The organism is Kitasatospora sp. NPDC057595, assembly GCF_042800875.1.
In the GTDB taxonomy this organism is placed as follows: domain Bacteria; phylum Actinomycetota; class Actinomycetes; order Streptomycetales; family Streptomycetaceae; genus Kitasatospora.
The window spans coordinates 457,176-514,846 of the sequence record NZ_JBHVGL010000001.1; the positions used below are offsets into that span (position 1 = coordinate 457,176).

Sequence of the window (57,671 nt, forward strand, 5' to 3'; positions counted from 1 at the left end):
GTCGGCGAGGCGGTGGCCGAGTTCCGGGAGTCGCTGGCGGGCGGCGGCGAGCCGGAGGAGGAGCCGCTGGAGGTGAAGATCGAGCTGCCGGTCGACGCCCATGTGCCGCACGACTACGCGCCGGGGGAGCGGCTGCGGCTCCAGGCCTACCGCTCGATCGCGGCGGTCAACTCGGAGGACGACATCACCCAGGTCCGGGACGAACTGGTCGACCGGTACGGCAAGCTGCCCGAGCCGGTGGAGAACCTGCTGCTGGTGGCCGCGCTGCGGCTGTACGCGCGGCGGTGCGGCATCGCGGACATCACCCTGCAGGGCTCCAACGTCCGGTTCGGGCCGGTCGAGCTGCGGGAGTCGCAGCAGCTGCGGCTGAACCGGCTCTACCCGCGCAGCCAGGTGAAGGCGGCGACCCAGCAGCTGCTGGTGCCGAGGCCGTCCACCGGGCGGATCGGCGGCAAGCCGCTGGTCGGGCGGGAGCTGCTGGCGTGGTGCCGGGAGTTCCTGTCGACGATGTTCGACGACCTGGCGGGGGCCAAGAAGTAGCGGGCCCCCGGGGAGGGGTACGGCGGGAGGTGCGGCGGTTCCGGGCGATGAGCCCGGGACCGCCGTTGTCGTCGGCGGACCGATGGGCCAGTGGGATGGTGGGCCGGCGGGGCGTGTCGGCGGGCGTGCGGGCCGTGAACAGAGCCGTCAGCCGATCTTCCACTGGCCGACCTGGTCGGCGAAGCCGTTGTCCAGGGCGAACTGGACCTTGTCGAGCTTGGTGCCGTCGGGGACCTCGAAGACCACGAAGCCCTTGCCCGAATCGCCGGCGGCGATGTTGGTCGGGGTCTGGAAGGACGGGCCGGCCTTGGTCTCGGCGAACGTCGGGCCGTACGCCTGGCCCTGGTCGTCGATCAGCTTGGCGCTGCTCCACGGCGCCTCGCCGTACGCCTTGGAGCCGGTCGCCTTGATCTGGAACTGCACGGCGACGTAGTGCTTGCCGGCCGCCGCGGTGAGGTACTCGTTGCTGCTCGCGGCGGGGTCGACCACCTTCAGCGCGCTGACGTCGGCGGTGTTGCCCTTCTCCAGGGTGCCCTTGAGGGCGATGGTGTCGCCGACCTTGGCCGGGGCCTTGGCCGCCTCGGCGGGCTTGCTCTCGGCGGGCCTGGCCGGGGTGCCGTCGCCGGTGGCCGCCGGGGCCGGGGCGGCGGCGGTCTGCTTGGCCTCGGTGGAGACGGAGGTGCCGCCGGTGGAGTCGCAGGCCGTCGCGGTGAGGGCGACGAGCGCGGCGCCGGCCAGCAGGACGGCGGTGCGGCGGGTGCGGCGGATGGTGGCGGACATGGCTGTCTCCTTGGTCTCTGCGAATGCGCGGTTCCCGGTGCCGACCTGGCGTGCTGTCGACAGGAGAGATCACACCATGAGCTGTGAACCGAGTCAACAGGAATTCGTGAAACCTCTCCGTTCACGTGTGAACTGTCCGGCGGAAGGCGCTGGCTATGCTGTGTGGTCACACCGATGCCGCCGCCGCGTCGTCCGCCGCCGTCGTCGCCCGCTGCCGCCGCCGAAGGAGCACCCCATGCCGGACCGTCCCGAGGTGACCGCCGTCGAGATCGCCCGTCTCGCCGGGGTGGGCCGCGCCGCCGTCAGCAACTGGCGCCGCCGCCACCCCGACTTCCCCCGCCCGGTCGGCGGCACCGACAGCAGCCCGACCTTCGCGCTCACCGACGTCGAGTCCTGGCTCCGGGCCCAGGGCAAGATTGCCGAACTGCCGCTGCTCGAACGGGTCTGGCGGCTCGTCGAGACCCTGCGCGACCCGGGCGGCCACCCGGCCGCCCCGCTGGTCCTGGCCGGCTCCGTCCTGCTGCTGCACCACCGCGCGCCGGAGCGCTGGGGCACGCTCGCCGACCAACCGGACACCAGGCTCGCCACCGGGCTGCCGCGGGCCCTCGCCGACACCGCCCGCGCCGCGCTCGGCCCCGACGGCCCCGACGGCGCCGCCGGCCCGCGACAGCCCGGCCTGCTCGGCTCCACCGAACTGGACCTCGCCCGCCTGCTCGCCGAACTCGCCGCCGCGGCCGGCCCGGCCGGCGCCTTCGAACAGCTCCTCACCCGCTACGCCGAGGCCAACACCCGCCAGCTCAGCCCCACCCCGCCGGAGGCCGCCGAACTGCTCGCCGCCGTCGCCGGCGTCCCCGCCACCGTGCTCGACCCCGCCGCCGGCCTCGGCGCGCTGCTGCTCGCCCTGCCGCCCACCACCGACCGCTACGGCCAGGACGCCGACCCGGTCACCGCCGCGCTCGCCGGGCTCCGGCTCGCACTGCGCACGCCCGCCGCCGACCCCGCCCCGCTCCCGGTCGAGCTCCGCCCCGGCGACGCCCTGCGCGCCGACGCCTACACCGGCCACACCTTCGACGCGGTGCTCTGCCAGCCCCCCTACAACGAGCGGGACTGGGGCCACGACGAGCTGCAGTTCGACCGGCGCTGGCCCGGCGGCCTCGTCCCGCCGCGCGGCGAGTCCGAACTCGCCTGGGTGCTGCACTGCCTCGCCCACACCCGGCCCGGCGGGCTGGCCGCCCTGCTGCTCCCGCCGACCGTCGCCGCCCGCCGGGCCGGCCGCCGGGTCCGGGCCGAACTGCTGCGCTCCGGCGCGCTGCGCGCCGTCGTCGCGCTCCCGGCCGGCGCCGCGCCCCCGTACGGGGTGCCGCTCCACCTCTGGGTGCTGCGCGCCCCCCGCCCCGGCGACGACTTCCGCCAGGTCCTGATGCTGGACGCGGCCTCCGCCTCGCCCGGCTCGGCCGAGGCCGCCGAGGGCGGCCGCGACAAGGTCCGCTGGCCCGAGCTGCGCCGCACCGTCCTGGACGCCTGGCGGGCCTTCGACCTCGCCGCCCGCGAGGGCCTGCCGCTGCCCGCGGACCGCCCCGGCCGGCACCGGACCGTGGCGGCGATCGACCTGCTCGACGACGAGACCGACCTCTCGCCCGCCCGCCACGTCCCGCCGGCCGCCCCGCTCGGCGGCGCCGCCGGACTCTCCCACCTCGGCGGCCGGCTGGCCGAGCTGCTGGCCGGCCTCGCCGACCCCGCGGCACTGCTGCCCGAGCCGACCGGCGAAGCGGGTGGCGGCGCGGGCAGCGGTGGCGGCGCGGTTGTCACGCTGGGCGAACTGGTCCGCTCCGGGCTGCTGGAGGTGCACTCCTCCGGCACCGGCGCGCCCTCCCGCCCGGCCGACGCCGACCCGGGCGGCACCCCCGTCCTCACCGAGCAGGACCTGCTCACCGGCAGCGCCCCCGAGGCCGTCCTGGACCGGACCGCCGAAGCCGCCGACACCGCCCCACTGACCCGCCCCGGAGACGTCCTCGTCCCCGCCCTCGGCGGCGGCACCGCCCGCGTCGTCGGCCCGGACGGCCCGCCCGCCGGCGCCGCCCTCGGCCGCCAGCTCCACCTGCTGCGCCCCGACCCGGCCGCGCTCGACCCGGAGTTCCTGGCCGGCCACCTGCGCTCCACGGCCGCCGCCCGCCGGGCCGCCAGCCACGCCTCCACCACCACCCGCCTCGACATCCGCCGGGTCGAGCTGCCGCGCCTGCCGATCACCGAGCAGCGCAGGCTGGGCGCCGCCTTCGCCCGGCTCGCCGCCTTCGACACCGCCCTGCAGCGCGCCGCCACCCTGGGCCGCACCCTCACCCAGGCCGCCACCGACGCCCTCGCCACCGGCACCGCCGAGCCCCCGTCGATGCCCTGACGCCCGCGTCGTAGGCCGGCCCGGCGGGCGTCTTCGCGGCCGGCCCGGCGGGCTCGGCCGGTGCTTCGGCGCTCGCCCCCGGAGGACGGCCCGGCCGACGCCCCGCGTCGCCGGGGCCGGGGCCGCCGAGCCTCCGTCAGTGCCCCGACGACCGCGCGGTGGGCCGGTCCGGTCGACGTCCCGTGCCGGGGTCGTTCGACAGGCACGGGCGGTACGGTGTGCGGGACCGATTCGGTGATCGGGACCGCCGTCGTCCTCACCCGCTCAGGAGCGCGCATGTCAGGGCAGTACCCCGGGCAGTTCGGCCCACCGCCCGGTGGCGCGCCGGCCGGCGGCATACCCGGCGCCGGACCGCAGGCCTATGCCCCGACCGTCGCCGTCCCGCCGCAGGGCCGTGGCCGGAAGCCCGGGCCGTACGGCGTGCTCGGCCGGATCCTGGTGGTCCTCGCGCCGGTGCTCTCCTTCGGGCTGCTCGGCATGGTCCCCTCGCTGCTGCTGGCGATCCGCCGCCGTCGGGGGTACGACATCCTGGGCGCGGTGGTCTACGCCGGGCTCTTCCTCACCTTCTTCATCTCCGCGGGGGTCGCCGGGAGTTACCCCAAGGGCGACGCTCCGACCGCCGACGCGGTCGGCACCACGATGATGCTGCTGCTGGCGTTCACCCCGCCGGTGCACTTCCTGCTGATGGACCGCCGGGCGGTCTGGTCGGCGGCCCGTTCCGGCCGGCAGCCCGTCCCGGCCGGCTCCTACGCGCCGCCGCCCGCCGGGTACGGCTACCCGGCGCCCGCCGCCCCCGTCCAGCCGTACCCGGTCGCCCAGCCGTACCCGCAGTCCGCGCAGCCCTACCCCGCGGCGCAGTCGTACGGGAGCGCCGCCCCGTACCCGGAGGCGGCCCGGGCCTACCCGGCCGCCGACTCCCACCCGTCGGCCATCTCGCACCCGCCGGTCCGCGCCGCGGGCCCCGGCGCCGTCGGCCCCGCCACTCCCGTCGGCCCCGCCACTCCCGCCGGTCCCGCCACCTCCGACGAGCTGCGCGAACTCGGCGAGCTGCTGCGCCGTCAGGCCCGCGAGGACCGCCCGTGACCGCCGCCCGGGTGATCGGCGGCCGCTACCACCTCACCGAGAAGATCGGCCACGGCGGCATGGGCCAGGTCTGGGCCGGCCGCGACGAACGGCTCGCCCGCCCGGTCGCGGTCAAGCTGCTGCGCACCGACCACCTGCTCGCCGCCACCGGCGCCACCGGCCCCGCCCGCGCCGGACACCTCGGCCCCGGCGACGAACTGCGCCACCGCTTCCTGCGCGAGTGCCGCACCACCGCCGCCCTCGACCACCCGGGCCTGGTCACCGTCTTCGACGCGGGCGAGGACGGCGGCGAGCTGTACCTCGTCATGCAGCGCGTGCCCGGCGTCAGCCTGGCCGACCTCATCGCCGAGGACGCGCCGTTCCCGGTCGATCGGGCCGTCTCGGTGGCCGCCCAGCTGTGCGCCGCGCTGGCCGCCGTCCACGCCGTGCCCGTCGTCCACCGGGACCTCAAGCCCAGCAACGTGATGGTCCGTGAGGACGGCCGGACCGTGCTGCTCGACCTCGGCATCGCCACCGCGATCGACCCGACGGCCACCCGCCTCACCCTCACCGGCGCCCCGATCGGCAGCCCCTCCTACATGGCGCCGGAACAGGCGCTGTCCGCCACCGTCGACCCGCGCAGCGACCTCTACGCGCTCGGCTGCCTGCTGCACGAGATGCTGGCCGGCGAGGGGCCGTTCCGCGCCCCCACCGCACTGGGCCTGCTGCGCCGGCACGTCGACGACCCGCCGGTGCCACTGCGCGAGCTGCGCCCCGAGGTGCCGGCGCCGCTGGAGCGGCTGGTCCTCGACCTGCTCGCCAAGCGGCCCGAGGACCGTCCGGCCGACGCGCAGGAGGTGTACGAGCGGCTGCTGCCGCTGCTGCCCGCCGCCGTCGCGGTGCCGCAGCCCCGGTACGGGTCGCTGCCCGACCCGGCCCGCCCGTACCGGCACCCCCTCCAGCCCCAGCCCCGCCCGGCGGGCGCCGCACCGGCGGCGTCGGCCCGGGTGGCGCCGCCGCCGTTCCTGATGGCCGCGGTGCCGAACCCACCCGCCGCCGCGCCGCCTCCCGCGGTGCCCGTCGCGGCGGGGGAGGACTTCGCGGCGTCCTGTGCCCGGCTCTCCGACCTGGTCGACGCGGGCCGACGGGCCGAGGTGCTCGACCTCGCCGCCCGGCTGCTGGCCCGCGGTCGGTCCGAACTCGGCGACGGGGCGGCGATGATCCGCACCGTCCGCACCATCTACGCCCGCACGCTGCTCCAGGAACGGCGCCACCACGAGGCCCTGACGGAGTACCGGCTCCTGGCGGCCACCGCCGAGGGCGGACCGCACGGGCGTGGGGTGCTGGAGCCGCGCTACCGGGCCGCCGAGTGCCTCGAACAGCTGGGGCGGGGCGCGGAGGCGCTCGCCGAGTTCCAGTCCCTGCACGCGGTGTGGCCGGAGAGCGAACCGGAACGCCTGCTGGACCTCCGTGAGCGGATCGGCGTCCTGCTGGCCTCGCTCGGCGAGACGGAGGCGGCCTGGTCGTGGCTGCTCCAGCTCCTCTTCGACCGCGAACGCCGCGAGGGCCCCCACCACCCGGCCGTCCGCCGTCTGCGCCAAACCCTCGACACCCTCCAACCCCACCACTCCACCACCTGGCCCCCCACGGACCACCGCCAGGCCTGACCCGCTCCGTCAACCACGGCGAGCCGTCCGCCGCCCGGATGGATTGCGGACGTGGGAGGTCGGTGGGGCCGACTTCTCGTGCCGGTCGGGGGCGCTGCCAGGGTGGGCTGCGGGTATGACTTTCGACAGATCCGCCAGGTGGACGGGGGGCCGTAGGGCCGGGTGGGTGTGGCGAGAGCAGGGTTCGACCTGGACGATCGTCAGGGTTGACGCCCATGCCGAACCGTGCGCGACACCGGCACCGGCCCGCGGACCGGTGCGGGTAGGTTCGGGGTGTGACGACGAATCCTCCGGGCGCGAAGCTGATCCTCCTCATCACCACCCACCGGGTGGCCCCCGGCCTGCTGTCCTGGCCCGCCTGGGAGGCGCTGCGCTCGGCCGGCCGGGTGCTCGCCGCCGACCCCGCCCACCCGCAGCTGCCCGCCGTGGAGCAGGCCGGGGTCGAGGTCCGGATCGTGGCCCCCGGCTCGGCCCCCGCGCTGGCCCGGCTGCTCACCGGGGCCCCGGCCGAGCCGGGCGCCGGCGCCGGCCCGACGGTCTGGCTGGGCAGCCCGGACGGCGACCCCGGGCTGACCGACGCGCTGGCCCGCCTCGCCGTCGAGCACGCCGGCGAGGTGCCGGAGATCGAGGTGCTCCCCGGCTCCTACGACCTGCCGGGCGCGCGGCTGCTGGACCTGGTCTCCGTGATGGACCGGCTCCGCTCGCCGGGCGGCTGCCCGTGGGACGCCGAGCAGACCCACGCCAGCCTGGTGAAGTACCTGGTCGAGGAGGCCTACGAACTGGTCGAGGCGATCGAGGAGGGGGACCGCGACATGCTCCGCGAGGAGCTGGGCGACGTCCTGCTCCAGGTCTTCTTCCACTCCCGGATCGCCGAGGAGCACCCCACCGGCGCCTTCTCGATCGACGACGTGGCGGGCGACATCGTCGACAAGCTGATGTACCGCCACCCGCACGTGTTCGGCGACGCCGAGGCGAGCGGTTCGGCCGAGGTGGAGGCCAGCTGGGAGGCGCTCAAGGCGGCCGAGAAGTCGGAGCGCGAATCGGTGCTGGACGGCGTGCCGGCCGGGCTGCCCTCGCTCGCGTACGCGGCGAAGCTGGTGTCCCGGGTGCGCCGGGCCGGTTTCACGGGCGTGCCGGACGAGCCGTACGAGCTGCCCGCCGACCTCACGGCGGAGTCGGCGGGCCGGCTGCTGCTCGCGGTGGCGCAGCGCGCGCACGACGCCGGGGTCGATGTCGACGCCGCCCTGCGGGCCGCGGCCCGCGGCTACCGGGACGCGGTGCGCGCCGCCGAGGGTCTGAAGCCGGAGGAGTAGCGGTCACGCCCCCGGACGGTCCCACCCCGGACGGTCCCACCCCGGACGGTCCCACCCCGGACGGCGACGCCTCAGAAAGTGTTGGGTAATTGATCAACTGCGTGCCGTGATGCGTTGGCGGTGATCTTCGCGGACGTGGCGTCCGCGAAGATCACCGCCATGTGTGTCTGTGCGTGCAAGCCGTCCTACGACTCGTCGTTGACGGATTCCCAGTGGGCGGTGATCGAGCCGCTGCTTCCGGTACGGGATCCTCGTCGGGCGGGTCGGCGGCTGAAGTTCCCGCGGCGGCTGGTCGTGGACACGGTGCTGTACGTGCTGGTCAGTGGATGCGCGTGGCGGTTGGTGCCGCACGATCTGGCGCCGTGGGACGTGGCGTACCGGTGGTTCCGTGCCTGGACGGCGGACGGGACCTGGAACGGGGTCCACGATGCGTTGCGTGAGCGGGTCCGGGTGGCGGACGGGCGGGATCCGCAGCCTTCGGCGGCGGTGCTGGACTCGCAGTCGGCCCGCAGCCACCAGGGCGGGCAGGCGATCGGCTACGACGCGGGCAAGCGCGTGCGGGGCCGCAAGCGCCACCTGCTGGTGGACACCTGCGGGCTCGTGCTGCGGGCGGTCGTGCACTCGGCGTCGGTGCAGGACCGGGCCGGCGCGAAGCTGGTCCTCACCGGGGTTCGGGAGGAGTTTCCGCAGGTCGGGCTGGTCTGGGTCGACGGCGGCTACGTCAACGTGGTCGACGCGGGGCTGGTGGGGTGGGCTGCCGGGCGCGAGGGCCTGGAGATCGTCGCGGTGCCGCGCAACGCGGATGTGAAAGGCTTCCAGGTGCTGCCCCGCAGGTGGGTGGTCGAGCGGACATTCTCCTGGCTGGGACGGTGCAGACGGTTGGCACGGGACTACGAGCGCAAGACCGCGCACGCCGAAGCGATGATCAAGGTCGCCATGATCCGGCTCATGGCCGCCCGCCTCGCCGGCGAGGAGATCGAACCACGCGGCCCCATCGAGACCGAAGCAGCCCGCCGCCTCGCCGACGACCTCAAGAACGAGTGATCACCCGATTACCCAACACTTTCTCAGACGGCGGCGACGTCCTCCACCGGGCGGCGCTGCGCCGGGACGACGACCTCGCCGATCGCCTCGCCGACCAGGGCGACGAGTTCGGCGAGCCGCTCCAGGTCGAGGTGGTCGGGCAGGTCGGAGAGGGAGACGATCCGCTCGCCGTCCGGCCCGGCCACGCAGAACAGGTCGATCGGGCCCAGGTGCTTCTCGGCGGTGTCGACCAGCGCGGCGACGTCACTGGGGCGGCGGACGTCGCCGCAGACGCCGACGACCGGGCAGCGCGGCCGGTCGAGTTCGGTGGCGAGGTCCTCGGCGACCCCGACCCGCTGGTCGGCGATCAGCACGCCGGCGGCGCCCGCCGCGGTGAGGCGGCGGGCGAGGTCCGCCCCCGACCCGCCGTCGAGGACGGTGATCACGACGACCGAACCGGTGACCCGCATGGCCTTGCTCCTCCCTGTGGGCGGCTCCGCACCGTCGCCCACGGACATCTTGCGGAGGATCGTAGGCAGGTCCTGACCCTCCGCAACAGGAATTACCCCTCAGGTGACCAGGCTCACGCCTGCCACGCGGAAGGGCTTCGCCCGGTGCCCCGAGCGCCCGTGTGCACGCCGTGCGGTCGCCGGGACACGCCCGGGATACCGTCGAGCCATGCCAGCTCAGCCCGCCTCCGCCCGTCCGCCCCTGTTCACCTGGGAGTTCGCCGCCGATCCGTACCCCGCGTACGCGTGGCTGCGCGAGCACGAGCCGGTGCACCGGACCACCCTGCCGAGCGGGGTCGAGGCATGGCTGGTCACGCGGTACGCGGACGCCCGGCAGGCGCTCGCGGACAGCCGGCTCTCCAAGAACCCGGTGCACCACAGCGAGCAGGCCCACCGCACCGGCCGGGTCGGCATCCCGGGCGAGCGCCAGGCCGATCTGATGACGCACCTGCTGAACATCGACCCGCCGGACCACACCCGGCTGCGCCGGCTGGTGTCCAAGGCGTTCACGCCGCGCCGGGTGGCGGCCTTCGAACCGCGGGTGCAGCAGCTGACCGACCGGCTGATCGACGGCTTCGCGGCGCGCGGCTCGGCCGACCTCATCCACGAGTTCGCCTTCCCGCTCCCCATCTACGCGATCTGCGACCTGCTCGGGGTGCCGGCCGAGGACCAGGACGACTTCCGGGACTGGGCCGGGATGATGCTGCGACACACCAAGCCGGGCCACGGCGGCGGCGGCCGCGGCGGGGTGGGGCGCGCGGTGAAGCGGATGCGGGCGTACCTGGCGGAGCTGATCCACCGCAAGCGGGCCGACCTCGGCGACGACCTGATCTCGGGGCTGATCCGGGCCAGCGACCACGGCGAGCACCTGACCGAGAACGAGGCCGCGGCGATGGCCTTCATCCTGCTGTTCGCCGGCTTCGAGACGACGGTCAACCTGATCGGCAACGGCGTGTACGCGCTGCTGCGCAACCCGGGCCAGCGGGCCCTGCTCCAGGAGTCCGTGGGGCGTGGCGAGAGCGCGCTGCTGGAGACCGGGATCGAGGAGCTCCTGCGCTACGACGGGCCGGTGGAGCTGGCCACCTGGCGGTTCGCGACCAGTCCGCTGACCATCGGCGGGGTGGAGATCCCGGTCGGCGACCCGGTGCTGGTGGTGCTCGCGGCGGCGGACCGGGACCCGGCGCGGTTCGCCCACGAGAACACCCTGGACCTGGCCCGCGCGGACAACCCGCACCTGGGCTTCGGGCACGGCATCCACTACTGCATCGGCGCGCCGCTGGCGCGGCTGGAGGGGCGGGCCGCGCTGGCCACCCTGCTGACCCGGCTGCCGGACCTGCGGCTGGCCGCCGACCCCGACGACCTGCGCTGGCGCGGCGGTCTGATCATGCGTGGACTCCGTGAGCTTCCGGTGGAATTCACGCCGGAGAATGCGCAGCTCGGAGCGGTTCCGGAGGTCGGCTCGGGAAGCTGACGAGCCGGCACAACACGCTGACGGGGGCTCTCCGTTGCCCACTTTCAGGGAGTCTGAACCACCCTCAATCCGGACATACCGCCTCGGTTGGTAGGCAATCAATCACATGACGTGATGTCCATGTGATATCTGCGATATGAGCTTGTGATTGCTCTGAAGATCTGTCTACTCTCCGTGGAGTTCGCAGCTGCGAGCCCCGTGCGCGGAACGCCGAGTCCTGCCCGCCGCACCACGGGAAACCGACCAGAACCCTGGGCAGGGGCGGGGGACCCAGGTTTTGCGCCGTCTCCCACGGCTAGGGGTGAAGCCGCCTCCGCGCGGCCGGGCCACCTCCCGGTCCGAACCCGACAGCTCACCTCGCAGGCGTGCGGAGAGGGACCTCTTCATGCTGTTCGTTGGAACCGGTCGTCACCGTCGCCGTACCCAGGCCGAGAAGGCCATCGCCGTCGCCGGTGTCGCCGGCGTCGGGCTGGCGATGCCGATCCTGAGCGCCACCGGTGCCTCCGCCGCCCCGGCCTCCACCTGGGACGCGGTCGCCCAGTGCGAGAGCGGCGGCAACTGGAGCATCAACACCGGCAACGGCTTCTACGGCGGCCTCCAGTTCACCCCCAGCACCTGGAAGGCGTACGGCGGCACCGCCTACGCGCCGCAGGCCAACCAGGCCTCGAAGGGGCAGCAGATCTCGGTCGCCGAGAAGGTCCTCGCCTCGCAGGGCCCGGGCGCCTGGCCGGTCTGCTCCCAGAAGGCGGGCCTGACCAAGGGCGGCGCCCCGGCGGCGGTCGACACCTCGACGGACGCCAAGCCGGCCGCCCCGAAGCCGCAGGCCCAGCAGCAGACCCCGAAGCCCGCCGCCCCGAAGCCGGCCGCCACCCCGCAGGCCCAGCCGCAGCAGCAGGCCGCCAAGCCGCAGGCCCGGCAGTACGCGCCGCAGAGCGCCCAGCAGACCCAGCAGGCCCCGCAGCAGACCCAGCAGCAGGCCCCGCAGGCGCCGGCCTTCTCCGGCAAGGCCGGCTGGGACGCCGACGCCAAGGTGTACTGGTACCAGAACAACGGCGCCTGGTACTGGACCAGCCACCAGAGCGTCTACCAGCAGTACGCCGGCCAGCCGGCCGCCCAGCCCGTCCAGAGCGCCCCCGCCGCCCAGCAGCAGCCGGCCGGCCAGGGCTACACCGTCCGCTCCGGCGACACGCTCGCCGGGATCGCCACCGCCCAGGGCGTCTCCGGCGGCTGGCAGGCGCTGTACGACGGCAACCGCGGCACCGTCGGCGGCGACCCGAACCTGATCGTCCCGGGCCAGGTCCTGACCCTCGGCTGACGGCCGGTCCGATCCCACGGACGGGCGGAGGGGGCCGATCGGTCCCCTTCGTCCGCATCCGGCCCCCGCAGGTCGGGCAACCAGGTGAACTACCGGTGGGTAGCACGGCCACACGCTGAGACGGAACCGAGGTCGACGTGGCCCGGACAGCCCGTGCGGTTAGGCTCTGGTCGTAACGACTCCGCAATCGTCCGGCCGACTGCACCCCACCGTCAGCCGAACCTGCTTCCGCTAGGAGATGCCTCGTGCCGTCCATCGATGTCGTCGTCGCTCGTGAGATTCTCGACTCGCGCGGCAACCCCACGGTCGAGGTCGAGGTCGGCCTCGACGACGGCAGCACCGGCCGTGCCGCCGTCCCGTCGGGTGCTTCCACCGGCGCCTTCGAGGCGCTGGAGCTCCGCGACGGTGACAAGAACCGCTACTTCGGCAAGGGCGTGGAGAAGGCCGTCCTGGCCGTCATCGAGCAGATCGGCCCCGAGCTGGTCGGCTACGACGCCACCGAGCAGCGCCTGATCGACCAGGCCATGCTCGACCTGGACGCCACCCCGGACAAGTCCTCGCTCGGCGCCAACGCCATCCTGGGCGTCTCGCTGGCCGTCGCGCACGCCGCCTCCGAGGCCAGCGATCTGCCGCTGTTCCGCTACCTGGGCGGCCCGAACGCGCACGTCCTGCCGGTCCCGATGATGAACATCCTCAACGGCGGCTCGCACGCGGACTCCAACGTCGACATCCAGGAGTTCATGATCGCCCCGATCGGCGCGGAGTCCTTCTCCGAGGCCGTCCGCTGGGGCGTCGAGGTCTACCACACCCTCAAGGGCGTGCTGAAGGAGCGCGGTCTGTCGACCGGCCTGGGCGACGAGGGCGGCTTCGCCCCCAACCTGGACTCCAACCGCGAGGCCCTGGACCTCATCGTCGAGGCCATCCAGAAGGCCGGCTACGTGCCGGGCAAGGACGTCGCGCTGGCCCTGGACGTCGCCTCCTCCGAGTTCTACGAGGACGGCGCCTACCAGTTCGAGGGCAAGGCGCTCTCCTCCGCCGAGCTCATCGAGTACTACGCCGGCCTGGTCGCCGCCTACCCGCTGGTCTCCATCGAGGACCCGCTGGACGAGTCGGACTGGGACGGCTGGAAGGCCATGACCGAGAAGCTGGGCGACAAGGTCCAGCTGGTCGGCGACGACCTGTTCGTCACCAACCCGGCCCGCCTGGCCCGCGGCATCGAGACCGGCACCGCCAACGCGCTGCTGGTGAAGGTCAACCAGATCGGCTCGCTGACCGAGACCCTGGACGCCGTCGAGCTGGCCCAGCGCAACGGCTACCGCTGCATGATGTCGCACCGCTCCGGCGAGACCGAGGACGTCACCATCGCCGACCTGGCCGTCGCCACCAACTGCGGCCAGATCAAGACCGGCGCCCCGGCCCGCTCCGAGCGCGTCGCCAAGTACAACCAGCTGCTGCGCATCGAGGAGATCCTCGACGACGCCGCCGAGTACGCCGGCCGCGGCGCGTTCCCGCGGTTCAAGCACGAGGGCTGAGCCCGACCGACGGCGCCCGGCCGGTATCGCCGGGACGCCAGGTAGCGCACGCCTGACCGGTGCCCCGCCGTTCACCCCGTAGGGTGGACGGCGGGGCACCGTCGCGACCAGGAGGGGACACCGCAGATGGCAGGCTGGAGGATCCCGGGCTTGGCGGCCCGGCCTCGGTTCACGAGCCGGGCGACCGTCCTCGTCCTGGTGCTCTGCTCCCTGGTGGCGATCCTCGCCTACCCGACGCGGCAGTTCATCTCGCAGCGTTCGGAGATCTCGGCGCAGCGCGCCCGGGCCGAGCACGCCCGGCAGCAGGTCGAGCAGCTGCGCCGGGAGAAGGCCCGCTGGCAGGACCCGGAGTACGTCAAGGCGCAGGCCCGCACCCGGCTGCACTACGCGATGCCGGGGGAGACCCCGTACATCGCGGTGGACCCGGCGGCCCGGGACGCGGCCGGGTCCGCGCTGGGCGCTCCGGCGCCCGCGGCGGGCCCGGCGGCCGGTCCGGCCGAGGCGGCCCGGCCCTGGTACGCCAGCGTCTGGGACTCCGTGGACGCCGCCGCCGCACCCCTGGCCGCTCCCGCGCCGGTGGCCCCCGCCACCCCGGGGCAGCCCGCCCCTCCCTCACCACCCGCCCCCGCCCCCGCTGGAGACAGCTCCTCCCATGACCACTGAGAACCACCCCACCGTCTCCGACGAGGACGTCGCGGCGATCGCCGCGCAGCTCGGCCGGGTCCCGCGCGGTCTGCGCGGCGTGGCCCACCGCTGCCCGTGCGGCAACCCGGACGTCGTGGAGACGGCCCCCCGGCTGCCGGACGGCACGCCGTTCCCGACGCTGTACTACCTGACCTGCCCCAAGGCCGCCTCGCTGATCGGCACCCTGGAGGCGGACGGCGTGATGAAGGAGCAGAGCGCCCGGCTCGCCGAGGACCCCGAGCTGGCCGCGGCGTACCAGAAGGCGCACGAGGACTACATCGCCCGCCGGGACGCCATCGAGGTGCTGGAGGGCTTCCCGAGCGCCGGCGGCATGCCGGACCGGGTCAAGTGCCTGCACGTGCTGGTCGGCCACTCGCTGGCGGCCGGCGAGGGCGTCAACCCGCTCGGCGACGAGGCGCTCGGCATGCTGGAGGACTGGTGGGCCAAGGGCCCCTGCGTCTCCGCCGCCGAGGTCGCCGAGGCCGGTGAGCGGGTGGCCCGCAACCGGGCCAAGGAGCAGGACCACGCGGCCGTGATCGCGGCCAAGGAGCAGAAGACCGCCGATCGCGCCGCCAAGCGGGCCGCGCAGGAGTCGGACGAGGCGGACGAGGCGGGGGAGGCCGGCGCATGAGCACCACCCGGGTGGCGGCGATCGACTGCGGGACCAACTCGATCCGGCTGCTGGTCGCCGACCTGGACCCGCGGACCGGGGAGATCACCGACCTCGACCGGCGGATGATCATCAACCGGCTGGGCCAGGGCGTGGACCGCACCGGGCGGCTGCACCCGGACGCGCTGGAGCGCACCTTCGCCGCCTGCCGGGAGTACGCCGAGGTGATCTCCGGCTTCGGGGTGGGCCCCGAGCGGATCCGCTTCGTCGCCACCAGCGCATCCCGGGACGCCGAGAACAGCGCCGAGTACGTCGACGGCGTGCGGGCGGCCCTGGGCGTGGAGCCCGAGGTGGTGAGCGGCGAGGAGGAGGCGCACCTGTCCTTCACCGGCGCCACCAAGGAGCTCACCGGCGGTCAGTTCCCCGCCCCCTACCTGGTCTTCGACCTGGGTGGCGGCTCGACCGAGTTCGTGCTCGGGGCCGAGGACGTCCGGGCGGCGCGCTCGGTGGACATCGGGTGCGTCCGGCTGACCGAGCGGCACTTCGGCGGCGCCGAGCTGCCGTCGGACGAGCAGGTCGCCGAGGCCCGGGCACACGTCCGGTCCGAGCTGGACCGGGCCGAGGAGGTCGTCCCGCTGACCGGCGCGGCCACCCTGGTCGGCCTGGCCGGCACGGTCACCACCATCTCGGCGATCGCCCAGGACCTGCCCCGGTACGACTCGGAGGCGATCCACCACTCCCGGATCTCCCGCGAGCGGGTCGCCGAGATCGCCGACCGGCTGCTGCACGCCACCCACGCGGAGCGGGCGGCGATCCCGTCGATGCACCCGGGCCGGGTGGACGTGATCGCGGCGGGCGCGCTGGAGCTGCTGGAGATCATGGAGCGCACCGGCGCCGCCGAGGTGGTCGTCAGCGAGCACGACATCCTGGACGGAATCGCCTGGAGTATCGCCCGCTGAGCAGGCGTGGGACTTACCGCCCCGGCCCCGGCAGCCCCCCCCTGGGGCTCCGGGGCCGGGGCGCGCGCGGGCGCCGCGGGAATGTTCGTGAATTTCTTCACATGAGGATCCAGTCTTTCGGCGTGCCCGGCGGTCCGGTCCGTCCGATATGTGGGACCGAAGGCTCGCTGGGCGTGACAGCCGCTGGATCGCAGGTTCTGAGCCGCTGGAGGTTTGAAATTCGAAATCTCATGCGGGAACTGGGCCGCACCATGGATCGTTGCTGCTCAGCGGGGCCGTCCGAACGGGCGTGCCCACCGGGGGGTCGCGCCGGCCGCGAGGGGGTGGGCGGGGGGCCGAAACGGGGGCGCGTAGTGTAGCAGAAGGTCCCCATAAGCTTGTGAGTGGGCTCACGAAGACTGCTCCGAGCGGTGCTGGATACTTTCGGATATGAGCACCACGGAGCGTCCTCGCATCCTCATTGTCGGCGGTGGTTACGTCGGCCTGTATGCCGCGATGCGCATCCTCAAGAAGATGCGCTACGGCGAAGCGACTGTCACGGTCGTGGACCCGCGGTCGTACATGACGTACCTGCCCTTCCTCCCCGAGGCGGCCGGCGGCAACGTCGCGCCCCGTAACCTCGTCGCGCCCCTGCGCACCGCGCTGAAGAACGCGGAGGTGCTCACCGGTGCGGTCACCGGTGTGGACCACGAGCGCAAGATCGCCACGATCCAGCCCGCGGCCGGCGACTCGTACGAGCTGCCCTTCGACTACCTGGTCGTCGCGACCGGTTCGGTCTCCCGCACCTTCCCGATCCCGGGTCTGGCCGAGAACGGCATCGGCATGAAGACCGTGGAGGAGGCCATCGCCCTCCGCAACCACGTCATGGCGCAGCTGGACAAGGCCGAGTCCACCACGGACGAGGCGATCCGCCGCAAGGCGCTGACCTTCGTCATCATCGGCGGCGGCTTCGCCGGCGTCGAGACGATCGCCGAGATCGAGGACATGGCGCGCGACGCCTCCAAGATCTACAAGACCGTCAGCCGTGACGACATGCGCTTCGTCGTGGTCGAGGCCGCGAACCGGATCCTCCCCGAGATGGGCCCGGACCTCGGTCTGTGGACCAAGGAGAAGCTCGAGGAGCGCAACATCGAGGTCTACATCGAGACCTCGATGGACTCCTGCGTCGACGGCCACGTCGTGCTGAAGAACGGCATGGAGATGGACGCCTCCACCATCGTGTGGACGGCCGGCGTGAAGCCGAACCCGGTGCTGACCAAGTTCGGTCTGCCGCTGGGCCCGCGTGGCCACGTCGACACCGCGCCGACCCTCCAGGTCCAGGGCTTCGACTACGTCTGGGCCGCCGGCGACAACGCCCAGGTGCCGGACCTCGCCGCCGGCGAGGGCGCCTGGTGCCCGCCGAACGCGCAGCACGCCGTGCGCCAGGCCGCCGTCCTCGGCGACAACGTGATCTCCGGCATGCGCGGCTTCCCGCAGCAGGAGTACAAGCACAAGAACCTGGGTGCGGTCGCCGGTCTCGGCCTGCACAAGGGTGTCGCGATCCTCTTCGGCAAGTACAAGCTGAAGGGCCGTCCGGCCTGGTGGTTCCACCGCCTGTACCACGGCGCCATGGTCCCCACCTTCAACCGGAAGGTCCGGGTCTTCACCGACTGGACCCTCGCCATGTTCCTGAAGCGCGAGATGGTCGGCCTGTCGCAGATGGAGAACCCGTACCAGCCGATCCAGGAGGTCACGGCCCCCACCAAGCCCGCCGTCGAGGCCGCCAAGCCAGCCGCCGACAAGGAGCTCGCCAGCAAGTAAGCGACTGCGGACCCCGGTGTGGGAGCACCGGGGTATGAGTCGGAGGCCCTCCGCCCGGCAGTGCTGCCGGACCACGACCTCCGTGGTGCTCAGCCGGCTGTGCGAGTCGGGCGGAGTACAGAAGTGCGAAGAAGGCCCCTGCCGAAACCCTCCGGCAGGGGCCTTCGCTGTGACTCGCCCGCTCGCGGCGGGCGCCGTCCGACGGTCAGTCGGTCTTGATGCTGTCCAGGATGTCCAGCCTGGAGGCCCGGCGGGCGGGCCAGAAGGCGGCCACCAGGCCGACCACGCCGGCCAGGGCCAGGAAGAGCAGCAGCTGGCCGTAGGGGACGACGGTGGCCATGTCCGGGAGGCTGGACTTCAGGGTGCCGTTGATCGCCCAGGCGGTGAAGCAGCCGAGCAGGACCCCGATACCGGCGCCGAACACCGAGATCACCACGGACTCCAGACGGACCATCCGCTTGATGCCGGAGCGGTCCAGGCCGATCGCCCGCAGCATGCCGATCTCGCGCTTGCGCTCGAAGACCGACATCGCCAGGGTGTTGATCACACCGAGGACGGCGACGATCACGGACATCGCCAGCAGGCCGTACATCATGTTCAGCGCGAAGGTGATGCTCTGGCTGAAGCCGTCCCGGACCTCCTGGCGCGACTGCACCTCGATCACCGGGTTGGAGCCGGTGGCGTCCTTCAGCGCCTGCTTGAGCGCCTCGGTCTCCCCGCCGGTGCCCTTGACCAGGACCTGGTTCAGGTAGGGCTGCGGGTCGTGCTTGAGGATCTCGCTGTTGGCCAGCACCGCCCCGCCGAGCATGCCGCCCTGCTCGTAGACGCCGCCGACGGTCAGGGCGCCCTTGGAGCCGTCGCCGTAGGTGACCTCGACGGCGGAGCCGGTGGTGGCGCCCAGCTTCTTCGCGAGGTCGTCGTCGACCAGCAGCTTCCCCTGGGCGACGGAGGCCATCGAGCCGCTCTTCATGGTCACCTCGACCAGCTTGTCGAGGCTGTCCGCGTTCAGGCCGACGATGTCCCGCCTGGTGCCGTTGAGCTGCCAGGTCACGAGCGTCGCCGGCGAGGAGGCGGCGACTCCGGGGGCCTTGGCGATCTCGGCCGGGACCTTGTCGGACAGGCTCATCCGGTTGGCGGCGGCCACCCGGTAGTCGGCCTTCATCGAGCTGGTGACGGCCCGGTCCACGGTGTCGGTGAGCGAGGATCCGATCACCGTCAGACCGCTGACCAGGGTCAGGCCGATGGTGAGCGCGGCGGCGGTGGCGGCGGTGCGGCGCGGGTTGCGCACCGCGTTCTGCCGGGCCAGCTTGCCGGGCGTGCCGAACAGCCTGCCGAGCACCGGGCCGACCAGCGCGATCACCGGACGGGAGAGCAGCGGCAGCAGGACGAAGACGCCCAGGACGGCGAGCAGCGCGCCGAACGCGACCGGCATCCGGCCGTCGGAGTTGCCCTTCGAGGCGCCGAAGGCGACCAGGGCGATGCCCGCGGCGGCCAGCGCCGAGCCGATCGCGTTGCGGACCATCAGGGACTTGTGGCTGGCGGGCTGGTCGCCGCTGCTCATCGCGGCGACCGGGGCGATCCGCGCGGCGCGCACGGCCGGCAGCAGGGCGGAGAGCACCGTCACCAGGACGCCGACCAGCAGGGTGACCGCCACGGTCAGCGGCTTGATGACCAGCGACCCGGTCGGCATGCCGTCGTCCAGCGAGGCGACCAGGGACTGCAGCCCGGCGCCGACCCCGACCCCGGCGACCAGGCCGGCCGCGGCCGAGATGACGCCGATGGCGAGCGCCTCGACCAGCACCGAGCCGGTCACCTGCTTGCGGCTGGCACCGATCGCGCGGAGCAGCGCCAGCTCCTTGGTGCGCTGGGCGATCAGCATGGTGAAGGTGTTGGCGATGATGAAGATGCCGACGAAGAGCGAGATCCCGGCGAACGCGAGCAGCATGGTGCGGATGTTCTCGGAGCTCTTGGTGATCAGCCGCTCGTCCTCCGCCTTCAGCTCGGCGCCGGTGCGGACCTCGATCTGCTGCTCGGGGCGGAGCTTCTGGTTCACCTGGGAGAGCAGGGTGTCCTCGCTGGTGCCGGGCTTGGCGGCGAGCACGATGCTGCTGTAGCGGCCGGGCTCCAGCAGCAGCTGCTGGGCGGTGGCGCGGTCGAACAGGGTGAGCGTGCCGCCGCTGTTGACCACCGGGTCGTCGGTGGTGAACACGCCGGTGAGCTTCGCCTCCAGGACCGGGCCGTTGGAGCCGACCCGGACGGTGTCGCCGACCTTGTAGCCGCCCTTGTCGGCGGTCTTCCGGTCGAGGGCGATCTCCTTGCCGTTCTTCGGGCCCTGGCCCTCGGCCATCGGGTAGCGGGCGTCCTTGCCGTCCGGGCCGGGGGCGAAGTTGGCGCCCCGGGCCGTCCAGGGCTGGCCGATCAGATCGCCCTTCTTGTCCGCGACGCCGGTGAAGCCGCCGACCACGCCGCGGGCGCTCGCGGTGCCGGGCAGCGCGGTGAGCTGCTGGACGGTGGCGTCGGTCAGGGTGACCGGGCTCTTCTCGCTCTTGGACTCGGGGGAGGCGGTGGCGCCGGCGGCGGTGTCGATGACCTGGACCGCCACGTCCGAGTAGCTCGTGGAGTTGTTCTCCCGCATGGCCTTGCCGAAGGTGTCGGAGAAGACCATGGTGCCGGCCACGAAGGCGGTGCCCAGCATGACGGCCAGCGCCGTCATCAGCAGTCGGCCCTTGTGGGCCAGCACATTGCGCAGTGCGGTGCGATACATGGGGTGTCCTGGGGTCCTTGGGTCTGCGAAGGGTCGGGCGGCGGACGCGCGGCGTCAGCTGGTGCGGCCCTTGGCGTCGAAGCGGCGCATGCGGTCCAGGACGGCGTCGGCGGTCGGCTGGGCCAGTTCGTCGACGATGCGGCCGTCGGCGAGGAAGACGACGCGGTCGGCGTAGGCGGCGGCGACGGGGTCGTGGGTGACCATGACGACGGTCTGGCCGAGTTCGCGCACGGAGTTGCGCAGGAAGGAGAGGATCTCGGCGCCGGAGCGGGAGTCGAGGTTGCCGGTCGGTTCGTCGGCGAAGATGATGTCGGGCTTTCCGGCGAGGGCGCGGGCGCAGGCGACGCGCTGCTGCTGGCCGCCGGAGAGCTGGCTGGGGCGGTGCGAGAGGCGGCCGGAGAGGCCGACGGTCTCCACCACCTTGTCCAGCCACTGCTTGTCGGCCTTGCGGCCGGCGATGTCCATCGGGAGGGTGATGTTCTCCAGGGCGGTGAGGGTGGGCAGCAGGTTGAAGGCCTGGAAGATGAAGCCGATGTGGTCCCGGCGCAGCTGGGTGAGCTGCTTGTCCTTGAGGCCGACGAGTTCGGTGTCGCCGATGGTGGAGGAGCCGGAGGAGACGGTGTCCAGGCCGGCCATGCAGTGCATGAGGGTGGACTTGCCGGAGCCGGAGGGGCCCATGATCGCGGTGAACTCGCCCTGGGGGAAGGTGACGCTGACGTTGTCGAGGGCGACGACGCGGGTCTCGCCCTCCCCGTAGACCTTGTTCAGGCCGGTGGCGCGGGCGGCCGCCCGGCCGGTGCGGACGGCGGTTGCGGTCGACGTGCTCACGGGGGTGCTCCTCGGGTTCTCGGCAGGCAGAGTGGCGCGCGCCGGTGGTGCGGCGCGGAAGGGTGTGGGACGGCCGGGCCCTTTCAAGGGGTGTCCGGACGTACCTCCATGCTCCGCCGGATGATCATGGTTTCTCGTCGCTCCGCCGGACGGTTGGCCTGACCACCGTTGGGTGTACACCCAGGTGGCACCCTCCTCCTGCGGTATGACACCGACCCTGAACGGGAGGGCGGTGGCCGGATCGAGCGGGTTCGGTGGCCAAATCACGAACAGTTCGTCAGATGGCAAGGAAACATGACAACTTCCCCGCCTCGGAACATGCGAAAGGGGAGGCCGGGAGACTAGGCTCAGGGGTGGTCCGCACGGGCGGCGGAGCGCTGCTCTCCGCTCCGTCGGCGGGGCCGGGTCCGCAGGACGCCCAGATGGTGGAACGCAGACACGGGCAGCTTAAAACTGCTTGGCCGAAAGGCCGTGCCGGTTCGAGTCCGGCTCTGGGCACGTACTTGCCCGCGGGGACGCCCTCCGGCGTCCCCGCCGGAGGTCAGCGGCCGAATCCTTCTCGCGGCGGATGCCGATTTCTTTGCCAAGCCATTACCCTGGTGCTTCGGGCGGTGCAGTGCCGCCACGGAGGGAATGAGCAATGAGAAGCAGCAACCCGGTCTTCTCGCGGGAGGGGTCCTTCACCCGCGAGTCCGGCTACGCGGGTTTCGGGACCACCCAGACCCCGCCGGCCGGGGGCCAGTACGCCACCAACCCGTACGGCAACAACCCGTACGCCAACAGCCCCTACGCCCAGCAGCCGCAGGGCCAGCAGCCGCTGACCGACGAGCAGCTCGTCGAGATGTACAACGCGCCGTCCGCCGGTCCGCTGGCGACCGGCCGGATGACGCTCGACGACGTCGTCGCGCGCACCGCGATGACGCTGCTCACCCTGGTCGCCGCCGGCGGCCTGGCCTGGTTCGCGCTGCCGGACCGCAACTTCGGTCTGGCCCTCGGCGCCTCGCTGGTCGCCTTCGTGGTCGGCCTGGTGATCTCCTTCAAGCGGAGCGTCAGCCCGCCGCTGATCCTGCTCTACGCGGGTCTGGAGGGCTTCGCGCTCGGCGCGATCACCAAGGTGTTCAACACCATCTGGCCGGGCATCGCGATCCAGGCGGTGCTGGGGACCGCGGCGGTCTTCGCGGCGATGCTGATCGCCTACAAGACCGGCCGGATCCGGGTCACCCCGCGCTACACCCGGATCGGCATCGCGATCGCCATGGGCTTCGTGCTGCTGATGCTGGTCAACATGGTCGCCTCCATGGTCTTCGGCGCCGACATGGGGCTGCGCTCCGGCCCGCTCGGCATCGTGGTCGGCCTGGTCGGCATCGGCCTCGGCGCGTTCTTCCTCTCGCTGGACTTCGCGGCCATCGAGGAGGCGATCGCGCACGGCGCCCCGCAGAAGGAGTCCTGGCGGGCCGCCTTCGGGCTCACCCTGTCGCTGGTCTGGATCTACGTCGAGATGCTGCGGCTGATCGCGATCCTGCGCGGCGACGACTGATCCTCCGTCGCGCCATCACTGCCGCCGGGCCCCGGAGCACCTGCTCCGGGGCCCGGCGGCTTTGGCCTGCCGGTGCCCCGTATGCTCGCGGCATGTCCGAGACGCCCGATGAGAAGACCCTGGTGGAAGCCGTCGACGCGCTGGCGGACCGGTTCCGCGCGATGCCGCAGAGCCGGCTGCTGGGCTCCGTTGCCGGGCACCCCTCGCGGGCGGCGGCCGGGCTGACGCTGGCCCGCCGGCTGGCGGCCGCGGCGCAGGCGGCCGAGGCGGCGCGGTCGGGCGGCGGGGCGGGCGGGCCGCTGCGCGAGCTGCCGGACGCCGGGGCGTTCGCCGTCGGCGACCAGCTCGCGGTGGTCGGGCACGATCTGGCGGTGGCGCTGGACGCGCTGCCCGCGGACGCCGTGGTGGCGCAGGCCGACGGATCGGCGACGGCGGCGGCGGTCCGGGCGCGGGCCCTGCGGTGGCTGGCGGAGACCGACGCGGCCGTCTGACCGGCCGACGGTCCGGCAATCGAGGGCCGGAGCGGTCGAGGGCCTGAGCAGCACAAAGCCCGGGGGCCGGCCGGATCGGTAACCCCTTGATCCGGCCGGCCCCCGGGCCGTTCCGCTGCTCGGGCCGGATGCCGACCGCTCAGGTACCGGCCGCTCAGATACTGGCCACCACCCGGTCGGCGAGCACGTAGACGGCGTCCTCGTCGGTGGAGAAGGTCAGCGAGTAGGAACCGGAGAACCGGGAGCCGCCGAGCAGCCGGACGTTCTCGCCGGCCCGGACGGCGTCGATCAGCCGGTACGCGGCCTCGCGGTCGCCCGGGGCCACGCAGAGCGTGGTGCCGTCGGCGAAGGCGTAGACGTCCAGGGTGCCGAGCGGGCCGGGGCGGACGTCGACCAGGGCGGTGCCCTCCTCGGCGAGCGCGCTCAGCCGGGTGTCGGTCCACTCCCGGGACGGTGCCTGGCTGGGGACGAAGTCGGGGTGCGAGGGGTGGCGGCGCGGGTCGGGCGCGGCGACCGGGGCCTCCTCGACGGCCGACTCGGCGTCGAGCAGCCCGGCCTCCAGGCCGGTGGCCAGCAGGTCGGCCTCGCGGCGGGCCCGGGCGTCGCCGGCGGTCTCGGCGGCCGGGGCACCGGCCGGGTGGCCGGGGCGCAGCGGGGCGCCGCCCTCGGGCTCCGGCTCGGCCGGGCGGACGCCGCCCTCGTTGATGAGGTCCTCCAGCGCGGAGCGCAGCGCCTCGCCGAACTCCGGGTCCATGGTGCCCGCGTTGTCGGCCGCCTCGCTCGGTCCGGTCGGGCGGGGGAAGAAGAGCGGCCACTCGTCGGTGGTGTTGAAGACACTGGCGAACGGGGAGTCGAACAGTGGGGCGTCCTCGGCCGCGCGGGCCTCCTGCTCGGCCCAGAACGCCCGGGCCTCCGTGATCTCCCGCTCGCGGTCGGCCGCGAGGGCGTCGGCGACGGCCCGGCGTATCGCCGCCTCGTCGACGGCCGGGGCGGCGGCGGCCCGCTCGTCCAGCCGGCGGGAGATTCCCCGGAGGTGGAGCAGCACGGCGGTCGACACGGCGATCAGGATCAGCAGCAGGATGGTGTAGACGGCGCTCACGGAACGTACTCCTAGCGAGGAGCGGAACGGGGTTACATCTCCACACTGCCGCATCCGGCCCCGTTACCGCAGTGGCGAATGTCCACTTTGTCGCCGACTTTCGTTCTTGTCCCCAAATTGTTAGGTAGTCCCGCTCTACGCTGCGGAGTTGATCCGCTCCGCACCGTCGATTTCCGGACCGGAAACGACGCGGAAGAGGGCCGGATCGACCTCGCGGTGTGATCCGGCCCTCAATTACGCTGCGTCACTCCAAACGGGTGGTCTGGACCCTTCGGAGTTGACGGGGGAAGGGTCGTCCGGGCTCAGCTGAGCCGCTCGATGACCATCGCCATGCCCTGGCCGCCGCCGACGCACATGGTCTCCAGGCCGAACTGCTTGTCGTGCCACTGGAGGGAGTTGATCAGGGTGGTGGTGATCCGGGCGCCGGTCATGCCGAAGGGGTGGCCGACGGCGATCGCACCGCCGTTGACGTTCAGCCGGTCCAGGTCGACGCCGAGGTCGCGGTAGGACGGGATCACCTGGGCGGCGAAGGCCTCGTTGATCTCGACCAGGTCGATGTCGCCGATGCTCAGGCCGGCCCGCTTGAGCGCCTGCTTCGAGGCCTCGACCGGGCCGTAGCCCATGATCTCGGGGGAGAGCGCGCTGACGCCGGTGGAGACCACCCGGGCGAGCGGGGTGATGCCCAGCTCACGGGCCTTGGTGTCGGACATGACGACCAGCGCGGCGGCGCCGTCGTTCAGCGGGCAGCAGTTACCGGCGGTCACCGTGCCGTCCGGGCGGAACACCGGCTTCAGGCCGGAGACGCCCTCCAGCGTGACGCCCGCGCGCGGGCCGTCGTCCTCGCTGACCACGGTGCCGTCCGGCAGCGTGACCGGGGTGATCTCGCGCTGCCAGAAGCCGGCCTCGATGGCGGCCTCGGCGAGGTTCTGCGAGCGCACGCCGAACTCGTCCTGCTCGGCGCGGGTGATGCCCTTGAGGGCGGCCAGGTTCTCGGCGGTCTGGCCCATCGCGATGTAGGCGTCCGGCAGCAGCCCGTCCTCCCGCGGGTCGTGCCACTCGCCGCCACCTTCCTCCGCCCGCTTGGCCGTGCGGCCCCGGGCCTCGTCGAACAGCGGGTTCATGGTGCCCGGCATGCCGTCCGAGGTGCCGTGGACGCTGCGCGAGACGGTCTCCACGCCGGCCGAGACGAAGACGTCGCCCTCGCCGGCCTTGATCGCGTGCAGCGCCATCCGCGTGGTCTGCAGCGAGGAGGAGCAGTAGCGGGTGATGGTGGCGCCGGGCAGGTAGTCCATGCCCATCTGCACGGCCACGACGCGGGCCAGGTTGTGGCCCTGCTCGCCGCCGGGCAGGCCGCAGCCGAGCATCAGGTCGTCGATCTCGCGCGGGTCGAGCTGCGGCACCTTGGCGAGGGCGGCCTGGATGACGTGCGCGGTCAGGTCGTCCGGGCGGACGTCCTTCAGCGAGCCCTTGAAGGCCCGGCCGATCGGCGAACGGGTGGCGCTGACGATGACGGCTTCGGGCATGGCGGGCTCCTCGCTGAGTGGCGGCGGACAGGCGTCCGGGAGGAAAGTTACCGTCTGGTAGGTCAGTCGTCACCCGCCTCGGTGTGTGAGCTGGCCGACGTGTTCCGGGGGCCCGGAGCACCCCCCGCGGGCGGTTCCCCGGAGGCCGGGGAACCCGGCAGACCGGCCCGCAGCCGGTGTCGCAGCAGCGCCCAGCGGCCGGCCGCGCCGGCCTCGCCGCCGACCGCCGCCACCTCGGAGCCGGACCGTCCGGCCGCGGCGGCCGCGGCCACCTCCACCGGCAGCACCGCCTCGCCCGGGGCCTGCCCGTCCGGCCGGTCCTCCTGCGGCCAGAGGTCCAGCACGGTGCAGACCGAGGGCAGCACGGCCATCGCGGCCGTCGCGTAGCCCTGGGCCGAGGGGTGGTAGCGGTCGGCGGCGAACATCTCCGGCCGGGCCGCGAACTCGGGCCCGAGCAGCGAGCCGAGCGAGACGGTCCGCCCGCCCGCCTCCACCACCGCGATGGTCTGCGCGGCGGCCAGCCGGCGGCTCAGCCGGCGGGCCACCCAGCGCAGCGGCGGGCGGACCGGCTTGATCGTCCCGAGGTCGGGACAGGTGCCGACCACCACCTGACAGCCGGCGGCGCGCAGCGCGGCGACCGTCGCGCCGAGCTGGCGCACCGCGAGCTCGGCCGGGCTGTGCCGGGTCACGTCGTTGGCGCCGACCATGATCACGGCGATGTCCGGGCGGTGCGCCAGGGCCTGGTCCAGCTGGCCGGCCAGGTCGGCGGAGCGGCCGCCGGAGAACGCCACGTTGACCAGCCGGACCGGGCGCTCGGCGACCGAGGCGAGTCCGGCGGCGAGCAGCGCGCCCGGCGTCTCGCGGGCCCGCAGCACCCCGAGGCCGGCCGCGGTGGAGTCGCCGAGGAAGGCCAGCACCAGCGGCGGCTGCGGCGCGGCGGAGGTGTCGGCGAAGGCCTCGCCGTAGACGCCGTCGGCCTTGGGCGGGTCGCCGTCCAGGATGCCGATGGCCTGGACGGCCAGCTTGCTCTCGGTCAGCAGCAGGCCCACCAGGCCCACGCCCAGTACGCCGAGTCCGCCGCCGCCGTACGCCGCGGCGGTGGCGATCCGGCGGGCCACCCGGGCCCGTGACCCCTGTGCCGTTGACATCCGGTGCCCCCTTCGCGTCCTCGTGCCACCCGGTGAAGGGCCGCTCCCGATGCGTGTACACCCCTAGTACCCGCGAACGCCCCGGCCTACGACGGGGGTGGGCCGTTCGTGGTGCGCACGGGCCCTCCGGGGCTGCTGGTACGGCCTACGCTTTGCAGTACCGAAAGCCACTGCATGCCCACAGACCGGGAGGACCCCCGTGCGGTACCACAACTCGATCATCGACCTGGTCGGCAACACGCCGCTGGTCAAGCTGAACAAGGTCACCGAGGGGATCAGCGCCACGGTGCTCGCCAAGGTCGAGTACTTCAACCCCGGTGGCTCGGTGAAGGACCGCATCGCGATGCGCATGATCGAGGCGGCCGAGGCCTCCGGCGCCCTCAAGCCCGGCGGCACCATCGTCGAGCCGACCTCCGGCAACACCGGTGTCGGCCTGGCGATCGTGGCCCAGCAGAAGGGCTACAAGTGCATCTTCGTGTGCCCCGACAAGGTCTCCACCGACAAGATCAACACGCTGCGCGCCTACGGCGCCGAGGTGGTCGTCTGTCCGACCGCCGTCGCGCCCGAGCACCCGGACTCCTACTACAACGTCTCCGACCGCCTGGTCCGCGAGACCCCGAACGCCTGGAAGCCGGACCAGTACTCCAACCCGGACAACCCGGCCTCGCACTACCACTCCACCGGTCCGGAGCTGTGGGAGCAGACCGAGGGCCGGATCACCCACTTCGTGGCGGGCGTCGGCACCGGCGGCACCATCTCCGGCACCGGCAACTACCTGAAGGAGGTCTCCGGCGGCAAGGTCAAGGTGATCGGCGCCGACCCGGAGGGCTCGGTCTACTCCGGCGGCACCGGCCGGCCGTACCTGGTCGAGGGCGTCGGTGAGGACTTCTGGCCGACCGCCTACGACCGCGGCGTCGCGGACGGGATCGTCGCCGTCTCCGACAAGGACTCCTTCCAGATGACCCGCCGCCTGGCCAAGGAGGAGGGCCTGCTGGTCGGCGGCTCCTGCGGCATGGCGGTCGTCGCCGCGCTGGAGGTCGCCCGGGGGCTCGGCCCGGACGACGTCGTCGTGGTGCTGCTGCCGGACGGCGGCCGCGGCTACCTGTCGAAGATCTTCAACGACGACTGGATGGCCGACTACGGCTTCCTGCCGTCCGCCACCGACGAGGCCCACATCGGCGAGGTGCTGGCCCGCAAGGACGCCATCGAGCACGAGGGCATCCCGCAGTTCGTCCACATGCACCCCAACGAGACGGTCTCCGAGGCGGTCCGGGTGCTGCGCGAGTACGGCGTCTCGCAGATGCCGGTGGTCTCGCCGGGCGCCGGCCACCCCGACATCATGGCCGGCGAGGTGATCGGCTCGGTGGTGGAGAAGCTGCTGCTGGAGGGCGTCTTCGCGGGCGACATCCAGCTGACCGACACGCTGGACAAGGTGATGTCCAAGCCGCTGCCGGTGGTCGGCTCGGGCGAGACCGTCACCAACCTGATGACGGTGCTGGAGAAGGCCGACGCCGCGGTGGTGCTGGTGGAGGGCAAGCCGGAGGGCATCGTGACCCGCCAGGACCTGCTGGGCTTCCTGACCGGCAGCCGCGCCGGTCACTGAGTCCGGGGCACGGCCGCCGACCCCGACCCGGCGGCCGCGGACCTGCGGGGCGGAGGTTCCGTTTCCGGGCGAACTGGTACACCGGCGTCATCTCCGTGCAGCACGGGCTTAACACGGCTGCGGCATCGTTGTGCTCACGGCAAGACGCCGAGCGAGACGGCGGTGACCGACCGGGAGCGGCTCCCCGGCGGCGCGGCCCGTCTCGGGCACGACGGCCGGTCCTGATCCGGTCGGTGGTGTCCCTGCCCGCGGAGGCGCCGTCGTCCCGCCCCGGTCCGGCTCCGGCCGGCTGCCAGGGGGTGGCGGCTCCCGGGCGACCGCGCCGCTTGGCGCGTCTCCGCGGCTCCCGGGTGGGGGAGCCCCGCGGAGGCGGCGGGCCCGGTCCCCTCTCCGGAGGGGGCCGGGCCCGCCCACGTCCGCGCCGTCGGCAGGGCCGGTTTCCCGTAGTCTCACTGACATGACCAGCACTGACACGACCGGCCAGGACAACGCGCGCTACGTCCGGCTCAGCATCGAGCTCATCGCCGAGATCACCGACGAGGGCGCCCTCAAGACGGCGGCCCTCCAGCAGGTGGCCGATGACGAGTACCTCGACGACGAGGAGCGCGCGCAGTCCGTCGAGGCCATCGAGGTGGACCCGTCCGGCTCGCTCGCCCACTTCATCGACCCGCTGGCGCTGCTCGGCGACGTCCCGGGGGTCGAGCTCGCCTCGGCGACCTGGGAGTCGGCGAAGACCGACTTCGACCCGGAGAGCGACGAGTGGGACGAGTACGCGGTGGAGGAGTCCGCCGAGTAGGGGGCGCCCGTCACCGCCCGTGAATGCCCGGTTCCGCATGCGAACCGGGCATTTGTCCATATTTGGCGCCGCGTTTCGGATTCTCGTACGATCGCAAGCCGTTGGTGATGGAACCGTGAACGCACAAAGTGCGTTTCTGTATCCGTAATGCCCGGATGATCAGCAGGGAGTGGGCGACGTGACGGCACGGGAAGGCCAGGGTCGAGGGACCGGCAGCAACTGGAGCCGGCGCGGTGTGCTGGCGGGCCTGATCGGCGCCCCGGTCCTGCTGCTCGCGGCCTGCAACGACACCAAGAGCACCACCACCGGCAGCGGCCCCGGCACCGGCGGCAACGGTGGCTCTGGTGACACTGGCGGCACTGGCGGCGACACCGGCGGTGCCGGCGGCACGGCCACCGGCAGCCCGCAGCCCACGCCCAGTGCCACCAGCACCCCCAGCCCGACCCCCACCCCGACCCCCAAGGTCTCGGCCGCCGTGATCACGGTGACCCCGGCCGACGGCGCCGGCGCCGCCAGCTTCAGCGAGCCGGTCCGGGTCGCCGTCGCCGGCGGCACCTTCAGCACGGTCAAGGTCACCGACTCCACCGGCAAGGCGCTGGCCGGCCAGCTGTCCGCCGACGGCACCCTGTGGACCTCCGCCGCCGCCCCGGCCAGCGGTACCAAGTACAGCGTGTCCGCGGTCGCCTTCGACAAGGAGAAGCTGGAGGCCGACGCCAACGCCGTCTTCACCACGGCGACCCCGGCCAACACCTTCGTCGGCTACTTCACCCCCGAGGACGGCTCGGTCGTCGGTGTCGGCATGCCAGTCTCGATCAACTTCAGCAAGCCGGTCACCGACCGCAAGGCCGTCCAGCAGGCGATCACCGTGATAGCCGAGCCGGGCGTCGAGATCGTCGGCCACTGGTTCTCCAGCACCCGCCTCGACTTCCGGCCGCAGCAGTACTGGGCCAAGGGCACCAAGGTGACCGTCAAGCTCCGGCTGAAGGACGTCCAGGGCGCCAAGGGCGTCTACGGCACCCAGTCCAAGGACGTCCGCTTCACCATCGGCCGGGCGCAGACCAGCGTCGCCGACCTCGCCGCCAAGAAGCTCACCGTCACCACGGACGGCCAGGTCAGCGCCGTCTACGCGATCTCCGGCGGCTCGCCCGAGTTCCGCACCTGGGGCGGCAAGATGGTGATCACCGAGCAGTACCAGCAGACCCGGATGAACTCGCAGACCGTCGGCCTCGGCAGCGAGTACGACATCCCCGACGTGCCGCACGCCCAGCGGCTCAGCACCTCCGGCACCTTCATCCACGGCAACTACTGGTCCCCGGCCTCGACCTTCGGCAGCCAGAACACCAGTCACGGCTGCGTCGGCCTGCGCGACGTCAAGGGCGGCCAGGACGCGAGCGCGGACGGCTACAAGTTCTTCAAGAGCTCGATGATCGGCGATGTGGTCGAGGTCGTGAACTCCGGCGACAAGACCGTGGTGCCGTCCAACGGCCTCAACGGCTGGAACATGGGCTGGGCCGACTGGAAGGCCGGCAGCGCGATCTGACGCCTCCCTCCGGGCCGCGGTCCGCGGGCTGACAGCCCGGGGCGAACGCGATGGCCGAAATCCGCCGGACTCGTGGTGGCCCGGGCGGGAGGGTGGGGGCATGACGACAACCTCCACCGCCCCGTCCGTGCTCACCGTCCGGCCGATCGACCCGGCCGTCCACCGCGATCTGCTGGAGCGCGACGACGCCGGGCGTGCGCCCGTGCGCTCCGTCGACGAGGAGGGCGGCGCCCCGCTGCGCTGCTGCCTGACCAGGGCGCGGGCCGGGGAGCGGATCGCCCTGGTGAGCTACGCGCCGCTGCGGCGCTGGGCCGCCGGGACGGGGGCCGAGCCCGGCCCGTACGACGAGGTCGGCCCGGTCTTCGTGCACGACGGGCCGTGCGCCGGCCCGGCCGCGGAGGGCTGGCCGGAGGGCTTCCACAGCGGTCGGCGGGTGGTGCGCGCGTACGGCCGGCGCGGGAACATCCTCGGCGGCGAGCTGGTCGTACCGGAGACCGCCGAGGCGGTCGCGGCGCGGCTGCTCACCGATCCGGAGGTGGCCGTGCTGCACGTCCGGGCGGTGGAGTTCGGGTGCTTCATGCACGAGGTCCGGCGGGGCTGACCGCCGCCGGCCGCGTGCTCACGAGCGCCGGGCGTAGTCGCCGAAGCCCTGCCAGTCCACGACGACCATCGGCTCGTCGCCGATCACCCAGGCGTCGTGACCGGGCGGGCAGAGCATGAAGTCGCCGGGACCGAACTCGGCCGCCTCGCCGTCGTCCATGACGATCTTCATGCGGCCGGAGACGACGTAGCCGGCGTGGGCCGCCTGGCAGCTGTCGGTCTTGGCGATCGGCTTGACGTGCTCGGACCACTTCCAGCCGGGCTGGAAGACCGCCCGGCCGACGGCTCCGCCGTCCAGGTTGACCAGGCGCAACTCGCCCTTGTCCGCCTCGAACGGGCGGATCTCCTCGGGATCGGTGTCGAAGTTCCTGCGGATGAGACCGGCCATGAGGTGCTCCTCGGGACAGGGGCAGCCGCGTCACCAGGGACGGTGACGCGGCCGCCCTACCGGTCCTTCCAGTCTGCGCCCGCGGGGCCCGACTCGGGAACCCTGGGTGACGAGGAGCCTCAGGCGTCCGTGCGGGCCACCCCGATCGGGCAGCTGGCGCCGGTGCCGCCGAGGCCGCAGTAGCCGTTGGGGTTCTTGGCGTCCGAGAGGTACTGCTGGTGGTACGGCTCGGCCGGGTAGAACGGGCCGGCCGGGGCGATCTCGGTGGTGACCGGGCCGAGGCCGAGCGCGGTCAGCGCCGGCTGGAAGGCGTCCCGGGTGGCGGTCGCGGCGGCGGCCTGGGCCGGGGAGTGGGTGTAGACCGCGGAGCGGTACTGGGTGCCCACGTCGTTGCCCTGGCGGTTGCCCTGGGTCGGGTCGTGTGCCTCCCAGAAGGTCTTCAGCAGCCGCTCGTAGGAGACCACCGCGGGGTCGTACACCACCCGGACCGCCTCGGTGTGCCCGGTCAGGCCGCTGCACACCTCCTCGTACGTCGGGTTCGGGGTGTGGCCGCCCTGGTAGCCGACCAGCGTCGTCCAGACGCCGGGCAGCCGCCAGAACGTCCGCTCGGCGCCCCAGAAGCAGCCCAGGCCGAAGTCCGCGACCTCAAGGCCCTCGGGGTACGGGCCGGTCAGCGGGTGACCGAGCACGGTGTGCGGCTCGCGCAGGGTGAACGCCGGGGTCTCCCGGCCGGGCAGGGCCTGGTCGGCGGGGACGAGCGAGGTCTTGTGGCGGTTGAACAGCACGGCCTGCTCCAACGGGTTCGGGGAGTGTTGCGCAGGTTCCAACGCGGCCGGACGGCCGGGGATTCCGGGCGGCACCAGGGCCACCGGGCCGGCGACCCGGCGGGCGCCCGCGTCCTCCGGGCGGCACCCGGCGGTTCGCCGACTACGCTCGGAGCATGACCGAGCACCAGCTTCCCCAGGGCTTCGAGACCCTCGCCATCCACGCGGGTCAGGAAGCAGACCCCCAGACCGGGGCCGTCGTCACGCCGATCTACCAGGTGTCCACCTACAAGCAGGACGGGGTGGGCGGCCTGCGGGGCGGTTACGAGTACAGCCGCAGCGCCAACCCGACCCGTACCGCGCTGGAGGAGTGCCTCGCCGCGCTGGAGGGCGGCGCCCGCGGCCTCGCCTTCGCCTCCGGCCTCGCCGCCGAGGACACCCTGCTGCGCACCGTCCTCAAGCCGGGCGACCACATCGTCATCCCCAACGACGCCTACGGCGGCACCTTCCGGCTCTTCGCCAAGGTGCTGACCCGCTGGGGCGTCGAGTTCTCGGTGGCCAACACCCAGGACCTCGCCACCGTCCGCGAGGCGCTGCGCCCCAACACCCGCGCGGTCTGGGTGGAGACCCCGTCCAACCCGCTGCTGGGCATCACCGACCTGGCCGCGCTGGCCGAGATCGCGCACGGCGCCGGCGCGTTGCTGGTGGTCGACAACACCTTCGCCAGCCCCTACCTGCAGCAGCCGATCGCGCTCGGCGCCGACGTGGTCGTGCACTCGACCACCAAGTACATGGGCGGCCACTCGGACGTGGTCGGCGGCGCCCTGGTGATCGCCGAGGCGGGCCTCGGCGAGGAGGTCGCCTACCACCAGAACGCGATGGGCGCGGTCTCCGGCCCGTTCGACGCCTGGCTGGTGCTGCGCGGGATCAAGACCCTCGGCGTGCGGATGGACCGGCACAGCTCGAACGCCGAGAAGGTCGCCGAGCTGCTCGCGAGCCACCCCAAGGTCAGCCAGGTGCTGTACCCGGGTCTGGCCGAGCACCCCGGCCACGACATCGCCGCCAAGCAGATGAAGGCCTTCGGCGGCATGGTGTCGTTCCGGGTGAACGGCGGCGAGGAGGCGGCGGTCGAGGTCTGCAACCGGGCGCGGCTCTTCACCCTCGGCGAGTCGCTGGGCGGCGTGGAGTCGCTGATCGAGCACCCGGGCCGGATGACCCACGCCTCGGTCGCCGGTTCGGCCCTGGAGGTGCCGGCCGACCTGGTGCGCGTCTCGGTCGGCATCGAGTCGATCGACGACCTGCTGGCCGACCTCAAGCAGGCGCTGGGCTGAGGCCTTGGCGCGGGCGGCGCGCTACGCGCCGCCCGGGCCCTGCCGGCCCGCCGTGTACTCCTCCATGGAGTGGTTGAAGCGGGCCAGCAGGGCGCAGAACGCCCGCTGTTCCTCGGGCGGCCAGTCGGCCACCAGCCGGCGGGTCAACTCGGCTCTCCCGGCCCGCACTTCGGACAGGCGTCCGGCGCCGAGCGGGGTCAGCGCGAGCCGGACGGCGCGCCGGTCGGCCGGGTCCTGCACCCGGCCGACCAGGCCGGCCGCGACCAGCGGGGCGACCTGCCGGGTGACGGTGGAGGAGTCGACACCCAGGGCGTCGGCCAGCGCCTTGACGTTGGCGGGGCCGAGCCGCTCCAGCCGTTCGAGCAGCAGGTAGGCCGCGCGGACCAGGGCGGCCACCCCGTCGGATCCGCGGACCTGTTCCATGCGGCGGGCGAACACCGCCAGCTGGTACTGGAGTTGGGTGTGCACGGGTTCGGTGAGGTCGGTGGCCTGGGGCGAGGTCGTCGTCATCGCGGCTCACGATCGTCGTGCGGTGAGGAAGGCTCAGGAGCAGCAGCGTACGCGGGCCGGGCGGGCCCGGGAACAGGGCCGACGTCCCCGAAGCACGTGTCGCGAGACTCTAGGCTGCTGTCATGCACAGCTGGCCGATCACCCTCGACGACGTCCGCGGCGCCCAGAAGATGCTCGCCGGGATCGCCCGGGTGACGCCGATGGAGAGCAGCCGCCACCTCTCCGCGCTGGTCGGTGCGCCGGTCCACCTGAAGTGCGAGAACCTCCAGCGCACCGGCTCGTTCAAGCTGCGCGGCGCCTACGTGCGGATCGCCGGGCTCTCGCCGGTGCAGCGGGCGGGCGGCGTGGTGGCGGCGAGTGCCGGGAACCACGCCCAGGGGGTGGCGCTGGCCGCCTCGCTGCTCGGGGTGCGCTCGACCGTCTTCATGCCGGTGTCCGCGCCGCTGCCGAAGATCGCGGCGACCCGGGAGTACGGGGCCGAGGTGCGGCTGCACGGGGCGACCGTCGACGAGGCGCTGCGGGCGGCGCAGCGCTTCGCGGAGGCGGGCGGCGCGGTCTTCATCCACCCGTTCGACCACCGGGACGTCGTGATCGGGCAGGCCACCGTCGGGCTGGAGATCCTGGAGCAGTGCCCGGAGGTGCGGACCGTGCTGGTCGGGGTGGGCGGCGGCGGTCTGCTGGCCGGGATCGCGGCGGCGGTCAAGCCGCTGCGGCCGGACGTGCGGGTGATCGGGGTGCAGGCGGCGGCCGCGGCCGCGTACCCGCCCTCGCTGGCGGCGGGGCACCCGGTCTCGCTGGAACGGTTCGCCACGATGGCGGACGGGATCATGGTCGGCCGGCCGGGGGACGTCCCGTTCGAGATCGTCAACACCCTGGCGGACGGTGTGCGGACGGTCTCCGAGGACTCGCTGTCCCGGGCCCTGCTGCTGGGGCTGGAGCGGCTGAAGCTGGTGGTGGAGCCGGCCGGGGCGGCTCCGGTCGCGGCGCTGCTGGAGCGGCCGGACTCCTTCGAGGGGCCGGTGGTGGCGGTGCTGTCCGGCGGCAACATCGACCCGCAGCTGATGCAGCGGGTGCTGCGGCACGGCCTGGCGGCGGCCGGCCGGTACCTGTCGCTGCGGGTGCGGCTGGCCGACCGGCCGGGCGCGCTGGCGGGCCTGCTGGCGGTGCTGACCAGGGTGGACGCCAATGTGCTGGACGTGGCGCACGTGCGGGTCGATCCGCAGCTGGGGCTGACCGAGGTGGAGGTGGACCTGCACCTGGAGACCAAGGGGCCGGAGCACTGCGCGGCGGTGCTCGGCGAGCTGCGGGGCGCGGGGTACGTGGTCTCCCGGTAGGCCCGAACGGGGGATTCGGGGCAGAGTGGGACAGACCACGCAGTTCCGCCCGTTCCTCCGAGGAGATGAGGCAGGCCCATGGCGCCAGCCATCCAAGCCGAGAACCTGGTCAAGACCTTCGGTGACGTACGAGCCCTGGACGGCGTCAGCCTCGACGTCCCCGAGGGCACGGTGCTCGGGCTGCTGGGCCCGAACGGTGCCGGCAAGACCACCACCGTGCGCGTGCTCACCACGCTGCTCCAGCCCGACTCCGGCGGTGCGACGGTGGCCGGCGTCGACGTCCTCAAGCACCCGAACCGGGTCCGCAGCCTGATCGGCCTCTCCGGCCAGTACGCCGCGGTCGACGAGTACCTCACCGGCTTCGAGAACCTCCAGATGGTCGGCGAGCTGTACCAGATGCCGGCCCGCGCGGCGAAGGCCAGGGCGCTCGAACTGCTGGAGTGGTTCAACCTCACCGAGGCCAAGGACCGCACCGCCAAGACCTACTCCGGCGGCATGCGCCGGCGCCTGGACCTCGCCGCGGCGCTGGTCGTCCGTCCGCCGGTGATGTTCCTGGACGAGCCCACCACCGTCCTCGACCCGCGCAACCGGCTCGCCCTGTGGGAGGTCATCGAGACGCTGGTGGAGCAGGGCACCACGCTGCTGCTCACCACCCAGTACCTGGAGGAGGCCGACCGGCTCGCCCACGACATCGCCGTGGTCGACCACGGCAGGGTGATCGCGCGCGGCACCGCCGACCGGCTCAAGGCGCAGATCGGCGGCGAGCGGATCGAGGTCGTGGTGCAGCGGCCCGACCTGGTCGGCGAGGCGGTCGCGGCGCTCTCCGCCCACGCGCTCGGCGAGCCGGCCGTGGAGAAGAACACCCGGCGGATCACCGTCCCGGTCAGCGGCGGCGCCCGGGTGCTCGCCGACGTGATCCGCGAGCTGGACGCCCGCTCGATCGAGATCGACGACATCGGGCTGCGCCGGCCGACCCTGGACGACGTCTTCCTCTCGCTCACCGGCCACCACACCGAGACCGAGGACGAGGAGGGCGCCGCCGGGGGCAAGGGACGCGGGCGGGGCGGCGGCTCCGGCAGCGGCACCGGCTCCGGCAAGCAGGCCGTTCCGGCCGGGAAGGAGATCTGAGATGGCCAGCGCGACCGAGCACGCCATCGGCGGGGCGGTGCCCAAGCAGCGCCGGGGCGTGGACGCCGTGCGGCACGACTCCTGGGTGGTCGCCCGGCGCAACCTGCGCCGGATGACCCGGATCCCCGAGATCCTGGTGTTCGGCCTGATGCAGCCGGTCATGTTCGTGCTGCTGTTCTCGTACGTCATGGGCGGCGCGATCAAGATCCCCGGGGCGCAGTCCAGCTCCTCGGCGTACATCCAGTTCCTGATGGCGGGCATCTTCGCCCAGACCGTCACCTTCGCGGTGGCCGGCGCCTCGGCGGGCATCGCCGAGGACATGTCCAAGGGACTGGTCGACCGGTTCCGCTCACTGCCGATGGCCCGTTCGGCGGTGCTGGTCGGCCGGACCCTGGCCGACCTCTGCCAGACCGCGTTCATCCTGGTGGTGCTGGCCCTGGTGGCGCTGCTGGTCGGCTGGCGGATCCACAACGGGCTGCTGTCCGCGCTGGGCGCGTTCGGGCTGCTGCTCCTGCTCGGCTACGCCTTCTCCTGGATCGGGGCGCTGATCGGCCTGTCGGTGCGCAGCCCGGAGGCGGCCACCTCGGCCGGGCTGATCTGGCTCTTCCCGCTGACCTTCGTCTCCAACGCCTTCGTGCCGGTCAGCTCGATGCCGGGCTGGCTGCAGGGGGTCGCCTACTGGAACCCGTTCAGCGCCACCGTGCAGGCCTGCCGCAACCTGTTCGGCAACCAGGTGGGCCCGGTGGACGACGTGTGGCCGATGCAGCACGCCGAGTTGGTGTCGGTGCTCTGGTCGGTGGTGATCACCGCGGTGTTCTCCTGGCTGTCGGTGCGCAAGTACCGCTCCTCCACCCGCTGAGCCGCCGGCCCGGACGCGCGCAGGCGCATGCGCGAGGGCGGATGCGCGAAGGCGGGTGCGCGAAGGCGGGTGCGCGAAGGCGGCCGCGGGAAACCGCGGCCGCCTTCGGGCGTGTCGGGGGTGATCAGCCGGCGTAGGGCTTGACCTCGACGATCTTGACCATGGCCTGCTTGCCGTTCGGCAGCTCGTAGGTCGCCTCGTCGCCGATCGTCTTGCCGTCGATCGCGCGACCCAGCGGCGACTGCGGCGAGTAGATGTCCAGGTCGTCGTCGCCGACCTCGCGCGAGCCCAGCAGGAACTTCATGGTGTCGTCCTCGTCGCCGTCGAAGGCGACCGTCACGACCATGCCCGGGGCCACCACGCCGGAGTCCGCCGGGGCCTCGCCGACCTTGGCACGCTCCAGGATCTGGGTGAGCTGGCGGATCCGCAGCTCGTACTTGCCCTGCTCCTCCTTGGCGGCGTGATAGCCGGCGTTCTCCTTGAGGTCACCCTCCTCGCGCGCGGCCTCGATCTTCTGCGCGATCTCGATCCGCCAGGGGCCGGTCAGGTGATCCAGCTCGGCCTTGAGCTGGTCGTAGCCGGACTGAGTGAGCCAGGTCACGTTCTCGCTGGTCTGGGTCACGGGTGCTCCTCGTAGGTGCTGGGGCTGTGCTGAGGGTGTGAGTCGTCAGCGTGTTGAGTGGTGCTGATATCGGTCTTAACTACAAAGCAACGCCCGCTCCCGTACCAGCTGGTGCGGAAGGGGCGAAACCACGAGCCTAACAACTCCCGCCGACAAGCGGGAGGGTCGTTGGCGTTCCATTGACGACAGCGTTGCGCCGAGGTGTACAGGATCGGTGGGTGGGACTCCCCTACGGATGCCCGTTCCCCTGCGCGAATATGCCTGCGGTGCGGTTACTTGGGCGTACAGCCCAGCAGCTCGGCGGTGGTGCCGCGGGCGGTGGTCCGCAGACTCACCACCGCGTCGTACTCGGAGCCCTCCGCCGGGACGGGGAAGTCGGCCACCCCGACCACCGCGCCGTCCTCGCCCTGCGAGCGGACGGTGCAGCTGCCGGCCGTGCCGTCGCTCTTGCGCACCGCCAGGTGCAGTTGGAGCTCGGTGTCGGAGAGCGCCTGGAAGGTCGGCACGGTGCCGTTGATCTTCGTCTCGCGGATCAGGTAGGAGCCGCCCAGCCAGGCGATCAGGCCCAGCATCACCACCGCGCAGACCGCGCCGACCACCTTGAGCCGGCGGTCGCTCTCGCGGTCGCCGCGACGCCCGTAACGGTCTTCGGGCAGCTGCGGGGTCCGGGTGCCGGCGCTCATGGGGCTCAGTCCTCTCGTGGGGAGGGGGCCGCGCGGGTGGTGCGGGGGAATGCGGTGCTCCTCCAGTCCGTCACTATAGGAGGGGCACGCCCGCGGCCGGTCCGGCGGGGGCGGGCTCGGCCGTGTCGGCGCCCCGCGCGGCGGCCGGCCCCGCGGTCACGCGGCCCCGAGAGCGGCTCAGACGGTGGGCAGACCGGCTTGCGCGGTACGCCCGGACATTTTTGTGGAAGGAACGCACGCGTTGACTGAGCAGTTGCGACTGATGGCGGTGCACGCCCACCCGGACGACGAGTCCAGCAAGGGCGCGGCGACCATGGCCATGTACGTCGACCACGGGGTGGACGTGCTGGTGGCCACCTGCACCGGGGGGGAACGCGGTTCGGTCCTCAACCCGAAGCTGCAGGGCAAGCCGGAGATCGAGGAGAACATCCACGAGGTCCGGCGCAAGGAGATGGACGAGGCCCGCGCGATCCTCGGGATCAAGCAGGCCTGGCTGGGATTCGTGGACTCGGGCCTGCCGGAGGGCGACCCGCTGCCCCCGCTGCCCGAGGGCTGCTTCGCCCTGCAGGACGTCAAGGAGGCGGCCGAACCGCTGGTCCGCCTCATCCGGGAGTTCAAGCCGCAGGTCATCACGACCTACGACGAGAACGGCGGCTACCCGCACCCCGACCACATCATGACCCACAAGATCACCATGGTCGCCTTCGACGCCGCCGGTGACCCCGACGCGTACCCCGAGGCCGGCGAGCCCTGGCAGCCGCTGAAGCTGTACTACAACCACGGCTTCCCGATGGGCCGGATCCGCGCCCTGCACAAGTACCTGTCCGAGAACGGCCACGAGTCCCCCTACGGCGAGTGGATCGCCGGCTGGGAGAAGAGCGGCCGCGCGGAGCGCGAGATCACCACCCGGGTCCGCTGCGACGACTGGTTCGAGACCCGGGACCGCGCGCTGATCGCGCACGCCACCCAGATCGACCCGGACGGCCCGTGGTTCCGCGTCCCGCTGGAGGTCCAGCGCACGGTCTGGCCCACCGAGGACTACGAGCTCGCCCGTACCCTGGTCGACGTGGACCTGCCGGAGGACGACCTGTTCGCCGGCCTGCGCACCCCCAGCCTGACGGCCGAGTCGGCCGACACGCGGGACTGAAGCACCCCCCGACGGCCCGGCTCCCCGTGAGCCGGGCCACCATAGAGATATGAGCGCCCCCGTGAACCTCACCCACCTCGCCGCCCAGCTCGCCGTCGACGACGCCAAGGTCACCCCCGGCCTGCTGGGCTTCCTCGTCTTCGCCGCCCTCGGCGTGGCCACCTGGTTCCTGGCCAAGTCGATGAACAAGCAGTTCAAGCGGGTGGACTTCGCCGAGGAACCGGAGTCCCCGAAGGAGTGAGGCCGTGCCCCCTCCACCGCGCCGATGCGCAAGGATGGGGGCATGCCGAACCGCCTCGCCGACGCGATGTCGCCGTACCTGCGGCAGCACGCCGACAATCCGGTCGACTGGTGGCCCTGGGGGCCCGAAGCGTTCGAGGAGGCGGAGCGGCGCGGTGTGCCGGTGCTGCTGTCGGTCGGGTACGCGGCTTGTCACTGGTGCCAGTGAACTCGTCAACCGAGTAGTCGGCGGTGCTACACCTCTCTGATGATCACGCGCTTCCCGCAGAGCTTCGACCAGTCGTCCCTGTCGGAGGTCAGAACGATCACGGGGGCCGGGACGCGGAGCGCGAGCGCGGCAACGAGGGCGTCGATCGCGTACTTGTGCCCGTGCAGCCCGCCCGCGTCCTGAAGCAGCGCCACTGCGGTCAGGGAGTCCTCCTGGCTGACCGGTTCCACTCGTAGCCGGGAGAGTACCCACTTCAAGCGTGCAAGATCGGTCTTCCCCTGTACGGCTTCAACGATGGTCAGCGCAGACACGAGGATGGGGACCCCAGCCTGCCGGGATGCCTCGATGCGAGCCGCCATGCCGCGGTCGTTGCGTAGGAGCAGCGACAGCGCCTCGGAGTCGAGCACGAGTGAGCGGGCCGACTGCTCCTTCACGCAGCGCCCCGCTCGACATCCTCGGCGTTCTCGTCTCCGAACAGCTCGCGACGAGCTGCTTCGATCTCCTGCTCCGTGAGCGCGCCGTGCTCTTCCTCGTGCGCCGCGACGATCTCGGCGAGCCCGTCCATGGCGAGCTGGTGCCTGACAGCCTCGGCGATGTAGCTGGACAGGCCGCGGCGTCCGGTCCGAGAGCGGAGCTCACTGACCAGCTCGGCGGGCATGGAGACGGAGATGTTCTCGGTAGCTCCGGCTCGGGTCGGCTTCATAGTCGCAGTGTAAGACACTTTCTATTACACGATGGAGTCTTTCCGTGCTTCGCGCCTGTTCGCGCCGCGAGGTGTTTTCCGCCGAGAAGCCGGTTCGATTTAGTTGGCAGGCGCGGCGTCCGGCCTCCCTGCTCGAGCGGTAGCTCGATGTCCCTGCCGATCGGCCAGCGGCATCTCCTCCAGCCGCGCATCGAAGCGGAGTTGCGTTAGTGCTCCACTCTCCGAGGCGCTCAGGGCTCCTCTGGGCGGGGGGACTCCATCCTTTTGGTGTGATCTGAGTCACGTGCAAGCTTCGTCGGCGTGCTGTCGCCGCGGGATCTGTCGACCCGATTGGCGCCTAGAGCTGGCGGTTGCGCCATCGAAGCATGCGCAGCAATGCTGCGCAACGACTCCCGTCCGACTTCTGCTCGATGTGCCGTTCCCTCTGCGCGTAACGGATTACCGCTAATGTGGACACTGTGCCGACCTGTCGGGGTGCCAGTTCGCCGCCAATGAGGTCAGGCGTAGTGCGCAGTGATCCTGCGCATATCGTCTATCGAGGAGAGTCGCACAATGAGGGCATTCATCGAACTGCTGGGTAAGGCGATGCAGAGCACGGGGGCGACGTTGCGACTGTGCCTGCTGATCACAGTCACCGCCGGGGCGTACTTCATCAGCCAGGTGAAGTAGGAGGAGAAGGATTTCGAGGGAGAGCATTCGATGATCGCAGAAGCGGCAGATCCGGCAGCAGAGCTCGCCGAGCGGTTGTGGCGGGCGTACGCGCCCTACCGGCGTGGCCGCGGTACGGCCGGTGACCTTGACGCGATGCTGGCGATCCTGGTGCTGGCTGCCTTTGCGGAGGCGGAAGGCCGGCCCGAGGGAGATTACGTGAAGCGCTGGAAGCGCGCTTCTGCGGAGGCCGCAGCCGGTTTCTCTCCGGTGACCGAACTGCGGGGGGCTCTGCAGGACGCGGCCCGGCGTCCGGGTTTTCCGCTGCTCTGGTCGGCCGACCTCGAGCTCGGGAGTGGACCGGACGATGCCGCCTGGATGACGGCTTTCGTCGCGGAATTGGACCGGGGTCCCGGCCTCGGCGAGGTCGCGGTGGCCGACGTCTGTGAGCTTCTGCTCCAACGGCACGCGGCGGAAGGGGCTTTGTCGGGAGGGGAGTTCTACACGCCGCGCGGAGTCGCCGATCTGCTCGTGGAGCTGGCCGACCCTCGTCCGGGAGACCGGATCATGGATCCGGCCTGTGGCGCCGGCGGCGTGCTCGCGGCCGCTGCGCGCCACCTGGCCGAGAGGGGGGTGGTCGGTGACAACTCGTTCGAGGCGTACGCGGTGGATCGGAGCAACGTGCGCCCGGCGATGTTGAACCTGGCCCTGCACGGTGTGAGCGTGCCGCAGGTGGAACTGGCAGATCCGGCGGCGCTGTTGCGAGACCGGAACCTGGGCCGTGTCGACCGGGTGCTGAGCAACCCACCGTTCAATCAGCGGATCGACGGGTGGGGGCAGCGGCAGTTCATCGCAGCACCGGAGTCGAGTGCCAACTTCGCCTGGTTGCAGCTTGCCTGGTCCCAGCTCAAGGAAGGCGGAATTGCGGCGGTCGTGATGCCTGCGCGGGCGGCCTGGGCGGGAGGAGCGGAGGCGCAGATCCGCCGTGAGATGGTCGCCCTGGGCTCGGTTCTCGCGGTCATCGCGCTGCCGACGCACCTCTTCGCGGGTACCAATATCGCTGTGCATGTATGGGTACTCGGCCGAGGCCGCCGTTCCCGGCCGGCACACCGAAGCGACTCCGTGATCCTTGTCGATGCGCGCAGCGCGGGGGGCCGGCCGGCGGGGCGGCCCCGCACGTTGTCGGGCGAGGTCGTCGACCGCATCGCAGATCGTTTCCGGCGCTGGCTCGAAACCTCGGCGGAGGTGGATGAGCCGGGCTTCTCCCGATCGGTTGCATACGCCGAACTCATCGAGAACGCCGGCAACCTGGACCCGCGGACCTACCTCCGGACGGAGAGCGGGCCGGACGGGGCCACAGACCTGAGCGCCATGCTGACCGATTTCGAGCGGCGCAACCGCGAGACATCGGAGCTCGGAGCGGAACTGGCGCAGATCGTCGGCGCACAGGATCAGCTGGCGCAGGACGGCATCCAATGCCAGAACCTGCTGCTGAAGGACGTGGTGAGCGGCAGGTCCACGGTCAGTGGTCGCCCCGTGCGGCTGCTCGCAGGGCCTTCGGGAAGCCTGGTCCGGGCCCAGGACTACGTGGAAGCCGGTGGGGTTCCCGTTGTGATGCCGAAGGACATCTCGGGCATCGGCTTCACCGTGGACGGAATCAAGTGCATCTCCGAGCAGCATGCCGAACGGCTTGATCGGTTCCGGTTGAATTGCGGGGACATCGTGGTCGCCCGCCGGGGCGATCTCGGGCGATGCGCCGTGGTCGGAGAAGAACAGCAGGGATGGGTCTGCGGCACTGGCTGTTTCGTGATCAGCCCTCCCGGCACTGTCGACTCTCACTACTTGGCGGCGTTCCTGCGCAGCGCCGGAGCTCGGGAGTGGCTCGATGCCCATTCGACCGGGAGCCTGGCTCTGCGGACCATCTCGCTCGAAGTGCTCGGGATGTTGCCCGTCGCCCTTCCCGATCTCGATACCCAGAGGTCCATCGGCGAAGCCATGGCGAGCTTCGACGCCCATGAGCGGCTGTTGCTGGACCAACTGGCAACGACGCGGGACATCCGCAGCAAGGCGCTGAGCAGCTTCCTGGCGAGATGAAGAGCAGGCGGCTCTGCTTCGGATGCCTCCCGAACGGCTGCGGCGCCTGAAGGGCCCGTGCCCTGTCGGCGCTTCACCGCTCACCGCGTCCGCAGGCGAGCCGGTTGTCGTCCGGTGGCCCGAAATTTCTCCTGAGTCACTGGATCTAAAAGTTGACTCAAGCAGCTTGTACTGCTTAAGATCGAAGACGAGCAAAGGCGTCCCGTCGGGGGAGGCCGGCTACGTCAGGAGCGCGCATGGCCACCCTGAGCATCCACTTCGACCCCGCTGTCATCGCCCGACTCGTGAGTGCGAGCGGTGACGACACCGTCCACGTCACCCTGTCCCTCGGTGAAGGGGCCGTCTCCCCACAGGCCGCTCCGGTGATTCCCCACGGGCCCTTGGCCGGGCTGATGCGCGCCGACCTGCTCGAACCGGGGACGGTCCTCACGTTTCGTCAGCGCCGCGCCAACAGGTCGGGGCGCGCCGTCGTCACCGCCGACGGTCAGCTCGTCGTCGACGGGCACTCCTCCCCGTTTCCCTCACCGTCGAAGGCCGCCGAGGCTGTGACCGGCAACATCATCAACGGCTGGACCCTGTGGCGGACGCCCGACGGTTCCACGTTGGATCAGCTGCGACAGAAGCTGGACGCCGAGTAGTCGACCCAGGCGGCCCCGACCGAGGGCGTCGCGTCCGTCCGTGAACCAGGCCGTTTGCCTGTGCCCGCCGCCAAGGCGTCCCGTTTCGGCGGCGGGCACCGAACCCGAGGGGCTTCTTGTACATAACCTTTGACCTGATCACTGCCCTTGTCGTTTCCGGGGCCTTCGCGACCGGGGTGCTCGTTTACCGCCGGACCGCACCGTCGGACGGCGCGACCGCTCTGTCGAGAGGTGAACGACTGGCGCTCGCCCTCGGCGCGGCGGCCACCGTCATCGTGATCGGCGGCTACCTCGGGAACGGGTTCCGGGGCATCGAGCACAGCGCGAATACACAGCCGGCGCGAGCCGTGGAAGCCGTGAATCCTGGGGTCGGCCGGTAGGCGGTGCCGTGGCTGGCGGCACCCCGGGCGGTTCCTGCCTTCAGCGGGCGGGTTTGTGGCTTGATGGACATGTACTGGGCAGTCGTGGTCGCTGTGGTGGATGAGCCTCCCCGGCCATACAGGCGCATTCCAGGTGATGAGGGCGAGGGCGGCGTCCGCGTGCTCGGAGGTGTGCCAGCCCACGATCCAGCGGGAGAAGGCGTCGCGGATCGTGGCCAGCCGCCACGGGGCCCTCGCCGGTGGGGATGAGCGAGATGTCGGCGACCTACAGCCGGTTCGGGGCGTCGGCAGTGAAATCGCGCTAGACCAGGTCCGGGGCGAGGTCGTCCGTGGGTCGTGGCGGGTGAAGGAGCGGGGGCCGGCGCGGGCTGACGCCCTGGAGGCAGGCCTGGCGCATCAGGCGCTCGCCCCGCTTGCGGCCGACGTGAGTGACCTCGCGCTGAAGGGGAGGCGTGGATGCAGTGAATCCGCCCGGTCAGCTCGGCGTCGTGCCGTCTGCGTTCGCAGGGCTCGTGGACGCGGAGCGCCAGCGGTGGTAGGTGGAGGCGAGGGATGTGCAGTTCCCGGAGGGCGGGCTCGGCCCCGAGGCGGTGCTGGTGCTCGTCGATGAGTCTCAGTACCGTCGCCGGGTCGGGTCGAGCTCCTGGGCGAAAAGCCGAAGCGGCCTTGAGGAGCTCGCACGAGCACCGCAGATCGGCTTCTCCTCGCGCAGAGCCGTGAGCTCGAGCTGCGTCCTTAGGCGCCGGATGGTACCGGGATCCATCGTCAGCTCCCGGCGCTATCGTTGAGGTACTGAGCTTGAGCATCACCAGTAGTGATGATGCGGTCGCGCATGGACACACGAAGGATGGGCGCCGAAGGATGGACAGGCCACACGTACACCCTGCCGTGGAATCGCGGTCCGGCTCTGGTCTCGACGTAGTCAATGGGGTGACGTGGTAGTGGCTCTCAAGAAGTCGGACCTGTACAGCTCGCTCTGGCGGAGCTGTGACGAGCTGCGCGGCGGCATGGATGCTGGCCAGTATAAGGACTACATCCTGACATTGTTGTTCGTGAAGTATGTGACGGACAAGGCCAAGTCCGACCCGACCTCCTTGATCGATGTCCCCGTCGGCGGATCCTTCGATGACATGGTCGCCCTCAAGGGTGACAAGGAGATCGGCGACAAGATCAACAAGATCATCGGCAGGCTCGCCGAAGCCAACGGACTCGAGAAGGTCATCGACCTGGCCGACTTCAACGACGAGGAGAAGCTCGGCACGGGCAAGGAGATGCAGGATCGCCTCTCCAAACTGGTGGCGATCTTCGCGGTTCTCGACTTCAGAGGCAGCCGCGCCGAGGGCGACGACCTGCTTGGCGATGCTTACGAGTACCTGATGCGGCACTTCGCCACGGAGTCAGGCAAATCGAAGGGGCAGTTCTACACCCCGGCCGAGGTCTCGCGGGTGCTCGCCAAGGTCGTCGGTATCGGTGCGGCTACCCGGCAGGACCACACGGTCTACGACCCAACGTGCGGGTCCGGCTCGCTGCTCCTCAAGGTCGCTGACGAAGCCCCACGTGGCCTCACCATCTACGGTCAGGAGAAGGACAACGCCACCTGGGCACTTGCCCAGATGAACATGATCCTCCATGGCTACGAGGACCGTGACATCCGCAAGGGCGACACCATTACCAGCCCACAGTTCACCCAAGGCGCACGGTTGCAGACCTTCGACTTCGCCGTCGCCAATCCACCGTTCTCGATCAAGTCCTGGAGCAATGGCCTAGAGAACGACTACGGTCGCTTCGAGTTCGGCCGGCCGCCGGAGAAGAACGGCGACTACGCCTTCCTCCTGCATATCCTTAAGTCCCTCAAGGGCAACGGCAAGGCCGCAGTCATCTTGCCGCACGGTGTGTTGTTCCGTGGTCACGCTGAGGCCAACATTCGTAAGGAACTGCTGCGCCGTGGCTACATCAAGGGCATCATTGGCCTGCCCGCGAACCTCTTCTACGGAACCGGAATTCCGGCCTGTATTATCGTTCTCGACAAGGAGAATTCCCACGCGCGAACTGGCGTCTTCATGATAGACGCTTCCAGGGGCTTCATGAAGGATGGTAACAAGAACCGCCTTCGGAGTCAGGATATTCACAAGATCGTCGACGTGTTTAACAAGCAGACCGAGATCGAGCGCTATTCGCGTATGGTGTTGCTGCATGAGATCGCCGACCCGAAGAACGACTACAACCTCAACATCCCGCGGTACATCGATTCCTCCGAGCCGGAGGATATCCAGGACCTTCATGCCCATCTTCACGGCGGGATCCCAGACCACAATCTGGACTCACTCAACGGGTACTGGGAGGCTTTCTCGAGCCTTCGTGCCACGCTCTTCAAGCCGAACCGCCCTGGCTACAGCGACCTGGCCATCAGCGTGGCTGAGGTGCAACAGGCCATCTTGGACTCCGATGTGTTTCAAAAGTTTGTCATGGGCGTTCGTGGCCAGGTTGACGATTGGTTCGCCACGCACCGTTCGGTCCTGCAAGCGCTCAACCCGGACACTGTGCCCAAGGGCCTGATCGCTCTTATCAGTGACGATTTGCTGGCCCGGTTCAAGGGCACCCCTCTGCTCGACGAATACGACGTCTACGAGCAGCTCATGACTTATTGGCACGGCGTCATGCACGACGACGTCTTCCTCGTAATGAACGACGGGTGGTGTGAGGCGGCGAAGCCGCGCAAGAATATTGAGGATAAGGTGCGCAAGCTCTCCGAGACCCCGGACCTGGTCATTGGCTCGGGACGCAGTGCCACGAAGTACAAGATGGACCTCATCCCGCCGGCGCTTGTCGTAGCTCGTTACTTTGCGGACGAGCAGGCTGAGGCCGACTCGCTGAATGCGGCAGCCGAAGTGGCAAGCCGTGCTGTTGAGGAGTACATCGAAGAGCACGCCGTCGAGGAAGGCTTGCTTGCTGAGGCGATGGACGACGGCAAGATCTCAAAGGCTCTCGCTTCGACGCGACTCAAGGTGGCCCGGCATGAAGGAGCTGACCCCGAAGAGATCAAGGTGCTGCAGCATCTGATCAAGCTGTACAACCAAGAGTCTGTCTCCAAGAAGGACGCCAAGGAGGCGCAGGCCGCGCTCGATCTTGCAACCCTCAAGAAGTACGGCGATCTCACCGAGCCTGAGATCAAGCAGCTGGTGCTCGACGATAAGTGGCATGCAGCGGTCGCCGACGGCGTGGCATCTGAGGCTGAGTCACTCACGCTTGCTCTGGTTGCGCGCCTCCAAGAACTCGGCCGGCGGTATGCACAGACACCCGGTGCGCTTGAGGCCCGGCTGGAGACGATCCATGCAAGGCTTGCAGAGCACCTTTCCGCTATGGGATTCAGCCGGTGAATCGCGCTATGCACGAAGAGTCCACAACACTGGGTGAAATTGTAAGTCGTACGGGAGGCGTGATCCAGACGGGGCCATTTGGAAGCCAACTCCACGCGAGTGACTACAAATTGGTCGGAACTCCACTGGTAATGCCAATCAATCTGGGCGACAATGAGATCGTCGAGAAAGGCATTGCGAGAGTCGGTGACTGGCACGCCCGTCAGCTGCGACGGCATGCTCTACGCGAGGGCGACATCATCTTCAGTCGCCGGGGCGATGTTGGCCGCAGGTCCATCGTCCGTGCGGGGCAAGTGGGTTGGCTATGTGGCACTGGCTGCCTCGCCGCTCGTTTCGGGAGCAATCGGGCTACTGTTAATCCGGAGTATGTGGCGCACTATCTGGGGTCACGACCAGCGCAAGTATGGTTGCAGGATAACGCTGTTGGCGGCACGATGCCGAATTTGAACACCGCTATCCTTTCCGCGCTGCCCGTCAGACTTCCTTCACGGGCCGACCAAGACGCGGTCGTGGCTGCTCTCGAAGACGCACAAGCAGCCATCGAGCACATCAAGTATCTAATTGCCAAGAAGAAGGAAATCAAGCAAGCTGCGATGCAGCAGCTCTTGACCGGTCGGACGCGCCTGCAGGGGTTCGAGGGTACCTGGGAGTATCGTCGTGTGACTGAGATGGGGGATGTCCTTGCTGGCAAGGCGCTGAACGTCAGCGGCGCCGGAGCCTTGCGCCCCTACCTTCGGACAAAGAACGTGCTTGATGGGCGAATCGAGCTCGAGGACGTTCTTTGGATGCCTATGACAGATGTCGAGTTTGAGCGCTTTCGCATTGAGATCGGGGATGTTCTACTCAATGAAGGTCAGTCTCTAGAGCTCGTCGGTCGCTGTTCTATTTACAGTAGTGAGTTCGGAACTCCCTGCGCAATGCAGAATCAGCTGCTCCGATTTCGAGCCTACCCGGCGACGTCTCCCGAATTCGCTGCGCATCTCTTTCGATATTGCCAGCGGACGGGGGCGTTTGCGGCTATCGCTACGAAGACCACCTCGGTCGCGCATCTAGGCAGCTCGAGGCTTAGCAATCTTCTTCTTCGCTGGCCTGCTGATCGACGCGAACAGGCGGCGATTGCTGAGGTCTTGTCTGACATGGATACCGAAATTTCTGTCCATGAGATCCGCCTCGATAAGGCGCGCGCTCTCAAGCAAGGCATGATGCAGCAGCTCCTCACAGGCCGCACCCGCCTTCCCGTTAAGGAGAGCGCAGAATGAGCAACGTCGGCCAGTCGGAGCGCATGACTCAAGACCGAGTTGTCAAGTTGTTCCGAGACTCGTTGGGATACGAGTACCTCGGCAACTGGGAACACCGTGCGGCAAACTCCAACGTTGATATGGAGCTGCTCACTCAAAATCTTCGCGCCCGGGGCTACAGCGACAACCTCATCAACAGAGCGATCGACAAGCTGAGGAGTGACGCCTCGCTCGGTGGCGGCCGCGATCTGTACGAGGCGAACCGAGACGTCTACGGCCTGCTTCGGTACGGGGTGAAGCTTAAACCCGGTGTTGGCGCCCAGACGGAGACGGTCTGGCTCGTCGATTGGGCGCACCCCGAAGCAAATCACTTCGCCTTGGCCGAGGAAGTGACGGTTCCGGGGCAACGCATTAAGCGCCCTGACATCGTGTTGTATGTCAACGGAATCGCCTTCGGGACGATCGAACTCAAGCGTTCGAAGGTTGCCGTCTCTGACGGCATCCGGCAGAGCATCGGGAATCAGCGTCCTGAGTTCATTCGATCGTTCTTTACCACGGTGCAGCTCGTCATGGCCGGCAACGACGTAGAGGGGTTGCGTTACAGCGCCATCGACACGCCAGAGAAGCACTGGTTGGCGTGGCGTGAGCCGTCTGACATTGCCGATCCGCTCGACCGTTCCTTGGTGCAACTCTGTTCGAAGGAGCGCCTGCTCGAGCTGGTTCACGACTTCATGGTTTTCGACTCAGGACAGAAGAAAACGTGTCGGCACAACCAGTACTTCGGCGTCAAGGCGGCTCAGGAGCGGATCGCCAAGCGGGAGGGCGGCATCATTTGGCACACCCAGGGCTCCGGCAAGTCCCTGACGATGGTGTGGCTGGCCAATTGGATCCGGGAATCTCAGGTCGGGACGAACCCGCGGGTCTTGCTGATTACTGATCGGACCGAACTGGATGAGCAGATTGAAAAGGTCTTCCAGGGGGTCGGGAAGGAAATCTACCGCACCAAGAGCGGCCCTGGCCTCCTTGCCGCGTTGAATGCCGACGAGAAGTGGCTGATCTGCTCGCTGGTTCACAAGTTCCGCGGCTCGGAAGACGAGAAGGCCCGCGATGAAGCTGAGAGCGAGTTCATTCGTGAACTCAAAGCGATCGTCCCCAAGGACTTCCAGGTCAAGGGCAATATCTTCGTCTTTGTCGACGAAGCCCACCGTACGCAGTCGGGCAAGATGCACGACGCCATGAAGGCTCTCATGCCTGGTGCCATGTTCATCGGCTTCACAGGCACGCCCCTTCTCAAAGAGGACAAGGACACCACTGTCCAGCGGTTCGGCAGCTTCATCCACACCTACAAGTTCAACGAGGGCATTGCAGACGGCGTCGTGCTCGACTTGCGGTACGAGGCTCGCAACATCGACCAGGACCTGACCTCGCCGGCGAAGGTCGACCAGTGGTTTGAGGCCAAGACCCGCGGTATGACTGACCTGTCCCGCGCCGAGCTCAAGAAGCGCTGGGGCACCGTTCAGAAGGTCGCCAGCTCGGAGCCGCGGGCCCGGCAGATCGTTAACGACATTCTGTTTGACATGGAGGTCAAGCAGCGTCTGGCGGATGGCCGCGGCAACGCCATCCTCGTCAGTCAGAGCATCTACCAGGCGTGTAAGTTCTACGAGCTGTTCACGCAGGCCGGGTTCAAGGGCAAGTGCGCAATCATCACGTCATACACGCCGCAGGCAAGTGACATCGCCAAGGAAGATTCAGGCCACGGCGCGACCGAGCGGCTGCGCCAGTACGAGATCTACCGGCAGATGCTCGCGGACCACTTCAACGAGCCTGCCGACAAGGCGATGGGCAAGGTCGAGCAGTTCGAAAAGGACGTCAAGGAACGTTTCATCAACGACCCGGGCCAGATGCGGCTGCTCATCGTTGTTGACAAGCTTCTGACCGGCTTCGATGCCCCGAGTGCTACGTACCTGTACATCGATAAGAAGATGCAGGACCATGGTCTGTTTCAGGCGATCTGCCGGGTCAACCGCCTCGACGGCGAGGACAAGGACTACGGCTACATCATCGATTACCGCGACCTGTTCAACTCCCTTGAGTCCGCGATCAAGAACTACACGAGCGGTGCTCTTGACGGTTACGAAGCGAAGGACGTTGAAGGGCTGCTGTCAGACCGGATCGATAAGGCCCGGGATGACCTCAATGAGGCCTTGGAGAAGATTCGGGCGCTCTGTGAGCCAGTCGAACCACCGAAGGACACCCTCCAGTACCAGCAGTACTTCTGTTCCCGGGAGCATGGCAACGCGGTCCAGCTGAAGGCTAACGAACCCAAGCGGGTCGAGCTCTACAAGTCCGTGGCAGCGGTGACCCGCGCATACGGCAACCTCGCCAACGAAATGCAGGCTGCCGGGTTCAGCGACGCCGAAGCCGCAGCGATCAAGGAAGAGATTGCTCACTACGCCGACGTGCGTGCAGAGGTGAAGCTCGGCGCTGGCGAGAACGTCGATTTCAAGCAGTACGAGGCCGGTATGCGGCATTTGTTGGACACGTACATCAGCGCTAGCCACTCCGAGGTCGTCTCCGATTTCGAGGAAGCTGGCCTGATGCACCTGATCGTCGAGATGGGGGCTGGCGCGCTAGAGAGGCTTCCCGCGGGTATCAGGAGGAACCCGGAAGCGGTTGCGGCAACGATCACCAACAACATGCGTATGGTGATCATCGATGAGCGCCCGATGAACCCGAAGTACTACGACAAGATGTCGGAGCTGCTCGACGCCATACTCGAAGAGCGGCGGCAGGGTGCCCTGGACTACAAGGATTACCTTGCGAAGCTCTTGGAGCACGCGTCCAAGATTGGCAAGGGCGAGTCAGGAACCAAGTATCCGGAGTGGGCTGATAATGGTGGCCGCCGAGCTCTGATTGATTTCTTCGGTCCGTCACCGGAGCTGGCCGTGGTTGTGGACACCACCATCCTTCACACCAAGCCCGACTCGTGGGTGGGCAACGCGATGAAGGAGAAGAGGGTCAGGCGTGCGCTTGCTCAAGCTCTGACCTCCGACTTCGACAGGTTTGATGAGCTCATGGACCTGCTAAAGGCACGCCATGAGTACCGCTAGTGCTTCTCTCGCCATCCGCGGCATCGACATCGATGTCGTCTACAAGAACATTAAGAACCTGCACATCGGTGTCTATCCACCCTCGGGACGCGTCCGTGTGGCGGCGCCGCACCAGCTCGACGATGAGCAGGTGCGACTCGCTGTGATCCAACGCCTGCCATGGATCAGAGAGAAGCGCGGGCAGCTTCGGTCGGCTGCACGGCAGTCCGTGCGAGAGATGGTCACGGGCGAGTCGCACTACGTGTGGGGGGTCCGCTGCAGGATGAAGGTCGTGGAGCGTCCTGGGCGGGCTCATTTCGAGCTGGACGGTGAGCGGCTGCTCCTGTACGTCCAAGCCGGCACCACGGCTGAACAGCGGCGGGCGCTGCTCGACCGCTGGCGCCGGGAACAGCTTCGGCACGTGATCCCGGACTTGATTGCCAAGTGGGAACCCGTCCTTGAGGTGTCGGTGCCGCGGTGGAACATCAAGCGCATGAAAACCAAATGGGGATCGTGTAATCGCGAGACCGGACATATCTGGTTCAATGTGGAGCTTTCCAAAAAACATCCAAGTTGCCTCGAATACGTCGTTGTTCACGAGATGGTGCACTACCTCGAACGCAACCATGGCGAACGCTTCATCGAGCTCATGGAGAGATTCATGCCGAATTGGCGGATTCTTCGCGACCGGCTAGATGAAGCGCCACTCGCAGAGGAAGAGTGGGCGTGAGCATGGCGTGATTCGCCAGTTTGGCGCGCGCCCTCGAACCGGCGGCATCGCGATCGTCCTGTCGGAGCGAGGCGATAGGGTTCGAACTCAGTTCGACCGAAGTGCGGGTGTCCGCCGCAGAATCGGAGGCTCGACCAGGTGAAGTTCATTGTCCTGCCCCAAGACGCACCGGTGCGCTCAGGCCCCGAGGCTGCGGTCCTAGTGGCCGATGACTGGGATGACTTCGGTTTTCGTACCAGCTATACGCTTTGGTACCGAGACTCGCAGACGCAGACGAACCTAGGGTTTGTCAAGGTCGCCGTCGCCGGGCAGGGAGACGGCCCCAGCCCCATCCGCGCGGGGGTTTATGATGGCTCGCCACCGGGTGAACTTTTCTCACTCGGGCAGAGCGACCTCTACTACGACAACATCAAAAAGCTCGGGCATGACAGACGGGAAGAGATCCTTCGAGGGCTCTCTGACGTTGCCTACAACCCGGACCTTCTTGATACTGCTATGCAGTATCCAGTGACACACTCATCACTGTTGCGGACGGTTGAGGAACAGACGGTCAGGGCGCAGTTCAACCGGATCGCCCGTGGCGGAGCCCGGCTGACCGAGTACCGGTTCCGCTACACCGCAGCGGGGCATGGCGCTGAGAGTGCTCTTGACTTCAAGGTTGATCCTGACTCCAGGCCGTCCAGCAATATCCACGCCCTCATCGGCCGCAACGGGGTTGGCAAGACGACCTTGCTGCGGAATCTGGCCGCTGCGGTTGTCTTGCCCGGGAGGCACGCGGAATTCGGGCGCATGGACGTGCTCCCGACGTCTACGTCCACAGACGGCGAGCGGTTTGTGAACGTGGTGTCAGTCACCTTCAGCGCGTTCGATCCCTTCGTCGAAGTGGTCGAGGAGAGTGATCCCCGAGCGGTGAAGTACACCTATGTCGGCCTGCAAAGCACTTCGCTCGATGAGCTGTCCACCGGCACCCAGCAGCAACGACTGCAAGCGGCCTTCAGTGCTGGAGTCCAGGCCGTCATCGACTCGCGGGACCTCATGCGCTGGCGCGACACAATGCTGCTGCTGAGCCGTGACCCGCAGTTCGCAGACTCCGCTGTCGCGGCCTACGCCCGTGACATACGGGCCGGCATGAAAGTCACGGACTCCGACGTGCGTGACCTGACCGCTGCCTTTGGGCGGATGAGCTCAGGCCACGCGATCGTAGTGCTGACCATGACACAACTCGTGCACCTCGTGGTGGAGCAGTCCCTAGTCCTGGTGGACGAGCCCGAGGCCCACTTGCATCCGCCACTGCTGGCTTCTTTCATACAGGCGCTGTCTCACCTGTTGGCCGACCGGAACGGTGTCGCCGTAGTCGCTACACACTCGCCTGTCGTGCTTCAGGCGATGCCACAATCCTGCGTCTACAAGCTCATACGCCAAGGCGAGATTAGCCGCGTCGAGCGCCCTCAGCTTGAGACGTACGGCGAGAACGTCGGCGTGCTGACCCACGAGGTGTTTGGGCTGGAGGTGATGGAGTCAGGCTTCTACGCGGAGGTCGGCAGAGCGGTGGCCGCACTGGATTCATACGAAGAAGTCCTTGCTTACTTTGGCGGCAAGCTCGGCGGAGAGGCAAAGGGGCTGGTCCGGATCCTCCTCGCAGAGAAGACGGATGGTCCCCTCTGATGTGGCCCCTGAAGGTTCCCATGCGGAAGGCAAGTGACAGCTACCAGGCATGCGTAGCCCGCAGCACCACGGCGGAAGGGCGGCGTGAGCGGCTGCTCAAGGCGGCCGACACCGTGAGGAAGGCTGGCCAGATGCTGCGCGAAGCCGCGGCTGCCAGGAACCTGCACGACCTTGATGCGAAGGGCTTTACGGTTCCTGAGATTGCTGGCAGCACCTTTGTGGATTGGGCGTACGAAAACGGCATGCAGACCGTCGGGGGGCGGGTAATACGCGACGAGCTGATGGCGGCTCCACCCAACGAACGCTGCCCGTTGTGCCGACAGGGTACCGTCCGTCAGCTCGACCACTACATGCCGAAGAGCCTCTTCCCTGCACTGTGCGTGGATCCGCTCAACCTCGTGCCCGTCTGCGAGCGGTGTAATTTAATCAAGGGTAATAAGCGTCCGGACAGCGCCGAGAACACGATCCTGCATCCGTACCTCGACCGGGTATCCCATGAGAGCTGGCTGGACGCACGAGCGATCCATGACTTCGGCACAGTGCGATTGCGTTTCTTCGTCAGCCCACCGGCATCCTGGGACGCCACGCTCACTGCGCGGGTCAAGAACCACTTCACGCTCTTCGAGCTCGGGAAGCGCTACGCCATCGAAGCGAACCGTGCGATCTCCGATGTGACGTACGGTGTCGACCGGCAGCGCAAACGCGGTGGCGCACGCATGGTCCGGGACTACCTACAGGAGCAAGCAGAGACCCGACTCGCCGTCGACCTCAACAGCTGTGAAGGTGTCACCTACCGGACGCTCGCTGCCGACGACCTCTACTGCCAGGGTCCCTCGACGCATGACCCTTCCAACTGAGGCTCATGGCCTCGCAGCCGACAGCTGTGTTTTGCTATGTGGCGCGGGCTGACCTTGCAGCTGCCACTGGGTCTGTAAGGCTGGCACCTGTCTCGGAAACTGGGCTGGATAGTCTGGATCGTGCGACGATGCCGGTATGAATCGACTCGCGAACGCGACGTCGCCGTACCTGCTCCAGCATGCCTCCAATCCTGTGGACTGGTGGCCATGGGGAGAGGAGGCGATGCAAGAGGCCAAGCGGCGCGACGTTCCCATCCTTCTCTCGGTGGGTTATTCGTCGTGCCACTTAGCCTGATGATCATTGGTGCCACGTGATGGCGCACGAGTCGTTCGAGGACGAGGGCATCGCGGAGTACCTCAACGAGCGTTTCGTCGCGGTCAAGGTCGACCGGGAGGAGCGGCCGGACGTCGACGCGGTGTACATGGAGGCGGTGCAGGCGGCGACCGGGCAGGGCGGGTGGCCGATGACCGTCTTCCTGACGCCCGGCAAGGAGCCGTTCTACTTCGGGACCTACTTCCCGTCCGAGCCCCGGCACGGCATGCCGTCGTTCCGGCAGGTGCTGGAGGGTGTGCACGCCGCCTGGCGGGACCGGCGTGAGGAGGTCGGCGAGGTCGCCGCGCGGATCCGGGCCGACCTGGCCGAGCGATCCTCCGTCTACGCGGTCGGCAGCGGCGTGCACCAGCCGCCCGGGGAGGCCGACCTGCACCAGGCGCTCGTCGCGCTCAGCCGCGACTTCGACCCGCGGCACGGCGGCTTCGGCGGGGCGCCGAAGTTCCCGCCGGCGATGGTGATCGAGTTCCTGCTGCGCCACCACGCCCGGACCGGCTCGCAGGCCGCGCTGGAGATGGCCGTCCGCACCGGCGAGGCGATGGCCCGCGGCGGCATCCACGACCAGCTCGGCGGCGGTTTCGCCCGGTACGCGGTGGACGCCGGCTGGGTGGTGCCGCACTTCGAGAAGATGCTCTACGACAACGCGCTGCTGCTGCGTGCGTACCTGCACCTGTGGCGGGCGACCGGCTCGCCGCTGGCCCGGCGGGTCGCGCTCTCCACTGCCGACTTCCTGCTGCGCGAACTGCGCACCCCCGAGGGCGCGTTCGCCTCCGCGCTGGACGCCGACAGCCTCGACGAGGAGACCGGGGCCACCGCCGAGGGCGCCTACTACGTCTGGGAGCCGGGCCAGTTGGTCGACCTGCTCGGCCCCGCCGACGCGGCCACCGCCGCCCGGCTGTTCTCCGTCACCGCCGACGGCACCTTCGAGCACGGCAGCTCCGTCCTCCAACTCCTAGCCGACCCCGAGGACTTCGCCGAGTACGAGGCGATCAGGGAGCGGCTGCTGGCGGCCCGGGCGGCCCGCCCGGCGCCCGCCCGGGACGACAAGGTGGTCGCCGCCTGGAACGGCCTGGCCATCGCCGCGCTCGCCGAGACCGGTGCTCTGCTGGAGCGCCCCG

The 57,671-nt window shown here is 70.2% G+C and carries 46 protein-coding genes, 1 tRNA gene, 3 pseudogenes and 1 riboswitch (2 of these 51 cut by a window edge); of the genes and pseudogenes, 36 read left to right on the forward strand and 14 right to left on the reverse strand.

The window, feature by feature from the left end; all coding sequences use genetic code 11:
- Positions 1–540: the end of a transcription-repair coupling factor gene (gene mfd, locus ACFU9E_RS01995; protein WP_380684052.1), read on the forward strand. The gene continues 3,090 nt to the left of window position 1, outside the view; the window shows 540 of its 3,630 coding nt (coding positions 3,091–3,630); the start codon falls outside the window, past its left edge; it ends in the stop codon at positions 538–540.
- 147 nt (positions 541–687) lie between these two features.
- Here the strand turns inward: mfd and ACFU9E_RS02000 are convergent, their stop codons facing one another.
- A complete protein-coding gene (locus ACFU9E_RS02000; RefSeq protein ID WP_380684051.1) occupies positions 688–1,320 on the reverse strand; it encodes a DUF4352 domain-containing protein in 633 nt (210 codons plus the stop codon).
- A 235-nt stretch (positions 1,321–1,555) separates the two neighbouring features.
- On the opposite strand from ACFU9E_RS02000, the gene ACFU9E_RS02005 reads away from it, so the two are divergent.
- From ACFU9E_RS02005 to ACFU9E_RS02025, 5 genes are all read left to right on the forward strand, one after another.
- A complete protein-coding gene (locus ACFU9E_RS02005; protein WP_380684050.1) occupies positions 1,556–3,715 on the forward strand; it encodes an N-6 DNA methylase in 2,160 nt (719 codons plus the stop codon).
- A 276-nt stretch (positions 3,716–3,991) separates the two neighbouring features.
- Entirely contained in the window at positions 3,992–4,798 is an 807-nt protein-coding gene (locus tag ACFU9E_RS02010) for a hypothetical protein (protein ID WP_380684049.1), read from the forward strand.
- On the forward strand, positions 4,795–6,444 hold the full coding sequence (locus tag ACFU9E_RS02015; protein ID WP_380684048.1) for a protein kinase: 1,650 nt from the start codon (positions 4,795–4,797) through the stop codon (positions 6,442–6,444). Before ACFU9E_RS02010 ends, ACFU9E_RS02015 begins: the two co-directional genes overlap by 4 nt.
- A 275-nt stretch (positions 6,445–6,719) precedes the next feature.
- Positions 6,720–7,757 carry a MazG family protein gene (locus ACFU9E_RS02020; protein ID WP_380684047.1) on the forward strand — a complete coding sequence of 346 codons (1,038 nt, stop codon included), beginning with the start codon at positions 6,720–6,722 and terminating at the stop codon, positions 7,755–7,757.
- 159 nt (positions 7,758–7,916) lie between these two features.
- Positions 7,917–8,801 carry an IS5 family transposase gene (locus ACFU9E_RS02025; protein ID WP_380688064.1) on the forward strand — a complete coding sequence of 295 codons (885 nt, stop codon included), beginning with the start codon at positions 7,917–7,919 and terminating at the stop codon, positions 8,799–8,801.
- 23 nt (positions 8,802–8,824) lie between these two features.
- Here ACFU9E_RS02025 and ACFU9E_RS02030 read toward each other — a convergent pair whose 3' ends face one another.
- Entirely contained in the window at positions 8,825–9,250 is a 426-nt protein-coding gene (locus tag ACFU9E_RS02030) for an SDR family NAD(P)-dependent oxidoreductase (protein WP_380688056.1), read from the reverse strand.
- Between the two features lie 208 nt (positions 9,251–9,458).
- Between ACFU9E_RS02030 and ACFU9E_RS02035 the strand changes: the two genes are divergently transcribed.
- From ACFU9E_RS02035 to ACFU9E_RS02065, 7 genes and pseudogenes are all read left to right on the forward strand, one after another.
- Positions 9,459–10,760 (forward strand): cytochrome P450, encoded by a 1,302-nt coding sequence (locus ACFU9E_RS02035; protein ID WP_380688058.1) that lies wholly within the window; start codon positions 9,459–9,461, stop codon positions 10,758–10,760.
- Between the two features lie 231 nt (positions 10,761–10,991).
- A riboswitch (cyclic di-AMP (ydaO/yuaA leader) is annotated at positions 10,992–11,140 on the forward strand.
- Positions 11,141–11,145: 5 nt separating this feature from the next.
- Positions 11,146–12,075: a transglycosylase family protein gene (locus ACFU9E_RS02040; RefSeq protein ID WP_380688060.1), complete on the forward strand. Its 930-nt coding sequence runs from the start codon at positions 11,146–11,148 to the stop codon at positions 12,073–12,075.
- 245 nt (positions 12,076–12,320) lie between these two features.
- The gene (eno, locus tag ACFU9E_RS02045) at positions 12,321–13,607 is read left to right on the forward strand and encodes a phosphopyruvate hydratase (protein ID WP_380688062.1); all 1,287 of its coding nucleotides are present in this window, start codon (positions 12,321–12,323) and stop codon (positions 13,605–13,607) included.
- Between the two features lie 150 nt (positions 13,608–13,757).
- The gene (locus ACFU9E_RS02050) at positions 13,758–14,270 is read left to right on the forward strand and encodes a septum formation initiator family protein (protein WP_380690069.1); all 513 of its coding nucleotides are present in this window, start codon (positions 13,758–13,760) and stop codon (positions 14,268–14,270) included.
- A pseudogene (locus ACFU9E_RS02055) lies at positions 14,242–14,769 on the forward strand (DUF501 domain-containing protein); the annotation flags it as partial. The gene ACFU9E_RS02050 and the pseudogene ACFU9E_RS02055, both read left to right, overlap by 29 nt.
- A gap of 149 nt (positions 14,770–14,918) precedes the next feature.
- A complete protein-coding gene (locus ACFU9E_RS02060) occupies positions 14,919–15,860 on the forward strand; it encodes an exopolyphosphatase (RefSeq protein WP_380690071.1) in 942 nt (313 codons plus the stop codon).
- A 429-nt stretch (positions 15,861–16,289) separates the two neighbouring features.
- Positions 16,290–17,660: an NAD(P)/FAD-dependent oxidoreductase gene (locus ACFU9E_RS02065; RefSeq protein WP_355375650.1), complete on the forward strand. Its 1,371-nt coding sequence runs from the start codon at positions 16,290–16,292 to the stop codon at positions 17,658–17,660.
- A 205-nt stretch (positions 17,661–17,865) separates the two neighbouring features.
- Here ACFU9E_RS02065 and ACFU9E_RS02070 read toward each other — a convergent pair whose 3' ends face one another.
- Positions 17,866–20,424 carry an ABC transporter permease gene (locus tag ACFU9E_RS02070; protein WP_380688752.1) on the reverse strand — a complete coding sequence of 853 codons (2,559 nt, stop codon included), beginning with the start codon at positions 20,422–20,424 and terminating at the stop codon, positions 17,866–17,868.
- Between the two features lie 54 nt (positions 20,425–20,478).
- Positions 20,479–21,252, reverse strand: a complete 774-nt coding sequence (locus ACFU9E_RS02075) for an ABC transporter ATP-binding protein (RefSeq protein WP_380714705.1) — start codon at positions 21,250–21,252, stop codon at positions 20,479–20,481.
- A gap of 416 nt (positions 21,253–21,668) precedes the next feature.
- Here ACFU9E_RS02075 and ACFU9E_RS02080 point away from each other — a divergent pair.
- From ACFU9E_RS02080 to ACFU9E_RS02090, 3 genes are all read left to right on the forward strand, one after another.
- Positions 21,669–21,750 (forward strand) — tRNA-Leu (locus ACFU9E_RS02080).
- Between the two features lie 142 nt (positions 21,751–21,892).
- On the forward strand, positions 21,893–22,789 hold the full coding sequence (locus tag ACFU9E_RS02085) for a Bax inhibitor-1/YccA family protein (protein ID WP_380690243.1): 897 nt from the start codon (positions 21,893–21,895) through the stop codon (positions 22,787–22,789).
- A gap of 92 nt (positions 22,790–22,881) precedes the next feature.
- A complete protein-coding gene (locus ACFU9E_RS02090; RefSeq protein ID WP_380714706.1) occupies positions 22,882–23,280 on the forward strand; it encodes a hypothetical protein in 399 nt (132 codons plus the stop codon).
- Positions 23,281–23,434: 154 nt separating this feature from the next.
- Here the strand turns inward: ACFU9E_RS02090 and ACFU9E_RS02095 are convergent, their stop codons facing one another.
- The 3 genes from ACFU9E_RS02095 to ACFU9E_RS02105 form a co-directional block, all read right to left on the reverse strand.
- Complete coding sequence (locus ACFU9E_RS02095; RefSeq protein WP_380684046.1) at positions 23,435–24,379, reverse strand: hypothetical protein; 945 nt, start codon at positions 24,377–24,379, stop codon at positions 23,435–23,437.
- Positions 24,380–24,681: 302 nt separating this feature from the next.
- Positions 24,682–25,902, reverse strand: coding sequence for an acetyl-CoA C-acetyltransferase (locus tag ACFU9E_RS02100; RefSeq protein WP_380684045.1), 1,221 nt, complete (start codon positions 25,900–25,902; stop codon positions 24,682–24,684).
- Between the two features lie 62 nt (positions 25,903–25,964).
- The gene (locus ACFU9E_RS02105) at positions 25,965–27,050 is read right to left on the reverse strand and encodes an SGNH/GDSL hydrolase family protein (protein WP_380684044.1); all 1,086 of its coding nucleotides are present in this window, start codon (positions 27,048–27,050) and stop codon (positions 25,965–25,967) included.
- A gap of 199 nt (positions 27,051–27,249) precedes the next feature.
- Between ACFU9E_RS02105 and ACFU9E_RS02110 the strand changes: the two genes are divergently transcribed.
- From ACFU9E_RS02110 to ACFU9E_RS02125, 4 genes are all read left to right on the forward strand, one after another.
- Complete coding sequence (locus ACFU9E_RS02110; protein WP_380684043.1) at positions 27,250–28,653, forward strand: cystathionine beta-synthase; 1,404 nt, start codon at positions 27,250–27,252, stop codon at positions 28,651–28,653.
- A 457-nt stretch (positions 28,654–29,110) separates the two neighbouring features.
- Positions 29,111–29,449, forward strand: a complete 339-nt coding sequence (locus ACFU9E_RS02115) for a hypothetical protein (protein ID WP_380684042.1) — start codon at positions 29,111–29,113, stop codon at positions 29,447–29,449.
- 169 nt (positions 29,450–29,618) lie between these two features.
- Entirely contained in the window at positions 29,619–30,989 is a 1,371-nt protein-coding gene (locus tag ACFU9E_RS02120) for an Ig-like domain-containing protein (protein WP_380684041.1), read from the forward strand.
- Positions 30,990–31,089: 100 nt separating this feature from the next.
- Positions 31,090–31,590 (forward strand): DUF1203 domain-containing protein, encoded by a 501-nt coding sequence (locus tag ACFU9E_RS02125; RefSeq protein WP_380684040.1) that lies wholly within the window; start codon positions 31,090–31,092, stop codon positions 31,588–31,590.
- A gap of 18 nt (positions 31,591–31,608) precedes the next feature.
- Here the strand turns inward: ACFU9E_RS02125 and ACFU9E_RS02130 are convergent, their stop codons facing one another.
- Together ACFU9E_RS02130 and msrA are read right to left on the reverse strand one after the other, a co-directional pair.
- Positions 31,609–31,977 carry a cupin domain-containing protein gene (locus tag ACFU9E_RS02130; RefSeq protein ID WP_380684039.1) on the reverse strand — a complete coding sequence of 123 codons (369 nt, stop codon included), beginning with the start codon at positions 31,975–31,977 and terminating at the stop codon, positions 31,609–31,611.
- 119 nt (positions 31,978–32,096) lie between these two features.
- The gene (gene msrA, locus ACFU9E_RS02135) at positions 32,097–32,762 is read right to left on the reverse strand and encodes a peptide-methionine (S)-S-oxide reductase MsrA (RefSeq protein ID WP_380684038.1); all 666 of its coding nucleotides are present in this window, start codon (positions 32,760–32,762) and stop codon (positions 32,097–32,099) included.
- Between the two features lie 155 nt (positions 32,763–32,917).
- On the opposite strand from msrA, the gene ACFU9E_RS02140 reads away from it, so the two are divergent.
- On the forward strand, positions 32,918–34,072 hold the full coding sequence (locus tag ACFU9E_RS02140; RefSeq protein ID WP_380684037.1) for a cystathionine gamma-synthase: 1,155 nt from the start codon (positions 32,918–32,920) through the stop codon (positions 34,070–34,072).
- Positions 34,073–34,093: 21 nt separating this feature from the next.
- Here ACFU9E_RS02140 and ACFU9E_RS02145 read toward each other — a convergent pair whose 3' ends face one another.
- A complete protein-coding gene (locus ACFU9E_RS02145; protein ID WP_380684036.1) occupies positions 34,094–34,582 on the reverse strand; it encodes a MarR family winged helix-turn-helix transcriptional regulator in 489 nt (162 codons plus the stop codon).
- A gap of 122 nt (positions 34,583–34,704) precedes the next feature.
- On the opposite strand from ACFU9E_RS02145, the gene ilvA reads away from it, so the two are divergent.
- From ilvA to ACFU9E_RS02160, 3 genes are all read left to right on the forward strand, one after another.
- Complete coding sequence (gene ilvA, locus ACFU9E_RS02150; protein ID WP_380684035.1) at positions 34,705–35,916, forward strand: threonine ammonia-lyase; 1,212 nt, start codon at positions 34,705–34,707, stop codon at positions 35,914–35,916.
- Positions 35,917–35,994: 78 nt separating this feature from the next.
- Entirely contained in the window at positions 35,995–37,044 is a 1,050-nt protein-coding gene (locus ACFU9E_RS02155) for an ATP-binding cassette domain-containing protein (protein ID WP_380714707.1), read from the forward strand.
- Position 37,045: 1 nt separating this feature from the next.
- Entirely contained in the window at positions 37,046–37,903 is an 858-nt protein-coding gene (locus tag ACFU9E_RS02160; protein WP_380684033.1) for an ABC transporter permease, read from the forward strand.
- 124 nt (positions 37,904–38,027) lie between these two features.
- Here the strand turns inward: ACFU9E_RS02160 and greA are convergent, their stop codons facing one another.
- On the reverse strand, positions 38,028–38,525 hold the full coding sequence (gene greA / locus ACFU9E_RS02165) for a transcription elongation factor GreA (protein WP_380680102.1): 498 nt from the start codon (positions 38,523–38,525) through the stop codon (positions 38,028–38,030).
- 272 nt (positions 38,526–38,797) lie between these two features.
- Positions 38,798–39,208: a DUF4307 domain-containing protein gene (locus ACFU9E_RS02170; RefSeq protein WP_380680105.1), complete on the reverse strand. Its 411-nt coding sequence runs from the start codon at positions 39,206–39,208 to the stop codon at positions 38,798–38,800.
- A 241-nt stretch (positions 39,209–39,449) separates the two neighbouring features.
- Here ACFU9E_RS02170 and mca point away from each other — a divergent pair, with 241 nt between their 5' ends.
- The 3 genes and pseudogenes from mca to ACFU9E_RS02185 all read left to right on the forward strand — a co-directional run.
- On the forward strand, positions 39,450–40,355 hold the full coding sequence (gene mca / locus ACFU9E_RS02175) for a mycothiol conjugate amidase Mca (protein WP_380680108.1): 906 nt from the start codon (positions 39,450–39,452) through the stop codon (positions 40,353–40,355).
- Positions 40,356–40,404: 49 nt separating this feature from the next.
- Positions 40,405–40,596, forward strand: coding sequence for a hypothetical protein (locus ACFU9E_RS02180; protein WP_355375040.1), 192 nt, complete (start codon positions 40,405–40,407; stop codon positions 40,594–40,596).
- 42 nt (positions 40,597–40,638) lie between these two features.
- Positions 40,639–40,797 (forward strand): annotated as a pseudogene (locus ACFU9E_RS02185) (DUF255 domain-containing protein); the annotation flags it as partial.
- A 32-nt stretch (positions 40,798–40,829) separates the two neighbouring features.
- Here the strand turns inward: ACFU9E_RS02185 and ACFU9E_RS02190 are convergent.
- Positions 40,830–41,237, reverse strand: coding sequence for a PIN domain-containing protein (locus ACFU9E_RS02190; RefSeq protein WP_380680111.1), 408 nt, complete (start codon positions 41,235–41,237; stop codon positions 40,830–40,832).
- On the reverse strand, positions 41,234–41,506 hold the full coding sequence (locus ACFU9E_RS02195; RefSeq protein ID WP_380680114.1) for a hypothetical protein: 273 nt from the start codon (positions 41,504–41,506) through the stop codon (positions 41,234–41,236). The genes ACFU9E_RS02190 and ACFU9E_RS02195 overlap by 4 nt, the downstream gene beginning before the upstream one ends.
- 699 nt (positions 41,507–42,205) lie before the next feature.
- Between ACFU9E_RS02195 and ACFU9E_RS02200 the strand changes: the two genes are divergently transcribed.
- The 9 genes and pseudogenes from ACFU9E_RS02200 to ACFU9E_RS02240 form a co-directional block, all read left to right on the forward strand.
- Positions 42,206–44,248, forward strand: a complete 2,043-nt coding sequence (locus ACFU9E_RS02200) for an N-6 DNA methylase (protein ID WP_380680117.1) — start codon at positions 42,206–42,208, stop codon at positions 44,246–44,248.
- Positions 44,249–44,484: 236 nt separating this feature from the next.
- Entirely contained in the window at positions 44,485–44,886 is a 402-nt protein-coding gene (locus ACFU9E_RS02205) for a DUF4357 domain-containing protein (RefSeq protein ID WP_380680120.1), read from the forward strand.
- Positions 44,887–46,207: 1,321 nt separating this feature from the next.
- A complete protein-coding gene (locus tag ACFU9E_RS02210; RefSeq protein WP_380680123.1) occupies positions 46,208–48,643 on the forward strand; it encodes an N-6 DNA methylase in 2,436 nt (811 codons plus the stop codon).
- Between the two features lie 131 nt (positions 48,644–48,774).
- On the forward strand, positions 48,775–49,902 hold the full coding sequence (locus tag ACFU9E_RS02215) for a restriction endonuclease subunit S (protein ID WP_380680126.1): 1,128 nt from the start codon (positions 48,775–48,777) through the stop codon (positions 49,900–49,902).
- On the forward strand, positions 49,899–52,991 hold the full coding sequence (locus ACFU9E_RS02220) for a type I restriction endonuclease subunit R (protein WP_380680129.1): 3,093 nt from the start codon (positions 49,899–49,901) through the stop codon (positions 52,989–52,991). The genes ACFU9E_RS02215 and ACFU9E_RS02220 overlap by 4 nt, the downstream gene beginning before the upstream one ends.
- Positions 52,978–53,700 carry a M48 family metallopeptidase gene (locus ACFU9E_RS02225; protein ID WP_380680132.1) on the forward strand — a complete coding sequence of 241 codons (723 nt, stop codon included), beginning with the start codon at positions 52,978–52,980 and terminating at the stop codon, positions 53,698–53,700. Before ACFU9E_RS02220 ends, ACFU9E_RS02225 begins: the two co-directional genes overlap by 14 nt.
- A 138-nt stretch (positions 53,701–53,838) precedes the next feature.
- On the forward strand, positions 53,839–55,365 hold the full coding sequence (locus ACFU9E_RS02230; protein WP_380680135.1) for an AAA family ATPase: 1,527 nt from the start codon (positions 53,839–53,841) through the stop codon (positions 55,363–55,365).
- 20 nt (positions 55,366–55,385) lie between these two features.
- Positions 55,386–56,222, forward strand: coding sequence for an HNH endonuclease (locus ACFU9E_RS02235; protein WP_380680138.1), 837 nt, complete (start codon positions 55,386–55,388; stop codon positions 56,220–56,222).
- 136 nt (positions 56,223–56,358) lie between these two features.
- Positions 56,359–57,671 (forward strand): annotated as a pseudogene (locus ACFU9E_RS02240) (thioredoxin domain-containing protein); its annotated part runs 737 nt beyond the window's last position; the annotation flags it as partial.

Excerpts from the sequence above, each read along its gene's own strand:
- ACFU9E_RS02000 (WP_380684051.1), bottom strand. The coding sequence starts at position 1,320 with ATGTCCGCCACCATCCGCCGCACCCGCCGCACCGCCGTCCTGCTGGCC.
- ACFU9E_RS02005 (WP_380684050.1), top strand. The coding sequence starts at position 1,556 with ATGCCGGACCGTCCCGAGGTGACCGCCGTCGAGATCGCCCGTCTCGCC.
- ACFU9E_RS02010 (WP_380684049.1), top strand. The coding sequence starts at position 3,992 with ATGTCAGGGCAGTACCCCGGGCAGTTCGGCCCACCGCCCGGTGGCGCG.
- ACFU9E_RS02025 (WP_380688064.1), top strand. The coding sequence starts at position 7,917 with ATGTGTGTCTGTGCGTGCAAGCCGTCCTACGACTCGTCGTTGACGGAT.
- ACFU9E_RS02030 (WP_380688056.1), bottom strand. The coding sequence starts at position 9,250 with ATGCGGGTCACCGGTTCGGTCGTCGTGATCACCGTCCTCGACGGCGGG.
- ACFU9E_RS02035 (WP_380688058.1), top strand. The coding sequence starts at position 9,459 with ATGCCAGCTCAGCCCGCCTCCGCCCGTCCGCCCCTGTTCACCTGGGAG.
- ACFU9E_RS02040 (WP_380688060.1), top strand. The coding sequence starts at position 11,146 with ATGCTGTTCGTTGGAACCGGTCGTCACCGTCGCCGTACCCAGGCCGAG.
- ACFU9E_RS02060 (WP_380690071.1), top strand. The coding sequence starts at position 14,919 with ATGAGCACCACCCGGGTGGCGGCGATCGACTGCGGGACCAACTCGATC.
- ACFU9E_RS02065 (WP_355375650.1), top strand. The coding sequence starts at position 16,290 with ATGAGCACCACGGAGCGTCCTCGCATCCTCATTGTCGGCGGTGGTTAC.
- ACFU9E_RS02070 (WP_380688752.1), bottom strand. The coding sequence starts at position 20,424 with ATGTATCGCACCGCACTGCGCAATGTGCTGGCCCACAAGGGCCGACTG.
- ACFU9E_RS02085 (WP_380690243.1), top strand. The coding sequence starts at position 21,893 with ATGAGAAGCAGCAACCCGGTCTTCTCGCGGGAGGGGTCCTTCACCCGC.
- ACFU9E_RS02090 (WP_380714706.1), top strand. The coding sequence starts at position 22,882 with ATGTCCGAGACGCCCGATGAGAAGACCCTGGTGGAAGCCGTCGACGCG.
- ACFU9E_RS02100 (WP_380684045.1), bottom strand. The coding sequence starts at position 25,902 with ATGCCCGAAGCCGTCATCGTCAGCGCCACCCGTTCGCCGATCGGCCGG.
- ACFU9E_RS02105 (WP_380684044.1), bottom strand. The coding sequence starts at position 27,050 with ATGTCAACGGCACAGGGGTCACGGGCCCGGGTGGCCCGCCGGATCGCC.
- ACFU9E_RS02115 (WP_380684042.1), top strand. The coding sequence starts at position 29,111 with ATGACCAGCACTGACACGACCGGCCAGGACAACGCGCGCTACGTCCGG.
- ACFU9E_RS02125 (WP_380684040.1), top strand. The coding sequence starts at position 31,090 with ATGACGACAACCTCCACCGCCCCGTCCGTGCTCACCGTCCGGCCGATC.
- ACFU9E_RS02130 (WP_380684039.1), bottom strand. The coding sequence starts at position 31,977 with ATGGCCGGTCTCATCCGCAGGAACTTCGACACCGATCCCGAGGAGATC.
- ACFU9E_RS02140 (WP_380684037.1), top strand. The coding sequence starts at position 32,918 with ATGACCGAGCACCAGCTTCCCCAGGGCTTCGAGACCCTCGCCATCCAC.
- ACFU9E_RS02145 (WP_380684036.1), bottom strand. The coding sequence starts at position 34,582 with ATGACGACGACCTCGCCCCAGGCCACCGACCTCACCGAACCCGTGCAC.
- ilvA (WP_380684035.1), top strand. The coding sequence starts at position 34,705 with ATGCACAGCTGGCCGATCACCCTCGACGACGTCCGCGGCGCCCAGAAG.
- ACFU9E_RS02155 (WP_380714707.1), top strand. The coding sequence starts at position 35,995 with ATGGCGCCAGCCATCCAAGCCGAGAACCTGGTCAAGACCTTCGGTGAC.
- ACFU9E_RS02160 (WP_380684033.1), top strand. The coding sequence starts at position 37,046 with ATGGCCAGCGCGACCGAGCACGCCATCGGCGGGGCGGTGCCCAAGCAG.
- ACFU9E_RS02170 (WP_380680105.1), bottom strand. The coding sequence starts at position 39,208 with ATGAGCGCCGGCACCCGGACCCCGCAGCTGCCCGAAGACCGTTACGGG.
- ACFU9E_RS02180 (WP_355375040.1), top strand. The coding sequence starts at position 40,405 with ATGAGCGCCCCCGTGAACCTCACCCACCTCGCCGCCCAGCTCGCCGTC.
- ACFU9E_RS02195 (WP_380680114.1), bottom strand. The coding sequence starts at position 41,506 with ATGAAGCCGACCCGAGCCGGAGCTACCGAGAACATCTCCGTCTCCATG.
- ACFU9E_RS02200 (WP_380680117.1), top strand. The coding sequence starts at position 42,206 with ATGATCGCAGAAGCGGCAGATCCGGCAGCAGAGCTCGCCGAGCGGTTG.
- ACFU9E_RS02205 (WP_380680120.1), top strand. The coding sequence starts at position 44,485 with ATGGCCACCCTGAGCATCCACTTCGACCCCGCTGTCATCGCCCGACTC.
- ACFU9E_RS02215 (WP_380680126.1), top strand. The coding sequence starts at position 48,775 with ATGCCAATCAATCTGGGCGACAATGAGATCGTCGAGAAAGGCATTGCG.
- ACFU9E_RS02220 (WP_380680129.1), top strand. The coding sequence starts at position 49,899 with ATGAGCAACGTCGGCCAGTCGGAGCGCATGACTCAAGACCGAGTTGTC.
- ACFU9E_RS02225 (WP_380680132.1), top strand. The coding sequence starts at position 52,978 with ATGAGTACCGCTAGTGCTTCTCTCGCCATCCGCGGCATCGACATCGAT.
- ACFU9E_RS02235 (WP_380680138.1), top strand. The coding sequence starts at position 55,386 with ATGCGGAAGGCAAGTGACAGCTACCAGGCATGCGTAGCCCGCAGCACC.